This window comes from Shewanella morhuae (genome assembly GCF_900156405.1).
GTDB lineage: Bacteria > Pseudomonadota > Gammaproteobacteria > Enterobacterales > Shewanellaceae > Shewanella > Shewanella morhuae.
The window spans coordinates 208,372-266,042 of record NZ_FTNN01000004.1 but is presented as its reverse complement, the minus strand read 5'-3'; the positions used below and the strand labels follow the sequence as shown (position 1 = coordinate 266,042).

The window sequence follows — 57,671 nt, the reverse complement described above, 5'->3', positions numbered from 1 at the left end:
AAATGCAACCAATCTTAACTGATATCCGTCACTCACAATGGCGTTGGGACTTAGCTATTGCGTCTCACGGCGTAGCGGCTCATGCTCCAGAAGAAGCACTGCGTATGCTGGGAACATCAGTCAATAAAGCTGCTGATGCGCGGGTTAAGTTAGCGCAATTACTGGGTAAAAAAGGCATCACAGATCCAGTGGCCGTTCCAGATATTTCGACTAAAGCTAAAGCACAAGCTGTATTAGGTATGGACATGGAAAAAATGAATGCAGACAAAGAAGCATTCAAGAAAAACGTGTTACCTAAGTGGGATGAAGAAGCGAAAAAACGCGAAGCAACCTACAAATAATTAGCCATATTTTAAACTGAGTTAACCACGCTCTACTAAAAAGCCCTCGATATCGAGGGCTTTTTTATTGGGTATCAAACTCACTTTATGAGTTTGATTAATGCTCTAAAGCGATCACCCTGTGCTTGGTGCTGTAATTCAAATAATAACGATTCCACATTGGTTAACTGTGCCCCTTGTGCTGTCATCATTTGGATCCCAAGTTGTTTATTATCGGCACTACGTGAGGAGACGCCATCAGCAACGATATGCACTGCATATTGTTGTTCGATAAGATCACAACAGGTTTGATATACACAAACGTGGGTTTCAATACCTGCGAGTAATACATGTTTGCGATTTGTCTTAGTGAGTGCTTGTGCAAACTCTTCACAGTGCCAGCCGCTAAAATGCTGTTTGGCTATAGGGGAGCTGGTTTTATTCAGTAAGGTTTGTAGCTCAGGGCTGGTGGTGCCAAGTTTATCTGGTAGTTGCTCTAACCAGAGTATGGGGATTTCAAATAATTGTGCACCTTGAATTAAGGTCTGTAGCTGTTGGTGCAATTTTTCACTGTTATCCATGATTTGTGCGAGTTTCCCCTGCACATCGACGATAACAAGAACACATTCTTCGGGTTTTAACATCGGGTCTTCCTTCCGTGCTTAATAGTTATCTTAGTCTGATCTTCGTTATTAGGACTGAGTGGTTTAGCTCTTACTTCATTTTCTACCTATCCAGTAAACCCCAATTTAACCCTGTTACCAATAGGCCTAAGGTCGAATGGTTACTGTAGTGGCATTGCTCGTTAAAAGAGCAACTCTAATCCGTTACTGCTCTTTTATGGTGCAATTAGCGTCTAAAAGAATAGCATCAAATGGTTTTAATGATTAAAAATCAATGCTTTAAATATATGGCCTAATGATTGAATTGTCTTTGATACAAGTTAATAACAATCGTATTTTTGGAGGTCAAAATGAAACTCGTCAGTGCAATCATAAAGCCATTTAAGTTGGATGATGTTCGTGAGGCTATTGCTGCAATCGGCATTGAGGGTATGACAGTGACCGAAGTTAAGGGCTTTGGCCGTCAAAAAGGGCACACAGAGCTGTATCGCGGCGCCGAATATCAGGTGGATTTTTTGCCAAAAGTAAAACTCGAAATAGCGATTAAGGCCGAGGATCTGGACATGCTGATAGAGGCTATTACCACCGCGGCCCATACCGGAAAAATTGGCGACGGTAAGGTTTTTGTTGTTGATTTAGAACACGCTATCCGTATCCGTACGGGTGAACTCGATACAGAAGCGTTATAAGGGGCTAACAATGGAAGAGCTAACAAAATTAGGCAGTACAGTCACTGAATTACGCTTTGCGCTTGATACATTTTACTTTTTAGTTTCAGGTGCTTTGGTTATGTGGATGGCCGCAGGGTTTGCAATGTTAGAGGCGGGTTTAGTCCGCTCTAAAAATACTACTGAAATATTAACAAAGAACGTAATTTTATATTCAATTGCCTGCGTTATGTACTTGCTCGTTGGGTATAACATTATGTACGTAGATAATGCTGAAGGTGGATGGTTACCTAGTTTAGGTACGCTAATCGGCTCTCAATCTGCAGACGCAAGTCATGCGCTCGAAGCTGATTTCTTCTTCCAAGTCGTCTTTGTTGCCACGGCGATGTCGATTGTCTCTGGGGCTGTGGCTGAACGGATGAAGTTATGGGCTTTCCTGTTCTTTTCCGTGGTAATGACAGGGATTATTTATCCTGTTGAAGGTTATTGGACGTGGGGACAAGGGTTTATCACTAAACTGGGTTTTGTAGACTTTGCGGGTAGCGGTATCGTGCATATGACGGGAGCTACGGCTGCAATAGTGGGAGTATTATTATTGGGGCCGCGTAAGGGGAAATATGGTCCTAACGGACAAGTGAATCCTATACCAGGCTCTAACTTACCTATGGCAACCTTAGGGATGTTTATTTTGTGGATGGGATGGTTTGGTTTCAACGGCGGCTCGCAATTAATGCTCTCGGATGCAGCGAATGCCAGCTCAGTGGCTAAAGTGTTCGTTAATACGAATACCGCCGCCGCTTGTGGTGCGATCTCGGCGCTTATTGTGTGCAAGATGATTTGGGGCAAAGCAGATCTCACTATGGTACTCAACGGTATTCTCGCCGGTTTAGTCGCCATTACTGCAGATCCATTATCTCCATCGTTGTTAATGGCGGGGGTCATCGGTTTAGTGGCTGGTGCCGTCGTGATATTCTCGATAGTGGGTTTAGATCGCATTAAAATCGACGATCCTGTTGGCGCGATTTCAGTGCACGGTGTGGCCGGATTCCTAGGGTTAATGTGTGTGCCATTATCCAACAGTGACGCGACGATAAGTGCCCAGTTAACAGGGGCTGCAATTATTTTTACTTGGGTATTTTGCTCATCATTTATAGTCTGGTATGTGATTAAAATGACCATGGGGATCCGCGTTACCGAGGAAGAGGAATATAACGGTATGGATTCTTCTGATTGCGGTATTGATGCGTATCCTGAGTTTGTCACAGTGAAAAGTGCGAGTTGATAATACACCTTGATGCATAGCGTAGTTCGAGGGATAGTAAAGCAGAGCTTTGGCTCTGCTTTTTTTATGGATTTGTTTTTTTATTGAGGGTCAATTATTGAGGGTCAATGTAGAACAAACGAGTCGGCTTAGTATTAAGCTGCTGACTAAAAAAATTTATATTATAGCGATGGTTTAGGAGCTAACTATGCGGTGGAATTTAAACGCAGATCGTCGAGTTATAAGCCTTTTTTTGATTGTTATCTCAGGGCTAATATCAACTTCTGTGGTAGCCGGTGAAGTGATCGTTAATCGTTCGAGTGAGCCTATAGATGCTTTTGCGGTGCGCGACCAAGTGCTTAAAGATTTTGAGTGGCAGGAATCGATTCGTCGGCAGCAACAAATTCAAATTCTACAGGCTTTACCCTTTGGTTGTATTACTGCTATGCGTCCTTATCGATATTTTATCTGTGGTGAACGTCATTACCGACCATATAACTACCAACAGCGCGAGTTATATATAGAGATTGACCCACCTGAGCAGTAGCTAGCAGGTTAACTCTGCAGTTACCGTGAAATGAACGATTGAGTGTGAATGTCATTAGATGCAACTTTTAGAGTTACTGAATTTAAAAATATATTAAAACAATCAGTTATATTTGATTTTTTCAAATAGAAACAAGTTGGTTGCATTGACGTTTCAGACTCGATAAATTTAACTCAGTATTGCAGTTGAGATCCCTTATCGCAGCGATAGAAATAGCCTAAAAAACCAGCGTTGGAGCAGTAGAATTATGTATTACCAAAATGATGATGTTCGCATTAAAGAAGTAAAAGAGTTACTTCCTCCTATTGCGATTCTTGAACGATTTCCTGCTTCCGAAAAAGCTTCTGCGACAGTATTCAATGCACGCAATAATATTCACAATATTCTCGCCAAAACAGATGATCGCCTTTTAGTGGTGATTGGACCTTGTTCAATCCATGATCCTAAGGCCGCATTAGAATATGGACAGCGTTTAGTTGCGCTGCGTGAACGCTATAAAGATCAGCTCGAAATTGTAATGCGAGTGTATTTTGAAAAACCGCGAACCACAGTGGGTTGGAAGGGATTGATTAACGATCCTTACATGGATAACAGCTTTAAACTCAATGATGGCTTACGTACCGCGCGTAAATTATTAGTGGATTTAAATGATAGCGGTATGCCGGCAGCGGGTGAGTTTCTCGATATGATCACCCCGCAGTACATGGCAGATTTAATGTGTTGGGGTGCTATTGGTGCCCGCACGACAGAGTCACAGGTACATAGAGAATTGGCTTCGGGTCTTTCATGCCCAGTAGGCTTCAAAAATGGAACTGACGGCACGATTAAGGTTGCAATCGATGCGATAGGTGCCGCCAATGCACCGCATCATTTTTTATCAGTGACTAAGCTCGGCCATTCGGCAATTGTTTCGACTAAGGGAAATCCTGATTGCCATATTATTTTACGGGGTGGTCGTGAGCCAAATTACAGTGCACCGCATGTGGCTAAAATTAGCGAACAATTATTAAAAGCTCAACTGACTGATAATATTATGATTGACTTTAGTCATGCTAATAGCAGTAAAGAGTATCAACGCCAGATGGTGGTTGCTGAGGATGTCGCAGCTCAGCTGGCAACGGGTAATATGGCTATTTTTGGGGTTATGGTTGAGAGCAATTTAATTGCAGGTCGTCAGGATTTAGTAGCAGGTCAAACATTATGTTATGGCCAGAGTGTGACCGATGCATGTATTGGTTGGGATGATACTGAGCGACTTTTAGCCATATTAAATCATAGCGTTATCGAACGCCGCCAGAATTAATATTAATACCAACGCGAAGTGTTGATGATGCTGAACAATGGCTAAACTTAAAGGCGCTATATTAGCGCCCTTATTCTGTTAATTTTCTTATGCTGGACTTGTTTCAGCTAGATATTCGTTTGCTTTGGCTAAGCTGCCAAAGGCGGCAATAAGGTTATCTCTTCCTTTATCTTGGATCTCTGGATTGCCTGATTCAATCATCATCCACACCCAAGTTTGGATCAGTGGTAGGGGTGGGTACTGAACTTTAGCTGAGTCGAACATAACGCTTCCTTTGATCTTAATTTAATGGATATGCTTTAATATTATCGCGATAGCTTTGGCGTGACAATCACCAAGGCTCGGGCTTGAGCTTAACAAACTCTATCGTTTTTTATAACTATTTACATGATATTCCCCACTGAAACTGAAGAAATAATCAATAACGACAGTCGTCTCGTTAAAATCGTTATCAATGGCTGCTAATATTCTGTTTTAATCGGTTATTGCTGCAAGATTATAAGCTCTGATGAGGATGCTGGCAGTTGTATGGGTTTGATCTGTGTGGATGACTACAGCTAGACGATATGCATCAGCTTTTAGCGATAAATTAGGTTAAGATAGTGTGCTTTACATTGTAAGCAGGTGGTGACGTAGGTAAATGAAATCTAGTTGATTTTATTCGTGCTTTTGCCGTCTCAGCTTACTTATTTAGTCTGACATTATTGCAACTAGCCTAACTCATTAAAGGTTATATTCCATGCGCCCAACGCATTATTTAGACGGTCCAGTTGATAAATTAAACTGGCATGTTATGAAGTTACTGTGGCCTTATCTGTTGGAATATAAAGGCCGCATAGCACTAGCCATGTCATGTCTGGTTGTGGCTAAACTCACCAGTATCGCGTTACCTTTCATTCTAAAACATTTAGTTGATACTTTAGATGCCGATAAAACGGCGCAAGCGCTGAGTGTGCCTGTCGGCTTAGTCTTAGCCTATGGCATTTTTCGTTTACTCACGGCCATTACTGGGGAGATCCGCGATACCTTATTTGGTCGCGTGACGGAGCGGGCAATTCGACGTCTTGGATTAGCGGTATTTGAGCATTTGCACCGTCTGGATCTTGATTTTCATCTAGAGCGTAAAACGGGTGGTCTATCCCGTGATATTGAGCGTGGCACTAGCGGTGTGAGTTTTCTCATGCGCTTTATGGTGTTTAATATTGTGCCCACTTTACTCGAAATTATCATGGTTATTGGCATCTTCTTCTTTAACTATGGTATCGCTTTTGCCGCCATTACCTTTGCTGCGGTGCTGGCCTATATTATTTTTTCTGTGGTGGCGACTGAGTGGCGTACCGAATACGTACGGGATGCTGCCAAGGCTGACTCTCTATCAAATAGCCGTGCAGTCGATAGTTTATTAAACTATGAAACCGTAAAGTATTTTAATAATGAGCAATACGAATCTACTCGCTACGATCAAGCGCTTGAGCAGTGGGAAGTAGCAAAACGTAAAAACCGTTTATCTTTGTTTGCACTTAATGGTGGTCAAGCGGTCATTATTGCCTTAGCAATGACGGCTATGATGGCATTAGCAGCTTACCGAGTAACCTATGGCGATATGACCTTAGGTGATTTCGTATTGATTAATGCCTTTATGATGCAACTGTTTTTACCCCTCAACTTTTTAGGTTTTGTGTATCGTGAAATTCGCGGTGCATTAGCCAATATTGAGCGCATGTTCAGCTTACTTGATAAACACCCGATGATCGTTGATTGTCCCCAAGCATTAGATTTTCAGCCTTCAAAGGGAGAACTTTCGTTTGAACAGGTGAGTTTTAGTTATGATGATCGCCCTATTCTTCGGGATGTGAGTTTTAAGGTTGCTGCGGGTAAAAAAGTCGCCGTTGTTGGTGATAGCGGTGCGGGTAAGTCGACACTGATTAAACTGTTATTTCGCTTTTATGACGTAGACCAAGGTGCAATTAAAATCGATGGTCAAGATATTCGACATCTTACACAAGATGCATTGAGACGCGCGATTGCCATAGTGCCGCAAGATACTGTGCTGTTTAACGATTCGTTAGTTGAGAATATACGTTATGGTCGCCCGAACGCGAGCGATGAAGAGGTGCGCAATGCGATTAAGTTAGCACACTTAGAACAATTTATTGGCTCACTGGCCCAGGGGTGGGACACCAAAGTGGGTGAGCGCGGCCTAAAACTCTCAGGTGGCGAAAAACAGCGGGTCGCAATAGCAAGGGCCATCTTAAAAGGCTCACCGGTATTGGTTTTTGATGAAGCGACATCTTCACTTGATAGCCGTTCTGAACAAGCTATTTTGTCGGCACTGCGTGAAGTGGCTAAGGGGCATACTAGCCTAGTAGTGGCACACCGATTATCGACGATTGTCGATGCAGACCAAATTGTAGTATTGAGCCAAGGAGAGATTGTTGAACAAGGTAATCATCAGACATTACTGTTAGCAAATGGCTTATATGCCAAATTATGGCGAATACAAAATGAGCAGCTGCATACTCACCCAAGCAGCTAATAGCCCAAGATAATTCAGTCGTTATTCAGCTTTAGCTCTCTATACTCAATGGCAATACATCATCCTGAAGAGATTTAAGCATGAAGAATATGACACTGAGAGCTAATATTGAAGGCAAAGAAGATAAAGTCACCACTGATTGGTATGCCATTATGGCAACGTTGAAAGATCGTGGTGTCGATTATGGTTCATTACAACGTATTTATGCTGAATTAAATGCAGGGTTATTAGTGACGACTCGCAGCCTTACCTTGGCTAAGGTCAATGTGGAAATGGTACTTGCGGGGGTTATCCGTGAGATGAATATGCCAGCAAGTTATAGCATGGGCCGACGTTAGGTGAGTAAAGGCGAGAGGGGTAATGTAAAAACACAAGGTAGGAAGTCGAGCGCGGTTGTTAGTCTCAATACCCCTGAAAACCTATATGCTAAAAATGCTCAGCGTAACAAAAAATCAAGCTTTATCGTTTAGCTTTGCCGCTTTCCAACCTTCACATAATAGGTTTAGTTTAGGTGTAGATTCATCAATGAGAGTGAGCCTAATAATCTGTCCTTCACGAAAACATACCATTTCACCTTCGATCTCAGTTAAACGGTTACAGCTTTTACAGCTCGAGCTGACAGTTTTACTGAGTGGTTGTTGGCTTAAGAAACTAGGTTTCAAGATACTTCCTTATGTTTTGTGTAGGTAAGATGATTAAAATGTTGTCTTACTTCACGAATCTTACCTCTTTTGTGGTACATATTCAAATATACCTTATGTAGATAGAGTGTAGACGAAAGTTTTACAGTCCAGTAGCTGCGTGTGGTTTAATGCAAATTACATTATCTATCTAATCAGTTCAGAGCCTTATAGGTATTTCAATCCGAGGCGCATTGACGCAGAAATGGTTATTCCCTTTTAAGTCAATGTAACACGGGAGTGGGATGCCAGTGAGGCTCCCAAAGGGCGGCTGATTTAACTGCATGGCAATGCGCTTTATACTGCGTTTAAGGCTTTCGACAGAGCACCACTATGCCTTCAAGCCTTCACCTTGTCTAAAGCGCGTTGAACTCCCGCTGAATGAACAGATATTAAATACGATTGGTATGACGCTACTGAGCCATATGTGCATAGTATTTATCGAGTGAGACCGATAAGCCACTTTCTAGCACGATCCGTACATGTGTAGGTTTGAGTTGCCGAGGTTCTGTTACACCACAAGAGTGTGCAATTAACCCTAAATCATGGTGCAAGTTATGATGATAGTTGGCAACACGAGTCGATTTATCCCGAGGGTTTAATCCTTGCTGTAATTTAGGATTGTGCGTTGTGATCCCCGTTGGACACGTATCTTTATTGCACTGCAAGGCTTGAATACAGCCAAGAGCGAACATATTGCCACGTGCTGACGCGATAAAATCAGCGCCTAATGCTAATGCCCAAGCTACTTTTGAAGGGACGACAAGTTTCCCTGATGCGATCACTTTAATGCGTTTACGCAAGCCCCGCTGGATTAAAATTTTCACTAAAATCGGTAAGCTTTCTTTCAGTGGTAGGCCAACGTAATCCATTAACGATTGCGGCGCGGCACCAGTGCCACCGTCGGCACTGTCTAAGGTGAAAAAGTCGGGGGCAGAATCCTCTCCACGGCGCTCAATTTCATCGCATAAATCCTCAAGCCACTGCACATCGCCAAGTACTGCTTTAATGCCAGTGGGTTTACCGGTTACTTCACGTACTCTTGCAATCATATCCAGAATATCATTCACGGATTTAAATTCGACGTGACCATTGGGGCTAATTGAATCGTGCCCTGGCGGAATACCACGAATATGCGCAATCTCTGCCGTGACCTTTACACCGGGTAAAATACCCCCTTTGCCGGGTTTGGCGCCTTGGCTCATTTTAATTTCAAACATTTTAACTTCGGGATGAAGCGCAATCGCCTTGAGTTTTTCATCGTCTAAGTGTCCGTGTTCATTGCGAACACCATATTTAGCCGTACCAATTTGAAACACGAGATCGCAGCCACCTTTAAGATGATAGGGGCTCAAGCCACCTTCTCCCGTATTCAGCCAACAACCTGCCTGCGCAGCGCCATGGGAAAGTGCTGTCACTGCTGGGCGTGACAAGGCACCAAAACTCATCGCTGAGATGTGACAAATTGCATTGGTAGTATATGGCTGACGACAATGTGTCCCTATGGTAAGTGGATGGATTGGGGTGACATCTTCATCGGGAGTCGGGAAGGCAGTGTTCATAAACATAATCGTGCCAGCATTATCTAAGGGCCGCGTTGAACCGAATGCTATGGTTCTATCTACGTTTTTAGCCGCGCGGTATACCCAGCTGCGTTCTGCCCGGTTAAAAGGAAGTTCTTCCCTGTCTTGGGCAAAAAAGTATTGTCTAAAGAATTCGCCTTGTTTCTCAAATAAGTATCTAAAACGGCCTATCACGGGGTAATTATGTCTAATGGCTTGTTTAGTTTGCATTTTGTCAGCGATATACATATAGACTACCGCCAGAACCCCAAGGGCCACTAGAATCAAAAAGAGCCCGGAAAACAGGTCGAGTCCCCATATAAACCAATTAAGTTCACTCATGTTTTTATCCTTATTCTTGTCCATAACGGGTAGCGATTAAGCTCGCGGGTTGGCCATCATTAAGCGAGAGTAAAAACAGCTGGCTGTAATCATCTTCATTAATCGCTTGAATCTCAGGTCCGCCAAGGGCTTTGATGATGAGGGGCACAGTGTCGGAATGCCCTGCAATCAGCGTATTTCCTTGCACGGCATACACTTGCTCAACAATGTGTTGGATATGTTGTTCGATAGCATTAGCTTCCACAATCGTCACCGGTAAATGGCGAACTTCAGCAATGGGCTCAAGTGTTTGCTGAGTCCGCTGGTATTGAGTTGCAATCAGTTGCGATAGCGGCGTGCGATGTAAAACATTAATCAATAATGTGGCGCGTATGTCTCCTTTAGGAGACAACTGCGGATCTTTAACTGGCGTGTCAGCTTTTTCGGCATGCCTGACAATAATGATCAGTCGGTTTTCTGCATTAGCTTGGCTAATCGGTGCGAAGTTAAGGCTAATAAATAGAATGAAGGTCAGTAAGTTAACTTTTTTTATATGCGTCAGTAAATGATATTTAAACCCACGACTAATGAGGCGGCTTACTGCCATTATGTAACATCCTTTTCTAGCATTTGTGGTTATTAGCTTAGCAATAGTGATGTAGTGGCGATCATAAAAAATAACTAATTTATGTACAACATATCAACACCTTGTGGCTTTGATGGTACTTCAATTTTAAAAATTACTAAAGCCGGTTAAATTTTGGCCGATAGTTAAGTTAACCCTATAATCAAATTAACGTGAGTTAAATGGATAACTATTATGGAAATTAATAAGTCTCTCCCAGTGCAAAGTGCACCTTTGCCACAGAAAAAGAATGCTGAAAACGCGGCGCCTAAGAATACCGACGTGAGTGATTTAAAAGAAGTTAAAGTTACCTCTAAACAAACTGCTCAACAAACAAGTAAGCAACTGATGAATCAGGCTATTTTATCGGCTCAGCAGGACGTCAATATTAAATCTGGCGATAAGTCGATGGTATTACTTTATCGTGCTGCGATAGAGTCGATTAATAAAGAATTAGCGCCAACCATGGGCCAGAATGCAATTCAAACCGCTTATGATAATGGCGTAGATACTTCACCCGAAGCTACCGCTGACAGGATAGTGAGCTTTGCGACAAAGTTTTTTAGTGTTCATCAGCAACAACATTCAGGTATGAGTCTAGACGATCAACTTGAGAGTTTTATGGGAATTATTGGTGGTGCAATTGATAGTGGTTTTAAGGATGCAAAGGATATTTTATCTGGCCTTAAAGTGTTGCAGGGCGATATCGCTAAGGGTGTTGATAAAACTTACTCCTTAGTGCAAGACGGACTACAGGCTTTTAGAGATAGTTTTAAGCCAAAATCGGAAGACACTCAAGCAGGCTGAATGTAATGTTTTATTTGAGCATTGTTAGATCAAGAACCCCTTCCAATAAGGGGTTTTTGTTGTGTAGATAACAGTTTATGCTAGGGTCTATCTAACGTTTCGCTTGAGGGCAAGTTATGTGGACCAGTGGACAAGTTATAGAGCGTATTGATTGGAGTGATAAGCTATTTTCACTGCGAATTGCCACCGAGCTAGCCCCATTTATTCCCGGTCAGTTTATTAAGCTGAGCCAAATGCAAGGTGACAAACGGGTCGCCAGAGCCTACTCATTAGTTAATTCCCCCGATAAACCCTATGCTGAAATACTCGCCGTTGCGGTCGAAGATGGTCTACTTTCTCCCCAGTTACACAATCTTGCCATTGGTGACGAAATTGACATTACTCCCACCGCGGCAGGTTTTATGACCTTAGATGAAATACCTAAAGGCAAACTTCAAGGTAAACACTTGTGGTTTTTGGCAACAGGAACCGCAGTAGGGCCTTTTCTGTCTATGCTTGATACTGCTGAGCCGTGGCAACGTTTTGAAAAGGTGGTGTTAGTCTATGGTGTGCGTGAGGCACAAGATTTAGCTTATCTTGATAAACTACGTGGATTAGAACAACAATACCCTGAGCAGTTTAAACTCATTTTAAGTGTGACCCGTGAAACGATTACCGATGCTTTACAGTGTCGTATTCCTGATGGTTTGGTGTCGGGTGAAATTGAGGATACAGCGGGGCTAACGTTAAGTGCTGCAGATTCTCAAGTGATGATTTGTGGTAATCCGGGTATGATTAACGGCGCGCAAGCGGCCCTACTGAATAAAGGTTTGGTTAAGAATCTACGGCGAGCACCAGGACAAATTACTGTTGAGAAATACTGGTGATCTGCATTTGCAAATAGTGATGCTAAACTCGCTTGCGTTGATATTTAAAAATTATATTTAATAATTTAAACCTTAAAATATAAGGATATTTTAATGAGGTTGCTAAGCTCTCAAGCATCGCCCTATGCCCGTTGTGTTCGCGTGTTAATTCAACATTTGGGGATTAATAATATTGAAGAGTTACTGGTTAATCCCTTTGATAATACGGCAGAATTGCTTGATGCCAACCCATTAGGGCAAATTCCATGTCTTATCACTAATGATGGCCTAGCGCTATTTGATAGCGAAGTGATTATGCGCTACCTCGATACAGAATTGGGTGATCGGCAGATGTTTGGTGCTGCGAGTGGTAATTGGGTGCTGGAGTGTCAGTATTCTTTAGTGAAAGGCCTCATCGATAGCGCGGTAAAATTGCGCCAAGAGCAGATGCGACAAGAAGAAGGGGTCAGATCCGCTTTTTGGACCTCTCGTTTTGAGCAAGCACTACTGCGTGGACTAATGCAGATTGAGCTTCAAACTGTGATCACTCAAATTACGATCCAAGCGCCGCAACTGGCTTTGATTTGCCTACTCGATTATGTGGATTTCAGGCATTCTGAGTTAGACTGGCGTAAAGTGGCGCCCGCCACTGCACTTTGGTTTAGTGAGATGCGTGACTTACCTGCCTTTATTCAAACACGTCCGCAGTAACGTCTATATTTCAGCTATCGGTTGCGCGTCTGCCGATAGGTCTATCACGGCGGTTTTGCTCACCAAAAACGCCGAATAAATCTCGAGTCACTCCAAAACCTACTCTGCGTTCATTGCCTAATTGACGCCGATCCTCATGATGTTGATAGCGACATTGGCAGTTTGTTACCGTGCAGTCTGCCATGGGGATTTCAGGTGCATCCTTTGATAAAAATCGTTTACCCGCGATAGCGGTTGTTTGTTCGCAGCAAAAGCCGTTATTCACTATGCTCACACTGTGAAACTTATGAGTTTTAAGCGGTTGTAATTTAGATTCGTTGGCGCGTGGGAGCTTTACATTAGCATCAAGTTTATGTCGATTTTGGGTGCCACTCTTGTGTTTAAAGAACCCAATGAGTACCAGTGCGGCGATACCGAGCAATAATAGAGTTAACATAACGGCCCTTATAAATATTTTGTGCAAATTAAGGTTCAGTTTAGTTAGCTTTGAGATAATCACCAGTTTTAAGCTTAATCCCATTAAAAACAGAATGTTAAATGATCTGTTGCTCTCCTAGTTAGTATCCATTACTCTAGCTCAACTGATAAGCATTATCATTAGTGCTATCGTGTTTTAATTCGTCGAATACGCTATAACTATGGAGAATCAGTCATGAAATGGGTAACTTGTGCAGCAGTTGTTGGACTCATGTCGATAGGGCATTCGGCGAATGCAGAAGATAAATTAACGGTTTATTCGTACCGCCAAGCTTTCTTGGTAGAGCCTATTATTCAACGCTTTACTGATGAAACCGGTATTGGTGTGGATGTGGTATTTGCTAAAGACGGTATTGCTGAGCGCATCGCCCGTGAAGGCCGCTTATCACCGGCTGATTTAGTATTAACCTCAGATTTTTCTCGTTTGGTAGAGTTGGTCGATAAAGAGCTGACTTCTCCGGTTAACAGCACGCTACTAGAAAATAATATACCAGTACAATATCGCGATCCCGACGGCCAATGGTATGCCCTAACGATGCGTGTTCGAAATCTCTATACCGCTAAAGAACGTTTAGGCCCACAGCAAATGACCTATGAGGAATTGGCCGATCCTAAGTACAAAGGTAAAATTTGTACCCGCAGTGGTAAACATCCATACAATATCGCACTGGTTGCTTCGATGATCGCCCATCATGGCGAGGCTGAAGCAAAAACATGGTTACAAGGCGTTAAAGCTAACTTAGCGCGCAAACCACAGGGTAACGATAGAGGGCAAATTGCCGCAGTTAAAGAAGGTGTGTGTGATATCGCCTTAGGTAATAGCTATTACTATGGCAACATGCTGAAAGACCCTGAGCAAAAAGTGATTGCAGAAGCGGTAACGATTAACTTCCCTAATCAGGCCGATCGCGGTGCCCATGTCAACGTGTCAGGTATGGCATTAGCCCGCTATAGTCCCAATAAAGCTAACGCTATTAAATTGATGGAATTTTTATCGGCAGATGTGGCTCAGAAAGCTTATGCCGACATTAATATGGAATATCCAGTAAAAGTTGATGTTGCGCCTTCGCCATTAGTGGCTTCTTGGGGGCAATTTAAATCAGATCAATTACCTATTTTTAAGTTAGCAGAGTATCACCAAGCGGCGATAAAATTGTTAGATGAAGTACAGTTTGATCTTTAGTCTCCGGTGGTAGAACCACAATATCGATGTGTTTATCAGCGCCATTTATTGGCGCTGTAATTTTTAAGGACTGACATGATTTTAGGACTAGCCAGAAGCTGGTCGCTTGCTGGTTATACCGTGGCAGCACTACTGGTGTTGCCGCTTTTTGCGCTTATATTGCAAGCCTTGCAGCCCGATGAGGCCATATTTAGTCACTTACTGGCAACGGTTCTACCAACTTATATTCGTAATAGTTTACTGTTGATTTTAGGGGTGAGTTTAGGCGCGCTACTATTAGCGATACCTTGTGCTTGGCTTACTGCGCGCTGTGAGTTTGTTGGCCGGCGTTACCTACAATGGGCGCTCTTATTGCCCCTTGCTATGCCGGGATATATTGTCGCCTACGTTTATACTGATTTACTCGATTATGCGGGGCCAGTGCAGCGCAGTTTACGGTTAATATTTGGTTGGAGCTCACCGCAGGATTATTTTTTCCCCGATATTCGCACCTTAGGTGGCGCGATTTGTATGTTGTCGCTGGTGCTATTTCCCTATATTTATCTCTTAGCGCGCACCGCGTTTATGGAGCAGTCATTAAGTTTGGCGCATGCTTCGCGTATTATGGGTTGTTCGCCATGGCAAAGTTTTTGGCGCTTATCTTTGCCCATGGCAAGGCCCGCGCTCGCTGTTGGTGTAGCGTTAGTGGCGATGGAAACCGCCGCCGATTTTGCCACAGTTAGCTATTTTGCTGTGCCCACCTTAACGACGGCGGTTTATGACACTTGGCTGGGTTACGGTAATTTGGCCGCCGCAGCTAAACTCTCGGCAATTATTTTGCTGGTGGTATTTAGTCTCATTGGTTTTGAGCGCTTTGCTCGCCGTAAGCAGCAGCTATTTCAGAAGCAATCACGTATTCAAGCCACTGATTTATATCCGCTCACGACGGTACAAACAGCAGTCGCGCTCGGCTTTTGTGGCACGCTGTTATTCGTCGCCTTTGTATTGCCCTTTAGTATTTTATTATCCTATGCCATTAGTTATTTTGAACAAAGTTGGGATGGACGCTTTTGGCAATTGAGTATTAATAGTTTAAGTCTTGCCCTCATAACGAGCTTAATTTGTTGTTTAATCGCCTTACTGTTGATGTTTGTGCGTCGTAGTAGCCCAAGGCCGAGTGATGCCTTGCCCTCACGTTTAGCATCAACTGGTTATGCCTTGCCGGGTACAGTGCTGGCGATTGGGGTGTTAGTACCGCTCACTATGCTCGATTTTGCCATTAATGATTTAGCCGATGTGTTTGGTATAAAAGGGCCTGGGCTTATCTTAACGGGCAGTGTGGTGGCATTAATTTTTGCTTTTTGTGTGCGTTTTGTAGCGATAGCCATCGGCAGTGTCGAAAACAGCTATAAACGCATTTCGCCATCATTAGATATGGTCAGCTTGACGATGGGGCAAAGCCCAAGACAACTCTTGTGGCGGGTGCATTTTCCTTTGCTCGCCAAGGGGCTATTTGCTGGCGCGTTATTAGTTTTTATCGAAGGCATGAAGGAATTACCCGCCGCACTGCTATTGCGACCTATCGGTTTTGAAAATCTTGCCACCTACGTATTCCAGTTTGTATCCGATGAAAAGCTCGAACACGGTGCTTTAGCTGCGATCGTGATTGTGCTGGTGGGTTTAGTGCCGCTTATTTATTTAAACCGTTCATTGGAGCAACATAGCTGATGGAAAATACGCTTAAACTTCAGCAAGTTCATAGTGATTATCAGGGCCAACAAGTGCTTAAAGGTCTGAGCTTAACGCTAGGTCAAGGAGAGATTCTTGCGCTGTTAGGCCCAAGTGGCTGTGGTAAAACCACATTACTACGTGCGGTTGCCGGATTGCAGGCGATTAGCCAAGGTGAGGTCCATATTAATGGCCAAGTAGTGAGCGGCAATAGCGCGTTTGTGCCCAGCGAGCAACGCGGTATTGGTATGATTTTCCAAGATTATGCACTTTTCCCGCATTTAACGGTGGCGGAGAATATCCTTTTTGGCGTGACTAAATTGTCGGCCGCTGAGCGTTTAGTGCGGTTAGATGACATGCTAACTTTAGTTAAACTCGAAGGGTTAGCTAAACGTTATCCCCATGAATTATCTGGTGGTCAGCAGCAAAGAGTCTCAATTGCGCGCGCGCTTGCCTATGAGCCGCAATTATTGCTACTGGATGAGCCTTTTTCTAACATCGATGCCCAAGTGCGCTATGAGATGATGGCAGAAATTCGCAGTATCTTAAAACAACGTAATGTAAGTGCAGTTTTTGTTACTCACAGTAAGGACGAAGCTTTTGTTTTTGCCGATACTTTAGCCATTTTGAACCAAGGCGTCATCGTGCAGCATGGCAGCGCAGAAATCTTATATACTGCGCCCAATAGCCGTTATGTGGCGGATTTTTTAGGCAGTGGTAACTATTTACCCGCCGCAGTGCTAGATAGCCATAGTGTGGCTACTCCTATCGGTGATTTAACCAGCCTAACACCATTAGTATTTTTGAATGAATTTAATGGCATGGTATTTTTACGACCACAGCAATTAGCGATTAATGCGGATGATCAAGGCGTCGGTATGATTACCGAACGACGTTTTTTAGGCACTTTTTGTCATTATTGGGTTAGCGTTGAGGCGGCATCGATAACGTATTGTGTGGAGGTTCGCAGTCAGATGATGCAGCTAAGTATTGGCCAAAAAGTTGCGGTTACGACTGAACCACATTCGTTAGTATTGTTTGAATCTTAAGATACTTTTAAAATGTAAATAAAGTTTAGGCCGAGCGTCATTCCTCGCTATGGTGACTTAACATAACAGTTTAGGTATTCACTTCATTAAGTGAGTTGCTGAAACTGGCATGAATATTTTCACTTGGTCGATCTTTCTAGGCCGAAATCAAGTACACTGCGCTCCTTTTGTTTTATGATGAGCGTTGGGTTAGCTTGATAAGACAAACGTGACAAGCATCATTTAGGAAATAGAGCAGAATGAGCAAGGGCAAAAAATACGATTTGCGCGTAACACAGGGCGATAACGGTTGGAAAACTGAAATTACTCGTCGCATGACATCAACCAAAACTGTGGTATCAAAAAGCCACGATGGTTTTGCGACTGAAGCCGAAGCGCAAGCTTGGGGCTTGGCTGAATTACAAGTGTTTTTAAGCACGTTAACTGAGCGTAATAAACGTCGTTCAGAGAAACAAGCTAAAGCAAAATTAGCGGCGGCATTGGCGGCTGAAGCGGCAACTGATGCCGAAGATCTTGATCAAGACGATTTCGACGAAGAGTAACCCTTACTCGTATTGTCTTATCAGCTTAGTTTGACTGTAATGAATAGCTTAGTGCGTTTCGTGCAGCCAGTCTGGCTATGAATAACAAAAGGCGGATCTTAGGATCCGCTTTTTGTGTTTTTAACCTTGGCTTGAACTGACAATATTATCCCAATGGAGCTTTATACCAGTCACATTAACTATCTAATCAGTTCAGAGCCTCACTGGTATTTCAACCCGAGGCGCATTGACGCAGAAATGGTTATTCCCTTTTAAGTCAATACAACACAGCAGTGGGATGCCGGTGATGATCCCAAAGGGCGGCGATTTAACCGCAGCATAGCAACGCGCTTGATACTGCGTTTAAGACTTTCGACAGAGCACCACTATGCCTTCAGCCTTCGCCTTATCTAAAGCGCGTTGAACTCCCACTGAATGAACAGATAGTTAATACGATTGGTATTATCTCTGCTCAAGATTGACTCACTCAGGCTGATTAAGTATTGATATTGGCATTCTTTTTTAGCTCACAATCACTATTCCGTACTCTATGCTATTAATAATTAACGATAAATACTTCATTCTAGGTTTACTTGAATTGGAGGCTGTGTTCATATATTGATAATTGAACGCACGTTTAATTTTATTAGGTAAGGAAACACCTATGAAACTACTGCAATCCAGTTTATTGCTGTGTTTATCTGCTTCGACAACCATGAGTTATGGTCAAGCCTTAGATGGGGAAGCATTGCGCTTGCTACAGGCGTCGCTAAAGGACTCAACTTTGGACGTGCAAGCACAATTAACCCACACTAAACGAGCGCTGGCACTCGATTTAAGCCAGCAATATACCCAGTTAGCCCCTATTTTACAGACTGAAATAAACCAATATCAGCTTGCAGTGAATGCCGATGACATTTTATCCCAACATAAACTCAATAATAGTGTGATTACCAAAGCCGATGCATCGATTCGTCGAGTGAAAGGCTTGAGTGCTAAAGCTGATTCTTTGGTACAAGTGCGGTTGGCGGATGAAACCATGTTGGCCGCTTGGCAACAAGGTGAATCTCCTTTATTTGCCTATGAGCCAGACGGTGATGAAAGTCAGTGGGATTATATTGAAGCTTTTGATATTAATGGGAAAGTGCATCAGCTAGATGTGTATAACTTGCCGCAACAGCCTGTGTTTGTTGTGGGTATTGATAGTAAAAAAGCTTTTATGGCTGGATTAGAGGTGATGCGAGCCACGTTTGCCGAGGCGCAGTCAGCCAAGAAAGATGGCGTATTGTTGAACCGTGCGCAAACACAGGCGGTGGCTGATAAACCAATCTCAACCACAGTAATCAAACAAATCTCCTTAAAGGATGACCATGAACCGTGGATTTCGGGTAGTGCCGAAATTTACGGCATAGTGACTGGGGTTGATCCTAGCCGCGATAAGCCAGTGCTCGATATCGTCGAAATGCCTTATTTAGATTATGCACAGACAACTTATTACCCGAATCAAATTATCATCCATTGGGAACGTTATCGCTGGGCAGCGGCAGACATGGTGTTAATGGAACATGATGATGGCACTAACTATAAAGTGCTGGCGACCAAGTTGTTAGAAGCAGCTGAGCAGATCTTAAAGTCGATACCCGATCCTGAAGCTCAGGGTTATGCGCTGATCCCGCAAATCACTAATGGTATTTTAAGTGCGATGCCTGATGCTTGGTTTACTAATGATGATGACTTTGTTGATGTGTATTACACATTACAAGAAGGGGTTGAATACCCTAACTTAAACGGGGCAAACGGTAATGCGACGACGAGTTTTGCGCCACTGGTGATCCAGCCAAGACAATAAGCATTCCCTTAAACGACAAAAGCGGATCAAATGATCCGCTTTTGTCGTTTATTGCGAAAGCACAAGGCTAAGCATTAAGCCTTGATTTTGAAACTACCCTGCATAATTGCCCAGTGACCTGGGAAAGTGCAGAAAAATTGGTAAGCTTCGGCTGCGTTCATGCCAGCAGTGCTAAACGTAATAGACGTTGATTCGCCGCCGCCCACTAATGGTGTGTGAGCGATAACGCGAGCATCATCCACTTTGACGTAGTTTGCATCAGGACCTGCACTCATGCCGTCAGTTGCCACACCAGACATATCTGCAGCTTTAGCTAATACCCAGTTATGACCCATCGCAGCTTTTGGTAAAGCGCCTGAGTGAGTTAAGGTTAAGGTCACTTCTTTACAGCTTGCAGGAACAGACAGCTCTTTAGTGTCAAATTGCATTGCATCAGTGGCGGCAATTTTCAGTTCACATTCGTTGGCACTTGCTTGGCTGGCAAATAGTAATCCTAAGCCAATGATACTCGTGCTGGTTACGCTACGTAATGCTTTCATCTGGAATTTCCTTATTTGAACAAAGGTAACTGAGCCGTTTGACTCAGATATGCGCCCATAAGCATAAGCAATTTACATTAAATGGGAATGAAATCTGTTTGTAAATTGTGTATATGCAACTTTCGTTTTAGGGCCGGATTTTATTCAAAATTCGACCTATTAGTACAAAATCTCATGGCGATAGGGGATTGCGCGTTGTGCGCCCTGGCGTGTCACGGTAATAGCACTGGCGGCATTGGCAAACCCCACGGCAGCGGCAATTGACATTCCTTCGCTTAAGCCCACAACTAAAGCGCCATTAAAGGTATCACCTGCAGCAACTGTGTCGATGGCTTGCACGTTGATCGCGGGAACTAACCCCGTAAAATCGGTGCTACTAACATAGGCGCCACGACTGCCTAATGTGATGACGACAATACCTACGCCTTGTTGGTGTAGTAATTGTGCTGCCATTTGTGCATCTTCGGTACCATTGATTTCTATACCGCTTAAGGCCTCTGCTTCTGTTTCATTAGGGGTAATAATATCGACCCACTTGAGGCAGCCATTGCCAAGAGCCGTTGCTGGAGCCGGATTTAATACCGTAATGACACCCTGTTTTTTAGCCATTTGTAGTGCTTTTACAACCGTCGCGGTTGGGGTTTCTAGTTGGATCAGTAAATACTGTGCTCTGGCAAAAAGTTCTGCATGGTTATCTAAATCATGGGGTGACAGACTGGCATTTGCACCTGCAGCAACGCCAATAGTATTTTGACCATTGTCCCCGATAAATATCATCGCAGTACCGGTACTTAGCCCTGCTACCTGGCTTATCCCTTCTGTACTTATGCCATCTTTAATCCAGCTTTGACGCATATCATTGCCGACACTGTCTTGTCCAAGATGGCAGATAAAGTCAATAAATGAGCCTGATTTGGCTAAGCGAGCACAGGCAACAGCTTGGTTGGCGCCTTTCCCCCCTTGCTCTAGCCGATACTCGTGGCTCATCAAGGTTTGCCCTGCAGCAGGCAGGTATTCAAACTTCATTACATGATCGGCATTGGCGCTACCGATAATCAGTATATGGCTCATAAAACACTCACAGTTAATGCTCTTTACGATTGAGATAAGCGGTATCGTAGACACCTAAACTGTCGACCAGCAAATCGACAAAGCCTTGTCTATCAATGCCAAATAGCACTGTAGCATTGGCGGGCTTACCTGTGAGTTGGTAGCGATCAACCACAGTCATGCCTAAGGTCAGCTCGCTTTGTGTTTCAATGCCGACCCAGCAATCTTGCGCTTCAAATAATTCAGGTTTGAGTAACCAAGCAATAGTGCAAGGGTCGTGTAATGGCGCGCCAATAAAGCCCCATTTAGGATCTCTGTGGTAAACCATAAAGAAATCCAGTAACTCTGCGACGCACTTGGCTATTGGATTTTGGATAGCGCGAATGCGCTCTATATCTTCATCCATGATTTGCGCTTGATGGGTGACATCGAGTCCGCACATGGTAATCGGAATGCCAGCTTTAAAGACCATATCTGCCGCCTCTGGGTCGACAAAAATATTAAACTCTGCAGCAGGAGTCCAATTACCTACGCCTGCGGCTCCGCCCATCAATACGATGCGTTCGATTTTATGGTGTAATTCACTGTGACTTGCCAGTAACAGTGCGATGTTCGTCAGTGGCCCTGTTGGGATTAAGGTTACGGGTTGAGTGCTTTGGCGAATTTGCTGCGCCATCAACTCAACTGCCGTCATCGCTTGTGGGCTAAAGCTGGGTTCGGGCAATACGGGACCATCTAGGCCGGTTTCGCCGTGGACATTATCTGCAATAATCAATTCTCGTGCTAATGGCTTTATGGCGCCACCCGCCACGGGAATATCGCTACGCTTTAACAGAGTTAAAATTCGCAGGGCATTATTGAGGGTTTTATCTGGCGTTTGGTTTCCTGCGCTGGTCGTCACGGCAAGAGGGTTAAGTTGTGGATGTGCTAAGGCTAAGATAAGTGCAATAGCGTCATCATGCCCGGGATCGCAATCAAGAATAATTTGACGAGTCATACTGTTACTTCCATTAAACAGCTGTTCTAGTTGCCTAGCATAACATGACCTATGCTGAGCGCTAGTCGGTGTATGTGACTCAAATGATAAAGTGTGACTCTTTTCATCTTTTGCTCAGTAAGTTGCTAAATATCTTTGATTTATTTATGCGGGTGAGTACTTAATTGCTTGTGGCAGCCGCGTTTTTGATACCGCACATGTGGCGCTATATTTAAGCAAAAAATCACGATAATGATAGAGGGCAATAGCGTCGAGGATTTATGTGGATTAATGGACTTTTATCCATATAGACGTCTATAATGCGCGCGATTACTGCTAAATAGCAGTATATTTAATAAAAAAAGGTTACCAGCAACGACATTCTGCTTTTAACCCCAGCTTAAATATTAAGTCAACCTTCTGAGGTGCTCGCCTGCTAAGGCTGCGAGATAATCGGGAAGCCTGTGAAATTCTGGCACTGCCCCCGCAACGGTAAAAAGTGAGAGACAGCCGTACGCGAGTTGAGAGTCTAAGATGGACTCAATAGTCGTAGTATGAAAGATGAGTCTCGCGTTAATCCGTAATGGATTAACCTAGCTTAAGTCCGGAGACCGGCCCTAAAGGTGTTTTTGAGATTTCGGTGGGCAGATCTCAAAATGCGATAGCCTATGTCAGTATTGATACTGAATGAAGCATATCGTGGCGCTAATGCCCCGTTTTCCTTGCAGGAGTTAAAGGTAAAATGGGAACAAATCCAACAAAAATCGCGCTGCTAATGAGCAGCCTTTGCAGTTTTTCACTTATCGCGCCTGCTATGGCAGCTAACGATACCAGTACCGCTAAAGTCGACGAGCATGTCGTCGTGATTGGCCGCTCTGATAATACTCCGCTAAACATTGCCGCTAATGTAAATGTGATTGATGCCGCGGCCATTGAAATGAGTGGCGCAACGAGCGTAACCGAAGTATTGCGTGGTCAAAGTGGTATTCAACTTTCTGATAATAATATCGGCACTAGCTTTGCTATGCGCGGCTTTAGCGCGAGCACAGCTGTTAACAATACCCTGATTTTGCTCGATGGTCGCCGTCTTAATAATATTGATATTGCAGCGCCAAGCCTCAATGCGATTCCGCTTAACCAAGTGGAACGTATCGAAATATTATCTGGCAGTGCTGGTGTGCTTTATGGCGATCAAGCCGTTGGTGGTGTTATCAATATTGTTACTAAATCCCCTGAAAATACCGGTGGTAGCATGCAGTTGTCTGGTGGCAGCTTTGATACCTATGAAGGCCGTGGTGATATTTCAGGTGCCATTAATAAAGATTGGCGCTACTTTTTAACGGGCAGCTACAATCAAGGCGATAATTATCGTGAGCACAATGCTAACGAAACCGGTTCTATTTTAGGGCGTATTCAGTATAAAACTGCCACCGATTCGTTTTTTGTTGAAACCAGTTATTACGATGATGATCGTGAAAACCCAGGCTCACTCACCAAGGCACAATTTAAAGCCGATCCGCGCCATTCTGATAATACCCAAGAGTATATTCACGAGATGACCACCGCGGCACGTACCGGTTATCAGCACCAACTGACTCAACACTGGGCGCTTGCGGCGGATGTCGATTATAGCGATACCTTAGTTTCTTCGTTGAACTGGGGCGCTAATAGCCAAAATACCCGCTCAATGCTGATGTTTAGCCCTAAAGCGATCGCTAATTATACTACGCAGCAAGGTGAGCTGAACTTAGTGACAGGTTTAGATATTAGTCGTGGTAAGGCTGATTTTGATAGCATGCAACGTAGTAATGTGCAGCAGACACAGAGTGCCTATGTGCATGCGACAGTGCCTTTAAGCCCTACGTTAAGTTATGTGGTGGGTGGGCGTTATGCTTGGATTCAAGATGAATTAAAAGATGGTCAAGTCTATCCTCTGGGTATTGACCTTGATGAAGATGCCCATGCCTTTGAACTAGGACTCAACTATCGTCCTAGTGCCGAGCATAGACTGTATTTACGTGTCGATGATAACTTTCGTTTTGCTAAGGTCGATGAGCAAGCTTACACCCCTAAAGATGTGTTTGGCTTAAAGCCACAAACGGGTCGCTCCTATGAAGCGGGCTGGGATTGGACTCTTACTAGCCAAACTTTACGAGTTAGCTTATATCGCCTCGATTTAGAAGATGAAATCGTGTTTGATCCTAGCGCGCCAATGCCAGAAGGTGGCAGCTTCCAAGGTGCTAACGTCAATGCTGATGCTTCACGTCGTTATGGCGCGAGTGCCGATTGGGATTGGCAGATTACTCAAGCGTTGCAGCTAGGGTTAGAATATAACTATACCGATGCCGAATTTACTGACGGTTTAAACGATGGCAAGCAATTGTCTTGGGTGGCAGAGCATACTGGGCGCGGTTATCTCAGCATGGATATTGCCGAACATTTCCAAGTATTTGCCGAAGCTATTTATACCGGCGATCGTTTTATCGAAGGCGATAATGGCAATGAAGGTGATAAGTTAGCCAGTTATGTACTGAGTAATTTAGCCCTTAACTATACCCGTGATGCTTGGCTGGCGAGTTTGCGCATCGATAACCTATTTGATAAAGATTATGTCAGTTCAGGTTATTATGGCGGGGCTTGGGGCGATAGTTACTACTCAGGCCGTGGCCGTGATGTACGCTTTACCGTGGGTTATCGTTTCTAAGCTTGATAAATCCTTTTTAAAGCCAGACTAAGTCTGGCTTTTTTATTTTTACATTCCATTCAATGCATAAATCTTAAAGTACGATAATTTTGAATATTGTTTAAGTTGTTTGTATTAACTGTCGTTATCTATAGTTGTTAGTGAGTTTGAATAAAAATGAGCGTCACTAATGCCATTACTGCGCTCTCTATAGCTAAAATGATGAGTATTTTGGTATGGTATGCGCTGTAACCGAACCAATACCAGTGCAAATTAATAGGTGTAAAGTGTTTTATGACAGATCTTGAGCAGCAGGTTTTTTCTCAAGTTAGCGCTATCATCGCCAATGAAGAACAAGTGATCGGCCGCCGAGGAATTTTAATTCCACTCAAAAAGGCGATCCTTGCTGAAGGCGATATTCGTAACGTGATTGATATTGTTTCGAGCGATCCGGCATTGTCAGCTCATATGCTAATGCGGAGTAATTCGGCGCAGGCGGCGGTGGTTGAAAACCACAAAGCGCGTTCGTTGAAAGAGGCGCTGATCCGCCTAGGTCAGGTGAATATCTATCGCTACGCCTTTGCGTTTTATCTCAAAGAACGCCTCGATGAGTTGCCTCAGCCCTATAAAAAGTTAGTTCATGGTTATTGGAAGCTAACAGAAAATATCGCTACGGATGCAGTAGACAGTTTGGTCGATATGGAAGGTGTTGACATTGATGCCGACGAAGTACAAACACTAGCCTTATTTAGTGTGTTTGGCCTCATTATCGCATTAACCGCATTCGCTTATTTAAACGCTAATGCCGAACAACCGTTCCCGTTGAGTGCGATTAAATCAGTGATTGATAATCAGCAACAGACATTAACAATAGAGGCCTTTGAGGCACTCGATTTAGATCAAGATTTACGCCAAGAGTTTATGATTGCGCACAATCTGCGCCAAACAGGTAACCCTAATTCAGCAGGTTTAATCCTGCGCCGCGTATTATCTATTCGCGGTTTACTGATGAATCCGCTGTAATTATTTTGCTCGAAAACCCTATAACGCGTTGATTAAATAATGAGTTTAAAGCAAATAACCAGCCTGAATTTTGTAGGCTGGTTATTGTATAACGAATTAATTACCGTTGTTTTGACGGGATAACCCTTCATTTGCCACTAATTGTAACCACTGCTGAATCAATACCGAATTGTTACTATGGCGGCGATAGGCGCCAAACAAGGGACGTTTTAAACCTTCTGCGCCCAGTTTTACCGTTGTTAAACTCAAGCCATGTGCCTCATTAATCGACCAGTTCGGTAACGCGGCGATACCGTCTTTGCAGGCGATACGTTGTAGTAACATCATGGTTAAATCACAGGTTTTTTGCTCGCCAGCTTCAACGCCAGCAGGTTCTAAAAAGTGACGGTAAATGTCTAAACGGGCCAGTGGCACTGGATAGCTGATAATCGGTAAACGCGTCAATTGTTTCGGGGTGATATAAGCTTCTTTCGCTAAAGGATGATCGTTGGCCACCACTAATTTCACTTCAAAATCAAATAAATGCTGATAAGCCAATGAATGCCCAGGCACAGGATCTGAGGTGAGCACAATATCTAACTCTCCCATTTCTAGGGCGTTAAGCGAATCGAACAGATGACGACTAGACAAGTCTAACTCTGCTAGTGGGTGTTGTTGCCTAAACTTTTCCATTACAGGCATTAGCCAGCGAAAACAGCTGTGGCATTCAATGCCGACTCGTAACTGATTAATTTCGGTTTCAAGTCCATTCTTTAGATCACTTTCGGTCTCTAACACCTTAGGCAAAATTTCTTCGGCCAGATGTAATAATCGCGCACCTTCTTGGGTGAATGATAGCGGCTTACTTTTACGCACAAAAATGGGCGAATTAATTCGCAGCTCTAACTCTTTAATTTGATGTGAGAGGGCTGACTGAGTGACAAAACGTTTTTTGGCCGCGCCCGCCAAGCTGCCACTTTCCTTTAGTGCCATTAAGGTGCGCAGGTGTCTTAGTTCGATCATGTTCACTCCAAGTGAATTTCGCTCATGTTGTGCTTGAAATCAATTCGGTTGCTGGGATAGAGATTAACACAATAAACTTCTAGACGTCCAGACGCCTGTTGTTATTTATCTCGGCAGACAGATTTTAAAGTGCCAAGAGAACACAACCGAGTGGGTGCGCGTGCCGAATAGGGCTCATTTCAAATAAAGGAAAATAGAATATGCAACTAAATAGTCTTGGATTTCCCCGTATTGGTCGCCGTCGTGAACTGAAATTTGCCTTAGAGGCTTATTGGCGCGGAGAAAGCACGCAAGCTCAACTTTGTGAGGTAGCTGCAGAACTTCGTCGCACTCATTGGCAATGGCAGAGTGAGGCGGGTATTGAGCAAGTGCCTGTAGGGGATTTTGCTTTTTACGATCAAGTGCTGACTTTAAGCGCCACGTTAAATGCGATTCCTGAGCGTCACCGTGGTGAAGGCAATGTGGATTTAGACACCTTATTCCGTGTTGCCCGTGGCCGGGCACCAACAGGCACAGATGCTCCAGCATCTGAAATGACCAAGTTCTTTAATACTAACTATCACTATTTAGTGCCTGAGTTGTCGCAAAACCAAGTATTTAGTATTGCTTATGAACAGTTTTTTGATGAAGTTAACGAAGCGAAAGCTCAAGGACACCAAGCTAAACCGATATTGTTGGGGCCAGTCAGTTACTTGTATCTGGCAAAAACGGTAGGTACAGAATTCGACAAACTAAGTTTATTGCCTAATTTATTAACTACATATGCTGATATTTTGGCGCGCTTTACTACCCAAGGCGTCGAGTGGGTGCAGCTAGATGAGCCTGTACTAGCATTAGAGCTCGATGCTCACTGGCAAGCGGCGATTACTGAGGCTTATCAAACACTCAGCACCGCCAAGGTTAACATCCTATTGGCGAGTTATTACGGTGGTATTGCGCACCAGCAAACCTTAGTTTCAGCCTTGCCTGTTGCGGGTTTACACTTAGATTTAGTCACGGCACCCGAACAACTCGAGGTGTTTGCCAATGCACTAGGTAACGAGCAAATTTTATCGTTGGGCGTGGTTAATGGCCGTAACGTATGGGCGGCAGAAATTGACTTGATTGCAGAACGTATCGGCTCCGTGGCCCGTGATTTAGGTGATCGACTGTGGATTGGTACTTCGTGTTCATTGTTGCACAGCCCCGTGGATTTAGATGTTGAGGTCAAGCTACTGCCTGTTCTACGTAAACAACTGGCATTTGCGAAACAGAAATTATTAGAGCTGGGTAAGATTCGCCAACTGTTATTAGCGCCTAACTCAGATGAAGCACAAAAAATCACCGCATTTTGCATTGCCCGTCGCCAAGCTAAAGCACAATTGGCAGATAAGCAGGTTATTGATCGCGTTGATGCATTAACCGCAGCGGATTATGAGCGTGTGAATGGTTTTAGCGTGCGCCAAAGTGTGCAGCAGCAGAAATATCGTTTGCCATTATTACCAACCACCACCATTGGCTCTTTTCCACAAACCCCTGCCATTCGTGGTTTGCGTAGCCGTTGGCGTAAAGGCGAGTTAAACGATGCGCAGTACACTGAGCAATTACAACAAGTTACCCGCGACACTATTGATCGCCAATTAAAACTTGGCATTGATGTGCTAGTACATGGTGAAGCTGAGCGTAACGATATGGTGGAATACTTTGGAGAGCAATTAGCAGGTGTCGGTTTTAGCAAAAATGGTTGGGTGCAAAGTTATGGTTCGCGTTGCGTTAAGCCGCCATTGATTTACGGTGATGTTAGTCGTCCCAAAGCGATGACAGTAGATTGGGCTGAGTTTGCCCAAAGTCTGACAGATAAGCCTGTCAAAGGGATGTTAACTGGGCCCGTAACGATTTTGCATTGGTCATTTGCCCGTGAAGATATTAGCCGTGATGCGATAGCCACCCAATTGGCGTTGGCGATCCGTGATGAAGTGGTGGATTTACAAAATGCGGGTATTGGCATTATTCAAATTGATGAGCCTGCCTTTCGTGAAGGTCTGCCATTGAAGCACAGCGAGTGGCAGGTTTATTTAGATTGGGCGGTTAATGCCTTTAAACTCAGCGCCGCAGGCGTGACTGATGAAACTCAAATTCATACCCATATGTGTTATAGCGAGTTTAACGACACAATTGCCGCTATTGCTGCGATGGATGCTGACGTCATAACCATTGAGACTTCGCGCTCACGAATGGAGCTATTAAACGCATTTGAAGATTTTGCTTACCCAAATGAAATCGGTCCTGGTGTTTATGATATCCACTCACCCAATACGCCCAGTGTGGATGAGATAGTGCAATTAATTGAAAAAGCAGCGCAAAAAGTACCAGTACGTCAATTATGGGTCAACCCAGATTGTGGCCTTAAAACGCGCACCTGGGATGAAGTTGAACCTGCACTAAAAAACATGGTTGTTGCAACGCGGGAGTTACGTCGTCGTTTAGGCTAATACGTTCGCTTAAAATGCGCTTGCTCACTATCAATAATGGATGCCTTGGCATCCATTATTGATTTATTAATCTGAGTTGAGAATGGTCAGTATTTAATGTCAGTATTTGGGCTGGTAACGATAATTATCTATTCGATAGCATGTTACTAAGCGCGAGATAAATACAAAATAATAAGGCTTAGGCGTCGCGGGGCAAACCTTTTTCAATAATACGTACCATACGCTCGGTTTTTCGGCGGGCTTTTTGCTGCACGATTAATTCGTTATCGGCAAGGCGTGCTTGCTGGGCGTTCAATGCCCAATCGATATGCTCACGTACTATTTCATCAACTTCTTCATTATCTTGGCGAGCGTGTAATGCCGCAATAATGGTTTCACTTGCGGGCGCATTACCGAGCGCGACCGCGATATTTCTCAGCCAACGTTTATGGCCAATTCGGCGAATTGCACTGCCTTCAGTTTGTTTAAGAAACTCGGCCTCGGACCAAGCAAATAGATTAAGTAGGTCGGGTTGTTTTAGCTTGGGACGAATATGAAAGTCAGTTTCGACAGTAAGCGGCGCTTGACGATTGATTGGGCAGACCAACTGACAGTCGTCACAGCCATAAATACGGTTGCCCATGAGTGGCCTAAATTCTTCGGGGATCGCGCCTTGCAATTCAATGGTGAGATAAGAAATACAGCGTCTGCCATCAACCACATAAGGCGCTACAATTGCACCAGTTGGACAAGATGTAATACAGGCAACACAAGTATTACAACCTTCTTGAATTGGAATATCCACGGGTAGCGGTAAGTTAATGAGCAGTTCGCCTAAAAAAAACCAGCTGCCGGCATCATGATTGAGGATCAGTGAATGTTTGCCTGTCCAGCCGATACCTGCTTTTTCGGCTAACGGGCGTTCAAGTACCGGCGCTGAGTCGACAAAGGGGCGAAAATCAGCTGCATCAAACCCGAGGGCAACTAGCTCGGCACTGATTTGGTCGCCTAGCTTTTTAAGCCGAGCACGGATTAATTTATGATAGTCGCGGCCACCGGCATAACGGGAGATATAGCCTAAATTTGGGTCGGTGAGATTGGCAGCAAAACCCGCCTCTGGGGGTAAATAATCCATCCGCACTGATATAACTCGCACTGTACCAGGATGCAATTCCTGTGGCCTAGCCCGCATCATGCCGTGATTTGCCATATAGGCCATTTCACCGTGATAGCCTTTATCTAGCCATGTTTGTAGTTTAACTTCTTCAGCGCTTAAGTCGGTATCGCAAATACCCACTTGTGCAAATCCGAGCGCTTTTCCCCAGGTTTTTATTTGTAGCGCGAGGCGCGACAAGGTGCTGGCATAAGATTGACTTGGGGATGGAGGAGCTAAAGTCGACATGGATTGATTGCTGCGGGGCTTTTTGCTAGGTGACAATATGATAGCATTTTTCAGTTATTAGCGACGACTTTACTCTTTGGGTCTCAATTAGGTGTGCTTTTTACGTTGTTTTACCGCCATAAGCACCGTATTAGCCCCCTCGTTTATATTTTTATACCTAGATACAAGCAATTTTGCATTCAGCGAGTTATCAAGGTATAAACTGCGCGCTGGATATTATGCTAAAAAGGATCTCCATTGAAAAAATTACTTTATGTTGCACTGCTAATGGTGAGTGGCTCGAGCTGGGCAGGTTCTGATTTAGAAACATCAGGCGATGTGCTGCATTTATTACTTCCCGCCACAGCAATGGGTGCAACCTTATTTTATGAAGACGGTTATGACGGCAGTTGGCAGTTAATTCAGGCAGCAGTATCAAGCCGATTAATTGTTGAAGGTCTAAAATATGGCGTCAGTAAAGACCGTCCTGACGATAGTGGTGATGATTCGTTTCCATCAGGACACACCTCAGACAGTTTTATGGCCGCGACATTTATTCAACAACGTTATGGCTGGCAATATGGTTTGCCTGCTTATGTTGCCGCATCTTATGTCGGTTATACCCGAGTGGCGAGCGACCAACATTATTTAGAAGATGTGTTAGCCGGCGCTGCAATTGGCGCACTTGCGGGTTGGTATTTCACTCAACCCTATGAAGGCATTACCTTAACGCCAATTGCAGGTAATGGCGTATATGGTTTGTATGTTAGTGGTCAGTTTTAGTATATTTTTAATTAAGGTTAATCGAGACTTTTATGAGTGAATTATCAGCTGCGTACCGAGAAACTGCCGAGCAGATTTCTTACAATGTCGCCAACAAAGTGCTGCCAATGGCTAAATTGCCTGAAGGTTTATTAGCAGCGTATCAAGGGTTGTGTGCCGAATTGTTAGAAGACCGAGAAGGCAAATTTACTCAAGCTTGGGCGTCTTTACCCGCCAGCGCCCGTAATTTGATGGAGCAAGCCGCATTCCACGGTTTTTATATCGCCAATGCTTGGTTGCAATTGAGCCGTGTCGCCCAAGAAATTTCTGAACAGGCTGATAGCGATGGTGAAATTAAAGAGCAAGAATATAACGGTATTTTTCTACGTTTAGCTGACGAATCGCTCAAAGAAAGCTTACGCAAATTGAAAAAAGCGCGTACCGATCGCTCCATGCTTAATAGTTTTAAGCAGGTTATGGCACCTTAATGGTAAATTGAAACTTGAAATAAAAAGCCCCGTGACTTTGCAGTCACGGGGCTTTTTTTAACGCTTCTTGGCTAAGCCAGTTTGTTGCGACTTAAGCTGCAACAAATTGATGGTTAGAATTAGAATGAGGTGCGTTTGTAACGACGGTATTCTGGACTCCAGAAATTACCTTCAATTGATTGCTGTAATATCTCATCGCTCATTGGCAGTGTTAAACCTTGCTCTATCGCTACTTTACCAACAGCAAAGGCGATGTGTTTACTCACCGCATGGATATCTTCAAGTTTAGGCAGTAATGGACCAGTACCGTCAATTGCCAGTGGTGAGCACTCTGCTAATGCACGGCTTGAAGCCATTAACATGGCATCAGACACATGGCGTGCACCCGAGGCTAAAACCCCTAGGCCAATACCTGGAAAGATAAAACTGTTGTTACACTGGGCAATTTCAAAGGTTTCACCATCGACAACTACGGGCTCGAACGGGCTTCCCGTCGCCACTAATGCTTGGCCAGAGGTCCAATGTAAGATGTCTTTGGGTGTGGCTTCGACACGGCTGGTGGGGTTTGACATAGGGAAAATAATCGGCCGAGCACAATGGCTGTGCATAGCTCGAATAATTTCTTCGGTAAATAGACCCGGCACACCAGACACGCCAATAAGGACAGTTGGCTTAATGTTGTTAACCACATCGAGCAACGAAATGTTATCGCTAAAATTGCTCCAGTTTTGAATATCTGTATATTTTTGTGCTAATTTTTGCTGGAAGGGCAATAGGTTAGGCATGTTGTCTAACAATAAGCCCCAACGGTCAACCATACACACTTGCGTGCGAGCTTGTTCATCGCTAATGCCTTCTGACACCATTTGCGCCACGATAGCTTCGGCAATCCCGCAACCGGCACTACCCGCACCGAGGAAAGCGATACGCTGTTGATTTAACTCTGTGCCCGCAGCTTTACAAGCGGCGAGCAAGCAACCTACTGCCACAGCAGCGGTACCTTGAATATCATCGTTAAAGCAGCAATAGCGATCTTTATAACGCTCTAACAGCGGCATCGCATTTTTTTGGGCAAAGTCTTCAAATTGGATCAGTGTATCTGGCCAACGAACATGTACAGCTTGCATAAAGGCTTCGATAAATTCGGCATACTCTTCGCCGCCGATACGCGGATGGCGCCAGCCCATATACATAGGATCTTCTAACAATTGCTGGTTATCTGTGCCGACATCTAAGGTAATTGGTAGCGTGTAAGCTGGGCTTATTCCACCACAGCTGGTATAGAGTGACAGCTTGCCGATCGGAATACCCATGCCGCCAATTCCTTGATCGCCAAGACCTAAAATGCGTTCACCGTCGGTCACAACGATAATTTTTACTTTTTGGCGAGTCGAGTTATTGAGAATATCATCGATTCTATCTTTGTTTGGATAGGAGATGAATAGACCTCGATTGCGGCGATAGTTTTTTGAGAAGCGCTCACAAGCCAAGCCTACCGTCGGGGTGTAGATAATGGGCATCATCTCACTGATATGATTTTGTACTAAACGATAAAATAGCGTTTCGTTGGTATCTTGAATATTACGTAGATAAATGTGTTTATCGAGATCGTTATTGAAACTTCTAAATTGATCGTAGCCGCGAGAAGCTTGCTCCTCAATCGTTTCAATGGCGTAGGGTACTAAGCCTTCGAGATTAAAGAAAATACGCTCTTCTTCAGAAAATGCACTGCCCTTGTTAATCAGCGGGGCTTCAAGAATGGCAGGTCCTGCAAACGGAAGATAGAGGGGGCGTTTATTATCGTCCATGGGTAACCTTTTAGTTATTGTTTAAGTGGTTCGATACGTGCTGTAAGTCACGTAAGGTTATCATGAAACGTGATCTTTGTTGTCCGATGAGCGAGGTATTTATGATTTTTTTGCTGCAATCAAAAAGTGGGCTGTTTTAAACGGAAAACGTTATGGGATGGAAGGTGGAAGATTCGCTATTTTTTGGGTAAAACTTAATATAAAAAACGCAGCCTTAGCTGCGTTTGATGCTCAAAACTCGCGATTAATTTCGCCCGCTTACAGCCTAGCGTTAAACGCCGCGGTACTTGAGTGATAAACCGCGGATAAAGTTACGTAGGATTTGATCGCCACACTCTTTAAAGTTTTTGTGTTCTGGATTGCGAAACAGAGCGCTGAGTTCAGATTTTGCCATTTGCACTTCGGCTAAGGTCAATACCGCAACAATATCCTCCTCACGCATTTCGAGGGCAACTCTAAGCTTTTTGAAGATTAAGTTGTTATTTAAACGTGCAACGGGCGCCGGAATTTCAGCCCCTTCACGTAAACCACGTTTTTCGATGATAAGACCATCTAAAAACTGACATAAGGTCGTGTCGTTACAAGCTTTATAACCTTCTTCCTCTTCTTTACGTAGAAGATCAATTATCTCTTCGACAGGCACTTCTCTTCCAGCTTTAGCAAAAATTTTAATCATTTTTGCATTGCTAAAATCAAACACGAAGCGCAAACGGCGCAAAATATCATTATTAATCATGGTCATCTCTTGGCGCGGCTGCGCTGTCTGGTTTAAGAGCGGCTATTATACTCCCAAATTAATGGGTTTATTTAATAAAAGCGTACCAATAAACAAAAAGTGCAGCAAAAATCAGTAAATAACTCAGGCCAAACCAAGACAATAGCTTCATCTTCGCGCCGTATCTATCGGCTTCGGGGAGCTGGCTACTTGTCATTAAGCGGTAGTTTAACCAAGCAAAAATGACGGTGGTCATAAAGGCTAAGATCATAACAAACTCAAGTAGCGGTAGCAGTGCGCCTTTAAAGAAAAGGATGAGTAACAAACCTAAAGCGCTAATGGCGAGCATGATCCCGGTGAGACGTTTCTCAGAACTGTTGGTTGCACTGAGTAATTGCCAGCCCATAGCTAAGGTGCGGCTATAGCCATCAATAACCGTCACAGTTGTACTGAAAATACACAAAAATGCGACAATACCAATAAGGTAGCGGCTCTCACCACCCATCACTTGGCTATAAAGATTAATCAATTGGTTGGCAAATTGTGCGCCGGAATCTGAAAAGTGCTCACCACTGCCGTGCATCACTAAGGCACCTAAAGACAGGAACACGACAGCGAGGATCCCGGTAATAATGTAGCCTAAATTAAAGTCGAGTAGCGCCTGCGCTTTCGTTACGGTTTGGTTTTTTTGTTTTTCCAGTAACCACAGAGAGTTCCAAGCGCTGACTTCAATTGGCGCTGGCATCCAACCCATCATGGCGACCAGAAATCCTACATGGGCCCATTGCCAAGGCGAGGGAGAAACAAAATTGCTCGCTAATGGTTGAGCGTGATCCCAAGCCAAGGCGACGGCAATTAATGTGGTAAGCGTTAGAACAAACATGATGATTTTAGTCAGTTTATCGAGTAATTGATAATGCCCTAAAATCAATAAAGCCAATGAACTCAACAAGACTAACAGCGCTAACCAATCAATCGGCAGCGGGATAAATTGGGTCAACATAGCAGCGGTTAGCATGCAAACCCCTGCCGTGCTGGCAACAGCGGCGATGACATTCAGTCCAGTAAATAGCTGTAAGTAACCTCGGCCTTGTTTGAGATAGCCGTGCAGTAAACTCTCCCCTGTAGCAGCGGTGTAGCGTGCACCAGCGGCAAAGAAGGGGTACTTAAGTAAATTTACCCCTAAAATAACCCAAGCTAATTGCCAACCAAATTCGGCGCCCGCCCGAGTCGATGCTACCAAATGGGATGCACCAATCGCGGCAGCTGCCATAAGAACACCAGGACCCATAGCTTTAATGCCAAGCGTCAGGTGTGTTATCCAAGAAGATGAAGGAGAAGTTACCGAGGGTTCTGTCATATCGTTATCAAAAATACCTGTTGAAAAGCAATCTAAGAGTTGGAATAAGCGCCACGCACTCATGCTAAGTTATTGGCCAACACTAAAGGTAAAGTCATTGAATTGAAAGTCGTTGTATTTAAATTATCGATTTAATTGCTGACTGAGCAAAGCTTCAATACGTTTTAGGCTTGCAGCCATCTCGACCACGTTTTGTAATAAGGCATCATCAGGCTGTACAGATGAACTTGCTGCCTGTGGGCGCTGAGCAAGACGTTCTTTCTGTTCTAGTACGCGGGTTCTAAACTGCGGCGCATCAACAATGCCAACTAAGCTTATTAAGGCACCAGTACCCGATTGCCCTGCGGTTTCTACCGTGAGTTTATGCAGCCCAAATAGGCGCATAATGGGGCCTTGGATCAATGCCATATCGGTAATTTTATCCAAAGGGACAGTATTTTCGGTACGGGTTAATATTCCTCGGCGTACAATCAACTTATTACTGGTGAGCTGGGCACTCATATTGCCAATATAGCGACGAGTCCCCCATAGCCCTATCGGAAACCAAAGCAATAACAAAGGAATACCGACTATGCTGAGGGTGAAATAAGCGGCCCCAGACAGCAACCAATACCAGCCTAAATTAGCTTCAAACTCCGCTCGATGAATAATACTTTCTTGCATACGGCCTCTTTATTTTAGTGATTAAAATATGATGATTTACGAGCAGATATCAGTTAAAGGCTCTGGATTCTTTTTCAGTTTGTTAGTAGCTAACATGTCCTGTTTTAACATGCAACAAAAGTGTCACATCTACTTTTATCTGATTGACTTTATCTTGTAACTCATTATCTTACTTGTTGTTAATTTAAAGTTATTTTTTAGTTAATTTTGTTCAATAAAATAATTAAAACAAGGGATATGTATGAAAAGACCTCAGATTTTACCTAGCGCTATTGCTGTTGCCATTACTATGTCATTAGCCCCTACAGTAGTTCAAGCCGCAGAGGGCGTTGAAAAAGTTGAACGTATTGAAGTCACTGGTTCTCGTATTAAACGTACTGATATCGAAGGTCCATCACCGATTCAATCTATCAGCAAAGACGATATTGCTAATATGGGGTTTGATAACCTACAGCAACTACTCGAACGTATGCCTGCTAACGGTGCTGGTGCTTTTTCTACCCGAGGAAACAGCCAAGATTCTACCGCTAACGGCGGTGCATCCATTAGTTTACGCGGCTTAGGCCCTGATGCGACTTTAGTGTTGATTAACGGCCGCCGTGTTGCGGCGAGTGCTTTTGCCGAAGGCATCACTAATTCATTTGTTGATATCAACAATATCCCTGTTTCAGCTATCGAACGTATCGACATTCTTAAGGATGGTGCATCGGCTATTTATGGCTCTGATGCTATTGCAGGTGTGGTTAACATTATCCTCAAAAAAGACATTGAAGGCATTGAGGTTAGTCTTGGTTTAGGCGATAGCTCTGGTACGGATTATGGCGAAAAAACCGCGAGTGTCGTGTGGGGAACTAAGTCTGAAAAAGGCAATGCATCGATTATTCTCGACTATTTCAAAAATGATACTTTGGCTGCAACTGACTTAGGCCGTTTTGGGGTTTCAAACCAATCACCTTATGGGGGGGAGGACTTTAGATCTTCCCGTGGTTTCCCTGGTTATTTCTATGTAGATGGGGTGAAAACCATCGATCCTGCTTGTCCTGCTGATAGTGCAACAGCGAGCGGTAGTTGTTTATTTGAATATGGCTCGTATAACTTGGTGATCCCATCTGCTGAACGCGTCGGTGCTATTGGTCAATTTGATTACCATTTCAATGATGATTTAACAGCCTTTCTTGAAGTCGCTGCTCAGCACAATACTTCAGAAGCGGGCGGTGCACCAACGCCTCTTGATGAAGATGCTGGATTAACGGTTCCCGGTAGTCACCCAAATAACCCTTGGGGCAAAGATATTGAAATCGGCCGTTTTCGTACCGTTGATGCGGGCGCGCGACGTTGGGATATCGAATCTGACAGCTTACGTTTAGTCGCGGGTTTACGCGGTGTCGTAAAGGAGTGGGATTGGGAAGCTTCTGTTCAAAAAGGTCGTAGTGAGTCAACTCAAACGGGTGATCGCAGCCAAGGTTGGGTAAGAACTGATTACTTACAACGTGAAATAGATGCCGGTCGTTATAATCCATTTGGTGGTGCAATTAACTCACCAGAAGTGATTGACGCCATTACGACTAGTTTAGTGCGCCAAGGCCTGTCGAATATGACGTCTTATGCGGCTAATATCTCTGGTCAAGCGTTTACCCTCGGTGGTCGCGACATTATGATGGCGGCCGGAGCTGAATATCGCGAAGAAGATGTGAGCGATGTGCCGGATGAGCAATTCCAACGTGGATTGATTTTTGGTACTGAGGCGGTTTCTGCAGCAGCATCCCGTGAACAATATGCGGCTTATATGGAGTTATCTATTCCGATAACGGATAACTTCGAACTGCAGCTTGCGGGTCGATATGACCATTACAGTGATTTTGGTTCAACGACTAACCCTAAAGTGGCTTTCCAATGGGGCGTGACCGATGAGTTAACGGCTCGCGCTTCTTGGTCTACGGGGTTTCGTGCGCCATCTTTAGCACAAATTGGCCTTGGGCCATCTCGTGAAAGTAGTTTCTTTATCGATACTTATCGCTGTGCTGCCGATAATGTGGATTGTGAGGCTTTAGATTACAACACTGAATTTGAAGGCAACTCAGATCTTGATGCTGAAGAGTCTGAGACGTGGAACGTTGGTATGATCTGGGCGCCAAGCCAGAAGTTTGATGTGGGTTTTGATATCTTTAGTATTACGCAAGATAACAAGATTGATAAACAACCATTAGGCGATATCTATACAGCAAATTGTAATGATCAAAGTAGCACTGTGTGTGAGCGTTTAACACCGCAGGCAGGGCAAACGCTAGGTCCGATTAGTATCATCCATTCAAGCTTTGTTAACTTAAGCTCTCAAGATGTACAAGGCATGGACGTATCTAGCCATTATGGTTTTGAGCTAGATAGCTATGGCGATTTAAAATTCGGTCTAGAGTACAGTTACTTACATAACTTCGAAAAAGACGGCCTAGATTACACTGGCGAATATAAGTTTCCTCAACATCGTTGGTTACTCACCACTAACTGGACTATGGACAACTTTAGCGCCAACATTAATCTAAGCTATATCGGTGAGTTTGAAGATACTCCCGATATCGATTTTGATGGTGTACTCGATTTTGAAAGCAATAAGTCGCGTACTATTGATGCGCAATTGTTGGTAGATATGTCAGGTACTTATCGCTTCAATGACATGTTCAAGCTCACTTTGGGTGTGAACAACGTCTTTGACGAAGAGCCACCATTTGCCATTGGTGATGGTGATACTGACCTTTACGGCTATGTTATTTCAGTACATAACCCAATGGGACGCTACGTTTATACTAAGCTCACCATGAATTTCTAAATGTTTAATTGAAGGTCTTAATGTTAAACGGCGCCCAGTAAAGGCGCCGTTTTTTATCTATATGATTATTAAAAGTTATACATCACAGATATACCAATATTTCTAGGGTCGATAATTGCAGCATAACCATCTATATAGCTTTGGCTTGGAGGTTCGTTTACCGTCATTGCTTGTTCGTCAAATAGGTTATTGACGAAACCGCTCACACGCCAGTTATCAGTCTGATAATCGACACTAAAGCGAGCGACAACGTAGTCACCGGCTACTCTGTCTTCTGTGTTGTTTATGTCTGCGAAGTATTCACCGACGTAGTTGCCTGATAGGCCGAAGGTGAATTCATCATTAAGCCAATACTTAACACCTAAATTAGCTGTGACATGTGGTGCTGAATTCAGTTGATTGCCGATGATATCCCCATAGCTAGGATCTACCTTTTTTATTTCGCTATCTAGCAAACCCACACCAGTGATTAATTGCCAGTTATTACCAAGCATTGCGGTCAGCGCAGCCTCAATACCATAGGTGACAGCTTTATCCACATTGGTAATTTTACGCGCTTGATTGGATGCTTGGTAACCATCGAAGTCGTTATAGAAAAGGTTGGCACTAAGGTTGATATTGCCGTCTAAAAATTCACTGCGAGAACTGAGTTCGTAGGTATCAACAAATTCTTCATCGTAGTAATAGTATTCACTCTCTGCTAGTGACAATGCTCCACCACCAGCGTTATAGCCGCGACGAGCGCTGGCGGCTAAGGTCGTGTTGCCTGTGATGGCGTACTGCAGGACTAACTTCGGTAGGGTAACCGTGGTGGCCTCATCGAGGTTTTCATTTAATTGACTGCCTCTATATAGCATCAAAAAATTACGTTCCTGTTCATCGCGCATCACTCTGCCACCTAAAGTGACCCATAGTGAGTCGGCCAAACCATAGGTGATCTCGCCATAAATAGATGTGGATTTACTACTGTCGTCGCCGTTATAAATTGTACTGCCTGTACTGTCGAAATCTTGGCTACGTTCAAAATAAGATAGGCCAACAAAACCATTAAAATCACGGTCATTTAAGCCAAAACTGTATTTGCCATCGATGGTGTAGCTTTGATCCTTCATATCGACATATTGCTGCGCAGTGACTATCGGCTCATAAGATTCAGATCCCCAGTCGTAATCCATGTAGGCGACAACTAAATCGAACGCCTTACCTTCACCCAGGTTGTAGTCAACTTTAACTGAATGTGTGGTTGATTTGGTTTCAATATAACGTTGGAAGATAGGGCTATAGGCCCAAGGATCATTACCTGAAAAATAGTTACGACCTGAGTCTCCTTTCTCATCATTGTACGAGAAGCTATACATCACTTTTAGATCTTCAATCTCGCTCGGTTGCCATAGAACTTTACCGCGCCAACGATTGGTAATGAGCTCATTTTGGTCGAAAGTGGCGGGGTTAGTGTCGTATACCAAACCTTTATTGTAGGTCTCGCCAGTGACATTTTGTCCACTGATTCTAAAAGCTAATTCGTTGTCTAAAATTGGGCCCGATAACATCACGGCATTATCAATATAGTTATCTTGGTTACGGTAACCTAAACGTGCAGCACCATGCCAATCGAATGTGGGGTCTTCTGTTTTTATAAATACAGTACCACCAATGCTGTTACGCCCATTAATGGTTGATTGCGGCCCTCTAAAGACTTCAATTTGTTGAATATCCCATAAGCCAGTATCACCGGTGAGATCGGCCACAAAAGGTTCTGCTACACCATCAATCAGTGTGGAAACGCGTGCTCTGGCGCCGCCTGTAAATGAATTAAAGCCTGACGCTGAGCCATTGCCTGAAACACCACGGATATCTGGTACTGATCCCGTGATCACTACAACGTTGGGTACTTCAGACAAAGCATTTGAAACGGACTGATACTGACCGCTATTAAGTGCTTCCTTGTCAATCACTGAAACCGATGAGGTTGTATCTTTTAAACTGCGCTCAATTTTTTCACCATAAACAGTGATTTTTTCGATCGATCCTGTTGGCTCTGCTTCTACTGCTGCGTATGCCGTTGACATGCCTATGCTCGCTAACATTGTGGCAATAACATTTTTCGTAAACGCCCTGTGTTTCATGAGTATCCCCGTACTGACTCTTGATGATTAAAGAGGTGTTATCTAGATGTGGCGACAATTTAAATTAAAATAACCTTAAGCGCAATTGCGAACGCATCTGATTTACATTATCATTTGCATATTTTGTGACCTCAACCAAATAATCAAAGCAACAGGGTAAATATGTTTGGGATTTCTGCTTTTGTAGCAACAATTATCGGTAGCATGCTTATTTACGGCGCGAGTAAACATCAAAGATTAAGGCGAACGTCATTACCTAAATCATTTTTGATAATCGGATATTGTTTACTTTTATTGGCTTTTTTCTGTTGGTCGCAGCATTTAAGCCTGTTATCAGCACTATTCACATGGATTTTCAATGTCTTGTTATTGTTGATTTGCATACCCTTGCTTACGCTTATTAAACATAGAGGTACGCAGTCATGAAGCGCTTAACCGAAGCCGAAAAAATTCAACCCCATTGGTGGCGCAAAAGTCTTATTGCAGGCGTGTTAGGGTTAACCTTTGCTTACGGGGTGGTGGGAGTGTTTGCGTGGTTTGGCCCTGGAGGAATTGATGCACCAATGAAGGTTCAACTCAATATGTGGTTGATTAGTTTCATTTGGTTATCCGTTGTTTCACTGAGCTTTTTATTTAAAACCGCAACCACGGCCTTATATCGCTTAACTTTGGCTAATATTGTTATTTATCTTATTTTCATAGGGTTATGGACGTTGTTATGAAAATTCGCGCAGATATTCTTCGTACTTATCAATCTATCCATACATGGACAGGAATATTAACAGGGTTACTACTGTTTATTGCTTTTTATGCTGGTGCATTGACTATGTTCAAACCGCAAATTACACAATGGGCAATACCGTCCAATCAGCATTTAGCTCAGGTGTCCAGTGATCAATTAGATGAATTAGTCACGCAGGCTATGGGCCAATTTGATAAAGCTAGAGATGGTTTTATTATTAGTTTTGATGAAAACCAATCGCCGATGAAGTGGTACGAACATGGTGGTGGTCGTGGTTTTCGATTAGATGACCAATTGCGTCATGCAAGCTTGACTGAGAGTGGCGAGATAACTACTCAAATGAGTAGCACTAATGAGTTAGGTACGTTGATTGATCAACTGCATCGTACCGCTGGCATTATCGGTAAAGTAGGCCATGAAGATTTGGGTGTGATTATTTTGGGTGTGGCAGCCATTTTGTATTTTTTGGCGTTAGTATCCGGTGTCATTATCTTGCTACCCACTTTAGTCAAAAACCTGTTTGCACTTAGACAAAATAAGGGGAGTAGCCGCTTTTGGCTAGACAGCCATAATCTTGTTGGCATCATCAGCTTGCCATTTCATCTTATCATCGCGTGGTCTGTGATTGTTTTTGCATTTCACGACTTTTTTTATGCTGGATTGGGGGTTGTTTATGGTGATAAACCTTTGTTTGAACGACCTGCGAGTTCAAACGTTGAATATTCAGTTACTGAACTTCCTTCAATGGAAACGTATCGACAGCAACTGAGCACGATGACACATGGCTATCAAATCGTTTCTATGGCATTTTCGAACCTTTCGACTAAAAATCCAGCGCTCGCTGTCGAGGTAAAAACTGACGGACAGATAATGCGCGGTGGTTATAGCGATTTTATTTATCTAAACCCCTACACATTTGCGGTGCAATTTAACACACTAAACCAAGCCAGTGAGGGAGTTTATGGTCCTATTGTAAACAGTCTATTTGCTTTGCACTTTGGTAATTATGCGGGAAATTTTGGTCGCTGGCTGTATTTCGCCTTTGGGTTATTAGGGGCGTTCTTGTTCTATAGTGGCAATTTACTCTGGCTAGAAAAACGTCGTAAAAAGCAAGCTGCACAGCAAGCCTCGACACGTTTTATGGCGTCACTGACGATCGGTGTTTGTTTGGGCTCAATGTTAGGTGTCAGTTTAGCTATCTTATTGACTAAATGGCTTTATCTTATAACTCATCAGCCCAATAGTTATTATCTGGCTTGTTATTACGTGGTATTTTTTGGCGCTATTATTTATAGTTTTTTCCGCCAACCTGCATTGGCTGCAATTCATCTTCTTAAGTTATTAGCATTAAGTTGTGCCTTAATACCCATGAGTACCTTAATATTCCCATTACTGATGCAAATAAAATCAACTGCTAATATCGGGAGTCATTTAGGAGTAGTCGATATTACGGCGTTATTTTTTGCCGTATGTTTTTATGTCAGCGCTAACAAGGTTCATCAGCGAGCTCATTCTGGAGAACCTAATAGTATTTGGGCTTTATCATAATCAGTTAACTAAAAAAGCAGCATGATAGCTGCTTTTTTAGTGTCATATAGGTCTAGATTAAAGCTGCGTCGCGGCCCATTTAGCGCGGCTTTCGCGGCTTTCGCTCATTTTGGTTGGTTCACGGAAGGCTTTATAAGCTTCTACGTCCAGCGCTACTAAGCTCACATCGACTTCTAAGACTAATTTGCACTCTTTCTTGATACGCCAAGCTGCGGTGTTGTACAGCTCAGTAAAAGGCAATGAACTTAAAAATTCGGGGTTGTATTGCGTATAAGTGGCTTGAGTGGAGTACACCACGAAAGCTAAGTGACGCTTAGGTTCTTTTTTAAATAACTCTTCAATGCCATCGCAGGTGTTGAGCACTTGCATCTCGATGATGTCATCAATATCGAGTAGTTTTTTTTGTGCTAGCTCTGGTGCAACTTGTTCGCCACTTTCCCAGGCTAATACATCGGCTTCACTATGATTAGTGAGCGTGCCAACTTGAGCCGCACTTAAGCTCAGTGATTGGCGTAAGTAGCTCATTTCGATGGCGTTCAAGCCAATGTTTTTCGACATAATATTGTTCTCAATGCAATAAAAGTAAAATTAGTATTTGATCTTCAACCAGATTTCTTCAACCCATTCCCAGAACGACTCCCAATAGATATCAGTAAAGCCGCCATTTTTCCAGAAATGCACTTGGCCATCTTGGTCGATACAGTAAAAGGCATCGCCCTGCTGACAAATGGCAATCATCTCCCTTGGCATGCCGATGGACCAAGCATAGCAAGTCACTTCGGGCAGATAAGTGTGGGAGTAAGGATCGGATGCAGTCACTGGCTCTATTGCGCCGAAAATCACATCGCTGGCATACAACAGGTATTCCTTTAGCTCCCGCGGCAATGAAATCAGGATTTGCTCTTCGACCTCGACGAGTTGCTCAAATGTGGGTAATTCGAGTGGCACAGGCACAGTTTCGCTGCGTTCTTGGAGTTGCTCGATGATGTCGTGCATGGCGTTTCCTGCTGATAGGGCTATGGCGCGGGATTATATACTCAAACAGCTGTTCGATGCGAGAGAGTGCATTTGTGCATAATGTTTTTAAACTGACTTTTAGCGTTGTAAAACATAAAAAAGCGCCAGCACCTTTTCAGAATACTAGCGCAAGAGTGAAAGGGGCAGAGTTTAAGCGGCTGAGGTTTTTAATAAACTGGCTTCATCGACCCGTTTATAGTTAAGCCATGCTTTGTGGTACAACTTATGTGATTCTTGGCGTAATTGGGCAATCTGCGCCAATTCAAATTCACTCAGTGATCTTTTTTGTTTATAAGCATTGGCTTCAATCATCTGTACTTTTTCATATACCTTGTGCTCTGGGCCATTTTTGATATTGGCAATATCCTGTAGGTGTAATTGCACTTCAGCAATCATGCCTGATTGAGGTAAACGCACCAGTAAATTGAGATCACGATAGCCTGACGTCTTAGGCTCAGCAAAGCGGTTTTTTTGTTTCACCACTTGAGTTTGCTCGTTTAAGATTTGGTAAACCTGCATTAAATCTTGAATGCTGCCTGCCACAATACTGGCCCTTGCAAGGTCGGTAATTTGACTGGCGTCGCCGTTAAATTTTGTCGCCACTTTATCGGCGGCTCTTTGGTAGCTTTTTACCGGAGGAATAATCACTTGCGTTGGAGAGCGCTGGGCAATTTTGGTGAGCAATTGAGCCAGTTCAGCCTGTGCGTCGTAGGCTTGTTGATGTAACACGGATAAGTTACTTGAAGCTTGGCGAGGTTCATCAAAAGCTTGGCTGCTAAGAGCATATAGACCTTGTAGGTCATGGCTTTGTGCCTGTCTTGCACTGTAATTGCCACGTTCTGTTTTACTGTCGCTGATATCCAGAGTGTTGGCTACACCAGTACGGCTCGATAATAACAGTAGAAAAATAAAAAAAGTACGAAATAACTTAGTCATGCGGCCTACTTCCTTATGCGTGAGTGATACCGAACACGTATTCACCATAGGCCACTATTACTTAATTAAAGCTGAATCAACCGTTAAGAGTTGTTCATCTTATGCTGGGTTTTACATTCATTACGCTATGGTTTAGCCAAATAAAAATGGCGCCACCTGTGATAGGAAGCGCCATTGTTGTGGCTCGGCAGACTTATTGCCGAGTGGCCATGTAAATTTGGTTTACCAAATTTTTACACGTTTTTCTGGTGCAATATACATAGCATCACCAGGTTTGACTTCATATGTGCTGTAAAACTCAGGCATGTTAGATAAAGCGCCCAGAGCACGGAACTCTGCAGGTGAGTGTGGATCGGTTGCTACGCGGTTACGCATGGCTTCTTCTTTGGCTTTTGCACGCCAAATTTGAGTGAAACCAATGAAAAAGCGTTGATCGCCCGTTAAACCATCTATCACTGGCGCTTCTTTACCATCGAGTGACTTCTTATATGCGCGGTAGGCGATAGTCACACCGGATAAGTCACCAATGTTTTCGCCTAAGGTTAATCCACCGTTGACGTGTAAATCATCAAACACATAGTAACCATCGTACTGGGCTATTAGCGCTTGGCCGCGGGCAGAGAACTCTTTTAGGTCTTGCTCAGTCCACCAGTCACGCATATTACCTTCGCCATCAAACTTGGCACCTTGGTCGTCAAAACCGTGGCCCATTTCGTGGCCAATAACCGCACCAATACCGCCATAGTTGACGGCATCATCAGCCGCTAAGTTGAAAAACGGTGGTTGCAAAATAGCGGCAGGGAATACGATTTCGTTCATGGTTGGGTTGTAGTAAGCGTTAACCGTTTGTGGGGTCATGTGCCATTCGTCTTTGTCGATTGGCGCGCCCAGTTTGGCTAATGATTTAGCATGTTCAACTTCGCTGGCACGCATAGCGTTACCGGCTAAATCGTCAGCTTTGATGGTTAGTTTGCTGTAATCTTCCCATTTGTTCGGATAACCGATTTTTGGATTGAATTTGGCTAACTTATCGGCGGCAGCCACTTTAGTGCTGTCACTCATCCAAGCTAAATCTTTGATGCTATCGCCATAAGCGCCGCGAAGGTTTTCAACCAGTGCTTGCATGCGTTCTTTCGCTTCTGGCGTAAAGTGACGTTTGACGTACACCTTACCGACGACTTCGCCAAGGATACCGTTAACGGTTGCTACACCACGCTTCCAGCGCGGCTCTTGTTCTTCTTGACCGTTTAAGGTTTTAGAGAAGAAGGCGAAGTTTTCGTTGTCCAGCGCTTCACTTAGGTTATTCGCCGCATGCGTTAATACTTGCCACTGCATGTAGGTTTTCCACGTGGCTAAGTCGGTTGCTTTTAGCACTTCGTTTAAGCCTTGGATATAACTAGGTTGGTTAATAATAATATCGGTTTGTTTATCAGCGCCAAGCGTAGTTAAGTAAACTGTCCAGTCGATATCCGGTGCCAATGTTGGTAAATCTTTTACTTGGTACAGGTTATAGGTTTTAGTGCTGTCGCGGTTTTCCACCACATCCCAATGCTTAGCGGCAATGGCGGTTTCTAACGCTAAAATAGCCTCAGCACTGGCTTTGGGTTCGGCCAGCCCTGCTAGAGTAAACATGTTTTCGATGTGGGCAACAAACGCTTTACGGATATTAACGAAGCGCTCTGAGTCATTAAAGTAGTAATCTTTTTCTGGCAAGCTTAAGCCATATTGGTATAAGTGCGTCGCATAACGGCTAGAGTTTTTGGCGTCGATATCGATATAAAACGCTATTGGCGTACCAGCACCAGCAATTTGGCTATGGGTGAAGTATGCCACTAATTCATTTTTATCTTTTAAGGCATTAATGGCATCGAATTCACTTTGAATGGGCGTAACACCCAGCTTGTTGAGTGTCTCGGTATCCATGAATGAGCGATACAAATCAGCTACTTTTTGCTCATCAGTGCCTGCGGCCAGATTTGGCGTTGCTGCGACTTCCTCGATGATAGCTTTTACATCGTCACGGGATTTTTCACGTAAATCGTAGAAGGCGCCAATGCTGGTGCGGTCGGCTGGGATTTCGGTTTTTTTCAACCAAGCGCCGTTAACATATTGATAAAAGTCATCCTGCGGACGAATGGATTTGTCAAAATTAGCAAATTCAATACCAGAACCTAATGCTTGCGTCACTGCAGCAGCGGTGGCTGTTTTAGTCGTTTCGGGAGCTTTGACTTCGGCAGGCTTATCATTACAGGCAGTTAGACCTGCGATGAGTGAGGCACACAGTCCCCCAATAAGTACTTTTCTCATGTTGTTTCCTTCGAGTTTATTATTGTGCCCATTATGGGGGCTGTTATTTTGGCAAAGATGGGATTGCTTCAGGCGCAATGGAATGTATGTTAATGCTTTAGTGTAAATTGAAACAAGATCATTACTCTTTATATCATGCGATTCACCTGAGTCATATGTAACTAAAGGTTACCAATGACAAGGTTGAAACCATTCTCGGCAACACTAACGTATGTAAGTTATTTAAGATTGGCGAATGTTTAGCGCAATATTTTAAACTCGCTTAGCTCAGCTGCTTAATTGGCTTGGCAGGATTACCTACCACGATACTCTTCGCGGCGACATTTTTTGTCACTACAGCGCCAGCACCGATAATCGCATCATCACCAATACTGACTCCTGGCATTATGATTGCTCCGCCACCAATCCATACACGCTTGCCCACGTTAATGGCTTTTGCGGTTTCTAAACCTGAGCAACGCAGCTTAGCATCGAGTGGATGACACGAAGTATAAAACTGGGCGTTGGGGCCAACCATGGTCTGTTCACCAATCACAATGGGCGCATTATCTTGCAAGGTGACATTTACATTGATAAACACTTTATCGGCAAGGGTGAGGTTAAGGCCGTAGCTGATAAAAATAGGTGTAGATATCGTCGCCGCTGACGATTTATGAGGAATGAGTTGTTGGCAGAGTTGAGTGAAATCTTGATTATCTTGCTCGATAGTTTGATTTAATTGCCGATTGAGCTGTTGCTGCTGCGCTCTTACACTCAATAGTTCGCTGGCAAAGCAATTATATTCTTGGCCCGCGATCATTTTTTGGTATTCCGTCATGTCATCTTTCTCTGTGGCGATAGCGAGCAATTTTTAAGGGACATGTAACAATAGCATCACTGCCTAGTCGCAATTCTTTGCCCTTTGAAGTGGTCGGCCTCATAATATGGCAGTTTTCTTTATTGAAGTTGAGTATTAACGTGCGTTTAGACAAATTTATCTGTGAGAGTACCTCACTAACTCGCTCATTAGCGAAAAAAGCCCTGCATCGCGGTGACATTACTTGCGATGGTGTGGTTGTTAAAGATTCGGGCTTTAAAGTGAGTGAAGCTATGCATGTTTGCCTTGAGGGTGAACGGATAGCATTAGTGGGCGTGCGTTATTTGATGCTTAACAAACCAGTCGATACGATTTGCTCAACGATTGATGAGACTTATCCTTCGGTATTGAGTTTACTTGATGTACCAAAGCCTGAAACCTTGCACATTGCCGGCCGTTTAGATGCTGATACCACTGGACTGGTGTTGATTACGACTGACGGTCAGTGGTCACACAAAGTCACTTCGCCGAAAAAAGAGTGCGCCAAACGTTATTTAGTGCAACTGGCCGATCCGATTGATACTAGCTTAATTGCACTATTTGCTGCCGGTGTTGAATTACGCGGTGAAGATGGCTTAACAAAGCCTGCGCTATTGGAGATTATTGAGCCGCAATTAGTGCGCTTAACCATCACCGAAGGTAAGTACCATCAAGTGAAGCGTATGTTTGCTGCTGTGGGGAATCATGTGGCAGGTTTGCACCGTGAAAGTATTGGGAACATAGAGTTAGATCGCGCACTTGCATTAGGCGAATGGCGATATTTGACCGCTGAAGAAATCGCGTCAGTTTAACCACCTAAATTTAGGTAAATAACCTGTAGAAACGCAGAGTCTATTTCGAGTGTGGATTGACCCACTTGATATAACAATGCCGCCCGAGTGCGACTCGCGGCGGCATTTTTGTGTATGCTAAAAGGGTGAGTGATTACTGCTTTTTTAATGTTAGCTCACCACTGATGGTATTTATTTTTACCTTGGCAGCACCTGAGCCAGTTTGGAATACAAGCTTTGCACGTGGTGCATATTTTTGTTTTTTAGGTTCATCTTGAGTTAACGCATTGCTGATTTTTCCGCTAGGACCGCCATTTAAATCAAAGCTAGCATCGGGTATATCAGCAAACGTCAGCATGATATCACCACTGATGCTGTCTAAATTGACGGTGCTGACGTTTTTAGTCAGTGAGACTTGCACGTCGCCACTGACCGTTTTTAGGATGATTTCTTTGGCGGTATTCAAGTTTGCGGTAACTTCGCCTGAAACCTGTTCAATCGTGACTTTTTCGGCTCGAGATTGACTATTTAAATCGCCGCTCACGAGATAATAATTAATTTCACCTTGACTATCGGTATCTTGAATAGTCCCCGATACGGTTTTCAACTTGTTATTACCGTTGATGGCTGTAGTGGTGATATCACCTGAGATAGTGTGTAGCTCAGCATTACCACTCAGTTGGTTAGCATTGATATTACCACTCACAGTGCTTAATTTGAGTTCACCTTTTATATCAGTTAATTGCAGGTTGGCGGAGACGGTGTCAGCACTGAGTTTTACTGTCTTTGGCACTTTAATGGTGAGCTGCGAACCAGTGTTAGTACTGCTATTATAGTGGCGGGGCATTTTGTCTTCGAAATTAAGCGTATTTCCCTGTTGCTCAAATACAAACCCTTCGCTCAGTTCATCCAGTGTACCGCTAACGCTCACCTCGCTTTTATCCCAGGTTTGAATGGCTACATCCCCACGTTGGACGTTGATTTTAAATTGAATATCGTTGCTAATACTGAGTTTTTTATCGATGTTTTGCACTGCGAACACATTCGCTATCAGGCTTAAATAAAGCATCGAAATAAATAGGCTAGTTGTAGTTAAATTGCGGTTACTCATAGTTGCTTCCTTGTGTTGAGTTTCGAATTGGTCACATTAAGTTAATTACAATAGATCAAGTTCACGCTGCAGTCCCGTACCCGTTTGATTGTGCAGTTAATGGCATCGAGCCAAAAACAAGGCGAAGAGAGCGCAGAGCAAGCTGCGAGTGCGGGGACATTATTGAAACGTATCAATACAGACATGCGTAATATTATGGATATGAGCACTCAAATTGCCGCGGCGATTGAAGAGCAAAGTATGGTCGCTGCCGAAGTGAATAAGAACGTGGTAGTGATTAGGGATATTGCTGAGGAGTCATCACATGCCGCTGCTGCGAATGCGTCGGATGATCTCAAAGCGCTGGCGGAGTTTTTATTCCGCGCAGTGAGTAACGTTAAAATCTCATGTTCCAAACGACGGGTATCAAAAGCGGCTCACACAAAAATTGGTTTCCCTAAAAAAATGATGCGCATAAATAACAGTAACAAAAACGCACTCATCAGAGTGCGTTTTTATGTGTCATAGATTATAGCAATACAGCCCACTAATTCGCTGTATTGAAATAACCCAGATCAGTCTATAACTGATTAGTGGCGGAACATCGCAGAGATTGACTCTTCGTTACTCACGCGACGAATCGCCTCTGCCAGTACTGCTGACATAGTCAACTGTGTCACTTTAGCCACTTTCAGCATTTCAGGGCTTAAAGGGACAGTGTCAGTCACAATCACTTCATCAATCACAGAGTTAGCGATATTTTCAGCCGCATTACCTGAGAATACAGGGTGAGTTGCGTAGGCAAATACGCGGTTCGCACCATGTTCTTTCAAGGCTTCAGCCGCTTTACACAGAGTGCCACCTGTGTCGATCATATCGTCAACGATAATGCAGTCACGGCCTTGAACATCACCAATGATATGCATAACTTGAGCAACGTTTGCCTGTGGGCGACGTTTATCAATAATGGCTAGATCAGAATCATCCAATAGTTTTGCTACTGCGCGAGCGCGAACAACACCACCGATATCAGGAGAAACAACCACAGGGTTATCTAAGTTCTTTGCCAACATATCTTCTAGCAGCACTGGGCTACCAAATACGTTATCAACGGGAACATCAAAGAAGCCTTGGATTTGCTCAGCGTGCAGGTCACAGGTCAAAACGCGGTCAACACCCACGCTAGACAAGAAATCGGCAACAACTTTAGCGGTAATAGGTACACGTGCACTACGAACACGACGGTCTTGACGAGCATAACCAAAGTAAGGAATCACTGCGGTAATACGGCCTGCAGATGCACGGCGCAGCGCGTCAACCATCACGATGAGTTCCATCAGGTTGTCGTTTGTCGGCGCGCAAGTAGATTGGATGATGAACACATCGGCACCACGTACATTTTCGTTAATTTGGACACTGATTTCACCATCGCTGAAACGACCAACCACTGCGTCTCCGAGTTTGCAAAATAGACGATCGGCTATCTTTCTAGCGAGACTGGGGGTGGCGTTCCCAGCAAAGAGCTTGATGTCGGGCACTGTATAAACCTCAGGCGTTTGCTTTATATTTTAGTGGCTAGCGTAACGACGATGTGGGACGGGAGAAACCCGAGGCATTATCGTATAAAAGGTTACGCTAGAAGAAAGTAGTTTACGGGTGACTCAATCGCACCATGAGCGGCGAACGATTCATCCCTTTTGCAACAAATCCTTGCATATCAGACGGTAATTTCGCCAAAGCTGCGAGAGCTTGTTGCTGTTGTGTGAATTCCCCGAACACGCATGCGCCTGTTCCTGTCATTCGCGACGGCGCGTATTCTAGCAGCCAGCCTAATGCCTTGGCAACTTGAGGGTATTTAGAAACGACCAGTTTTTGACAATCATTTACCCAAGGTTGGCTCATTAAGGTGTCAATGGCTAATTTAGGTGTATCGCGTGGTAAAAGTGGATCTTTAAACACGTCGGCAGTAGAAACATGGGCATCGGGGGTAATAATGACATACCAAAGTTCATTTGGATTTACTGCATGTAAACGCTCACCCACACCTTCAGCAAAAGCGGCGAAACCATGAATAAAAACAGGAATATCGGCTCCTAGCTTAAGGCCGATTTCAGCCAGTTTTTCAGTTGATAATTGGGTGTTCCAGAGTTTGTTTAATGCCACCAAAGTCGTCGCCGCATCTGATGAGCCGCCACCTAAGCCGCCACCCATAGGCAGGCGTTTATCTAACCAGATTTCAGCGCCACCTTTAAAGCCGGTGGCTTGCTGCAATGATTTTGCGGCTCGCAGAATTAAGTTATCGTTATCAGCGACAACAGCCGACATATTCGAATGCAACACCAATTCGTCAGTGTCAGTGACGCAAAAATCGAGCATGTCGCAGCAATCGATAAACTGAAACAGCGTTTGCAGTTCGTGATAGCCGTCGTTACGGCGGCCATTAACGTGTAAAAATAAGTTAAGTTTGGCTGGTGCAGGCCAATTGCGGGAAATAATAGCGGACATGTTAAGGCTGTTCTCCAGCAATTATCGCGGGCTTGCCAAGCGCTTGCCATTGATTAAGTTGTAGTTTGAGTTGTAAGTCGCCGCGATCCAGCTTTAATTGGTAGGGAACATTGGCGCCACTTTGGGATTGCCAGCTTAAAAATGTGACTAGCCAAGGTGGTGGGGTTTGAGTATTGGTCAGTAGTTTAGGTTTGCCTTGATTGTCGCTTTCGATGACCTGATCATTTGGGCCAACTTGGCCGGTGATCCATAGTGGCAAATCGGCTAACGGAATTGACCAGCCACTAACGCGCTCGAGTAAACGCTGGGCGTTATCGTCGCTAAAATCTTTACCATCGATATGCAAATGGGCTGAGTTCGGGGTTGAGTTAAGCGTCAACACTGTTGTACCCAGCATAGTGGTAAGCGTGAGTGCGTCACTCTCTTCGCTATGGCGCCAGTAGATATTGGCGCTGAGCTTATCATCAGGGGTTTTTATGGCCAATTTACCCTGTAATTCCCAAGCTTTGGCTTGGCGCGCATCTATTACGCTAATCGGCTGTAAATCATCTGTAGGCGGCAAGATTTGGCAAGCGCCTAAAAACAGTAAGCTGCTCAAGACGAGGCAAGAGAAAATGGATTTTGTGAGACGCTTCAAATTATTCATCTATGACTGATATACCAAAGTCCTTATGATACGAGTGCTTGGCAATAATACCAATGCCAAACGTAAAATTTCCATCGGCGGTCACTTCGATTTACTCCTTCGGGACAAATCCTGTCTTACCTATCATTAATAGGAAATTTAGGTAAGAAGTTAGACCTTTATTCGGTTTTGTTAAGCGTATTCTGTTTTTAGTTGGGCCAATTAAGTAGAATAGCCTTATTAAGAGCGTCGCCAAGAATCTAGAAAGAGTCAGATGAGCCTTGTAGCAATTGGTATAAACCACAAAACAGCCACGGTAGACCTGCGTGAGAAAGTTGCCTTCTCTCCGGACAAAATTCATGATGCCATGAAGAGTCTGGCGAGTCGTACGCGCTCGGGTGAAGCCGTTATTGTCTCTACCTGTAATCGCACTGAGTTGTATTGCAACAACGGCGATGAGGCTGACATCATTGCTTGGCTTGAAGAATATCACGGCTTAGACCATGAGGATGTGGCGCCTTGCCTGTATAATTACCATGGTCAAGATGCGGTAAGGCATTTGATGCGCGTGGCATCGGGGCTCGATTCGCTAATTTTAGGTGAGCCGCAAATTCTTGGCCAAGTAAAGCAAGCGTTCGTTAAGGCGAAAGAAGCCGGTACGGTTGCTTTAACCATAGATAGACTTTTCCAAAATACTTTTTCGGTTGCCAAAAAAGTCCGCACTGATACTGAAATTGGCGCAGCTGCTGTTTCTGTCGCCTTTGCCGCCGTGAGTATGGCGAAACATATTTTCTCGTCGATATCGACCACCAAAGTGTTATTAATTGGTGCCGGTGAGACCATCGAACTGGTTGCTAAGCATCTTAAAGACAACGGCGTAGCCTCCATGGTGGTGGCAAACCGTACACTTGAACGTGCCCAAGCCATGTGTGAGGAGTTTGGCGCCACAGCAATTACACTGGCGCAGATACCAGATTATCTCCCCAAAGCCGATATCGTGATATCCTCTACCGCCAGCCCACTGCCTATCTTAGGTAAGGGCATGGTCGAAAAAGCGCTAAAGCAGCGTCGTCATCAACCTATGTTATTGGTTGATATAGCAGTTCCCCGTGATATTGAGGCGGAAGTTGCTGATTTGGACGATGCATATCTGTATACAGTGGACGACCTGCATAGCATTATTGAACAGAATATGGCTTCTCGAAAAGAAGCCGCCGAGCAAGCTGAAGTAATTACTGAAGAACAATCTTTTTTGTTTATGGATTGGATCCGTTCTTTAGAGTCGGTCGATAGTATTCGCGAGTATCGCAGCCACAGCATGGCGGTAAAAGATGAGTTAGTGGAGCGGGCCCTGAATAAACTAGCCCAGGGTTCTGATGCTGAACAGGTATTGATTGAACTAGCCAATCGCCTGACTAATAAACTTATCCACGCACCGACACAGGCCCTTACGGCTGCCAGTCGTCAGGGCGATTTGAATACTCTCGGTCAGTTAAGATCAGCGCTTGGAATAGATAAACACTAAGGTTCGCGAGTTAAATGAATGAATCCGTTATCCGCAAGCTGGAAGGCTTGCTCGAGCGTAATGAAGAAGTCATGGCTTTGCTGGGTGACGCTAGCGTCATTGTTGATCAAGACAGGTTTCGTGCATTATCAAAAGAATATGCTCAATTAGAAGATGTGGTTGCAGGCTTTAAAGCCTATCAGCAAGCACAAGCCGACCTTGATTCAGCGAAAGAAATGCTGGAAGAAGACGATGCTGAAATGCGCGAAATGGCGCAGGAAGAGATGAAAGCCGCCAAGGCTAAACTCGAGCATCTAGAAGGTGAGCTGCAAATTCTATTACTGCCAAAAGACCCCGACGACGATAAAAATGCGTTCGTTGAAATTCGTGCTGGCGCTGGTGGCGACGAAGCGGCAATTTTCGCCGGTGACTTATTCCGCATGTATAGCCGTTATGCCGAAGCCAATCGCTGGCAAGTTGAGATAATGAGCAGCAACGAAGGCGAACATGGTGGCTTTAAAGAAGTCATTATGAAAGTCAGTGGTGATGGCGTTTACGGTAAACTCAAATTCGAGTCAGGCGGCCACCGCGTACAACGAGTACCTGAAACCGAATCCCAAGGCCGTGTACATACCTCAGCGGTAACCGTTGTAGTATTACATGAAGTGCCTGAAGCTGAAGCGATTTCAATCAACCCTGCCGATCTAAAAGTGGATACGTTCCGCTCATCGGGCGCGGGTGGTCAGCACGTTAACAAAACGGATTCAGCCATTCGTATTACCCATATTCCGACAGGGCTTGTGGTGGAATGCCAAGATCAACGTTCGCAACACAAAAACCGCGCTCAAGCCATGAGTGTATTGGCCGCTCGTATTCAAGCAATTGAAGACGAAAAGCGTCGTAGCGCCGAAGAATCGACCCGTCGTAGTCTGGTTGCCAGTGGCGATCGCTCCGAACGTGTGCGTACTTACAACTTTCCGCAAGGTCGCGTGAGTGAACATCGCATCAACTTAACCCTATATCGCTTAAACGAAGTGATGGAAGGCGACCTCGATGCTATCATATTGCCGCTGATGCAAGAACATCAAGCCGACCAGCTAGCCGCTCTGGCTGGCGAACAGAGGTAACTTTGTCAGATCAATCTAGTATTGCCGAAGCCCTGCAATGGGCTTATGTACAGTTAGTCGCAACCTCTGAATCCGCTCATCTGGATGCAGAGGTTTTGTTGCTGTATTGCCTCAATAAAAGCCGCAGTTATTTATACACTTGGCCTGAAAAGTCCCTAACCGTTGAGCAGTGGAAACGCTTTCAACAGATGGTGCTAAAACGCCAGAAAGGTGTACCTGTGGCGCATATTGTTGGCGAGCGTGAATTTTGGTCTTTGCCATTTATCGTTAATGACACTACGTTGATCCCGCGGCCTGACACCGAAATTTTAGTAGAAACCGCATTGAATATGCCGCTTTCTACCTATGCTAAAGTGCTCGACTTAGGTACAGGCACCGGAGCCATTGCACTGGCGCTGGCATCTGAGCGTGAATCATGGGAAATCACCGCCGTTGATAAAGTTGACGATGCCGTCGCTTTGGCTATCGCAAACCGCGAAAACTTAAAGTTACCGCAGGTTGAAATTCTTCAAAGTGATTGGTTTAGCGCAGTGAAATCGCGGGATTTTGATTTAATTGTTTCAAACCCGCCCTATATTGACGAAGCCGATGAACACTTACACCAAGGTGACGTGCGCTTTGAACCCCAAAGCGCGTTAACCGCCGCCGAGGAAGGCTTTGCCGATCTTTACTACATTGCCAACACCGCCCGAGATTACTTAAAACCTAACGGTTATATCTTACTCGAACATGGTTTTGAGCAGGCGGTACGTCTCAGAGCAAAACTTATCGAACTGGGCTACGAGAATGTTGCCACAGTGCGAGACTTTGGCAGTAACGACAGATGCACTATGGGTAAATGGGCTGAATAAGCCACTATTGCTTACGTTGAATTGTTTGCCAAGTTATATCGATTTAATGAACGCCATTGGTTATCACCAATGGCGTTTTTGTTTTCTAAAGAGTCACCTTAAGCTGATGTTAAGGTGACGATCGCAAGCCTTAAACATCACAACGCTTTCACCATAAAGAATTTCCTGCCGGTTTCTGGGTAGGCTTGTTGTATCCATTGCACTTTATAGCCGTGACGCTCGTAAAAGGGCTTGGCTTGAAAATCTAGAGTATCGAGTAATACAAATTGGCAGCCACGTTCCTTTGCTTGGCTTTCTGCCGCTAACAATAAACGAGTGCCGATTTTTTGCTGCCTTAGGTTGTCATCT

General features: G+C 44.1%; 53 protein-coding genes, 1 pseudogene and 1 riboswitch (2 of these 55 only partly in view). Of the genes and pseudogenes, 28 read left to right on the top strand and 26 right to left on the bottom strand.

Annotated elements, in window-relative coordinates; translation table 11 throughout:
• Positions 1–341: the 3' end of an ammonia-forming nitrite reductase cytochrome c552 subunit gene (nrfA, locus tag BW947_RS07115; RefSeq protein WP_076497933.1), read on the top strand. It extends 1,063 nt beyond the left edge of the window; the window shows 341 of its 1,404 coding nt (coding positions 1,064–1,404); its start codon lies beyond the left edge, outside the window; the stop codon is at positions 339–341.
• Between the two features lie 80 nt (positions 342–421).
• Here nrfA and BW947_RS07110 read toward each other — a convergent pair whose 3' ends face one another.
• The gene (locus BW947_RS07110; RefSeq protein WP_076497932.1) at positions 422–964 is read right to left on the bottom strand and encodes a hydrolase; all 543 of its coding nucleotides are present in this window, start codon (positions 962–964) and stop codon (positions 422–424) included.
• A 329-nt stretch (positions 965–1,293) separates the two neighbouring features.
• Between BW947_RS07110 and BW947_RS07105 the strand changes: the two genes are divergently transcribed.
• The 4 genes from BW947_RS07105 to aroG all read left to right on the top strand — a co-directional run bounded on the left by BW947_RS07105 (position 1,294) and on the right by aroG (position 4,722).
• Positions 1,294–1,632 carry a P-II family nitrogen regulator gene (locus BW947_RS07105; protein ID WP_076497930.1) on the top strand — a complete coding sequence of 113 codons (339 nt, stop codon included), beginning with the start codon at positions 1,294–1,296 and terminating at the stop codon, positions 1,630–1,632.
• A 10-nt stretch (positions 1,633–1,642) separates the two neighbouring features.
• The gene (locus BW947_RS07100) at positions 1,643–2,893 is read left to right on the top strand and encodes an ammonium transporter (protein WP_076497929.1); all 1,251 of its coding nucleotides are present in this window, start codon (positions 1,643–1,645) and stop codon (positions 2,891–2,893) included.
• Positions 2,894–3,080: 187 nt separating this feature from the next.
• Positions 3,081–3,419 carry a hypothetical protein gene (locus BW947_RS07095; protein WP_076497927.1) on the top strand — a complete coding sequence of 113 codons (339 nt, stop codon included), beginning with the start codon at positions 3,081–3,083 and terminating at the stop codon, positions 3,417–3,419.
• Between the two features lie 247 nt (positions 3,420–3,666).
• Positions 3,667–4,722, top strand: a complete 1,056-nt coding sequence (aroG, locus tag BW947_RS07090) for a 3-deoxy-7-phosphoheptulonate synthase AroG (protein ID WP_076497925.1) — start codon at positions 3,667–3,669, stop codon at positions 4,720–4,722.
• Between the two features lie 87 nt (positions 4,723–4,809).
• Here aroG and BW947_RS18560 read toward each other — a convergent pair whose 3' ends face one another.
• Positions 4,810–4,986, bottom strand: a complete 177-nt coding sequence (locus BW947_RS18560) for a hypothetical protein (protein WP_107883717.1) — start codon at positions 4,984–4,986, stop codon at positions 4,810–4,812.
• Positions 4,987–5,461: 475 nt separating this feature from the next.
• Here BW947_RS18560 and BW947_RS07085 point away from each other — a divergent pair, with 475 nt between their 5' ends.
• Both BW947_RS07085 and BW947_RS07080 read left to right on the top strand, forming a co-directional pair.
• On the top strand, positions 5,462–7,258 hold the full coding sequence (locus BW947_RS07085) for an ABCB family ABC transporter ATP-binding protein/permease (RefSeq protein WP_076497923.1): 1,797 nt from the start codon (positions 5,462–5,464) through the stop codon (positions 7,256–7,258).
• 80 nt (positions 7,259–7,338) lie between these two features.
• Positions 7,339–7,596, top strand: a complete 258-nt coding sequence (locus BW947_RS07080) for a hypothetical protein (protein ID WP_076497922.1) — start codon at positions 7,339–7,341, stop codon at positions 7,594–7,596.
• 114 nt (positions 7,597–7,710) lie between these two features.
• Here BW947_RS07080 and BW947_RS07075 read toward each other — a convergent pair whose 3' ends face one another.
• The 3 genes from BW947_RS07075 to BW947_RS07065 form a co-directional block, all read right to left on the bottom strand.
• Entirely contained in the window at positions 7,711–7,920 is a 210-nt protein-coding gene (locus tag BW947_RS07075; protein ID WP_076497920.1) for a hypothetical protein, read from the bottom strand.
• 431 nt (positions 7,921–8,351) lie between these two features.
• Complete coding sequence (locus tag BW947_RS07070; protein WP_076497918.1) at positions 8,352–9,842, bottom strand: FMN-binding glutamate synthase family protein; 1,491 nt, start codon at positions 9,840–9,842, stop codon at positions 8,352–8,354.
• 10 nt (positions 9,843–9,852) lie between these two features.
• Entirely contained in the window at positions 9,853–10,428 is a 576-nt protein-coding gene (locus BW947_RS07065; RefSeq protein ID WP_076497917.1) for a histidine phosphatase family protein, read from the bottom strand.
• A gap of 213 nt (positions 10,429–10,641) precedes the next feature.
• Between BW947_RS07065 and BW947_RS07060 the strand changes: the two genes are divergently transcribed.
• From BW947_RS07060 to BW947_RS07050, 3 genes are all read left to right on the top strand, one after another.
• Positions 10,642–11,253: a DUF5610 domain-containing protein gene (locus BW947_RS07060; RefSeq protein WP_076497915.1), complete on the top strand. Its 612-nt coding sequence runs from the start codon at positions 10,642–10,644 to the stop codon at positions 11,251–11,253.
• A 116-nt stretch (positions 11,254–11,369) separates the two neighbouring features.
• Positions 11,370–12,119 (top strand): ferredoxin--NADP reductase, encoded by a 750-nt coding sequence (locus BW947_RS07055; protein ID WP_076497914.1) that lies wholly within the window; start codon positions 11,370–11,372, stop codon positions 12,117–12,119.
• Between the two features lie 93 nt (positions 12,120–12,212).
• The gene (locus tag BW947_RS07050; protein WP_076497912.1) at positions 12,213–12,809 is read left to right on the top strand and encodes a glutathione S-transferase N-terminal domain-containing protein; all 597 of its coding nucleotides are present in this window, start codon (positions 12,213–12,215) and stop codon (positions 12,807–12,809) included.
• Positions 12,810–12,819: 10 nt separating this feature from the next.
• Here BW947_RS07050 and BW947_RS07045 read toward each other — a convergent pair whose 3' ends face one another.
• On the bottom strand, positions 12,820–13,245 hold the full coding sequence (locus tag BW947_RS07045; RefSeq protein WP_076498050.1) for a hypothetical protein: 426 nt from the start codon (positions 13,243–13,245) through the stop codon (positions 12,820–12,822).
• 216 nt (positions 13,246–13,461) lie between these two features.
• Between BW947_RS07045 and BW947_RS07040 the strand changes: the two genes are divergently transcribed.
• The 5 genes from BW947_RS07040 (at position 13,462) to BW947_RS07020 (ending at position 19,595) form a co-directional block, all read left to right on the top strand.
• A complete protein-coding gene (locus tag BW947_RS07040; RefSeq protein WP_076497911.1) occupies positions 13,462–14,469 on the top strand; it encodes a Fe(3+) ABC transporter substrate-binding protein in 1,008 nt (335 codons plus the stop codon).
• A 75-nt stretch (positions 14,470–14,544) separates the two neighbouring features.
• Entirely contained in the window at positions 14,545–16,176 is a 1,632-nt protein-coding gene (locus BW947_RS07035) for an ABC transporter permease (protein ID WP_076497909.1), read from the top strand.
• A complete protein-coding gene (locus BW947_RS07030) occupies positions 16,176–17,225 on the top strand; it encodes an ABC transporter ATP-binding protein (RefSeq protein WP_076497908.1) in 1,050 nt (349 codons plus the stop codon). Before BW947_RS07035 ends, BW947_RS07030 begins: the two co-directional genes overlap by 1 nt.
• A 239-nt stretch (positions 17,226–17,464) precedes the next feature.
• A complete protein-coding gene (locus BW947_RS07025; protein WP_076497906.1) occupies positions 17,465–17,767 on the top strand; it encodes a DUF3622 domain-containing protein in 303 nt (100 codons plus the stop codon).
• Positions 17,768–18,410: 643 nt separating this feature from the next.
• On the top strand, positions 18,411–19,595 hold the full coding sequence (locus BW947_RS07020; protein WP_076497905.1) for a DUF3103 domain-containing protein: 1,185 nt from the start codon (positions 18,411–18,413) through the stop codon (positions 19,593–19,595).
• A gap of 74 nt (positions 19,596–19,669) precedes the next feature.
• Here BW947_RS07020 and azu read toward each other — a convergent pair whose 3' ends face one another.
• From azu to rihA, 3 genes are all read right to left on the bottom strand, one after another.
• A complete protein-coding gene (gene azu / locus BW947_RS07015) occupies positions 19,670–20,134 on the bottom strand; it encodes an azurin (RefSeq protein WP_076497903.1) in 465 nt (154 codons plus the stop codon).
• Positions 20,135–20,293: 159 nt separating this feature from the next.
• Positions 20,294–21,205: a ribokinase gene (gene rbsK, locus BW947_RS07010; protein WP_076497901.1), complete on the bottom strand. Its 912-nt coding sequence runs from the start codon at positions 21,203–21,205 to the stop codon at positions 20,294–20,296.
• 13 nt (positions 21,206–21,218) lie between these two features.
• A complete protein-coding gene (gene rihA, locus BW947_RS07005) occupies positions 21,219–22,181 on the bottom strand; it encodes a pyrimidine-specific ribonucleoside hydrolase RihA (protein ID WP_076497899.1) in 963 nt (320 codons plus the stop codon).
• Between the two features lie 385 nt (positions 22,182–22,566).
• A riboswitch (cobalamin riboswitch) is annotated at positions 22,567–22,794 on the top strand.
• Positions 22,795–22,902: 108 nt separating this feature from the next.
• On the opposite strand from rihA, the gene BW947_RS07000 reads away from it, so the two are divergent.
• Together BW947_RS07000 and BW947_RS06995 are read left to right on the top strand one after the other, a co-directional pair.
• Entirely contained in the window at positions 22,903–24,864 is a 1,962-nt protein-coding gene (locus tag BW947_RS07000; RefSeq protein ID WP_076497897.1) for a TonB-dependent receptor, read from the top strand.
• Positions 24,865–25,137: 273 nt separating this feature from the next.
• Complete coding sequence (locus BW947_RS06995; RefSeq protein ID WP_076497895.1) at positions 25,138–25,866, top strand: HDOD domain-containing protein; 729 nt, start codon at positions 25,138–25,140, stop codon at positions 25,864–25,866.
• Positions 25,867–25,962: 96 nt separating this feature from the next.
• Here the strand turns inward: BW947_RS06995 and BW947_RS06990 are convergent, their stop codons facing one another.
• The gene (locus tag BW947_RS06990) at positions 25,963–26,868 is read right to left on the bottom strand and encodes a LysR family transcriptional regulator (protein WP_076497893.1); all 906 of its coding nucleotides are present in this window, start codon (positions 26,866–26,868) and stop codon (positions 25,963–25,965) included.
• A 200-nt stretch (positions 26,869–27,068) separates the two neighbouring features.
• On the opposite strand from BW947_RS06990, the gene metE reads away from it, so the two are divergent.
• Entirely contained in the window at positions 27,069–29,339 is a 2,271-nt protein-coding gene (gene metE, locus BW947_RS06985; RefSeq protein ID WP_076497891.1) for a 5-methyltetrahydropteroyltriglutamate--homocysteine S-methyltransferase, read from the top strand.
• Between the two features lie 178 nt (positions 29,340–29,517).
• Here the strand turns inward: metE and queG are convergent, their stop codons facing one another.
• Positions 29,518–30,720: a tRNA epoxyqueuosine(34) reductase QueG gene (gene queG / locus BW947_RS06980; RefSeq protein ID WP_076497889.1), complete on the bottom strand. Its 1,203-nt coding sequence runs from the start codon at positions 30,718–30,720 to the stop codon at positions 29,518–29,520.
• Between the two features lie 237 nt (positions 30,721–30,957).
• On the opposite strand from queG, the gene BW947_RS06975 reads away from it, so the two are divergent.
• Positions 30,958–31,482 carry a phosphatase PAP2 family protein gene (locus BW947_RS06975; RefSeq protein ID WP_076497887.1) on the top strand — a complete coding sequence of 175 codons (525 nt, stop codon included), beginning with the start codon at positions 30,958–30,960 and terminating at the stop codon, positions 31,480–31,482.
• A 32-nt stretch (positions 31,483–31,514) separates the two neighbouring features.
• Entirely contained in the window at positions 31,515–31,949 is a 435-nt protein-coding gene (locus BW947_RS06970; protein ID WP_076497885.1) for a DUF3069 domain-containing protein, read from the top strand.
• Between the two features lie 119 nt (positions 31,950–32,068).
• Here BW947_RS06970 and BW947_RS06965 read toward each other — a convergent pair whose 3' ends face one another.
• The 4 genes from BW947_RS06965 to BW947_RS06945 all read right to left on the bottom strand — a co-directional run bounded on the left by BW947_RS06965 (position 32,069) and on the right by BW947_RS06945 (position 36,495).
• Positions 32,069–33,757: an NAD-dependent malic enzyme gene (locus BW947_RS06965; RefSeq protein ID WP_076497883.1), complete on the bottom strand. Its 1,689-nt coding sequence runs from the start codon at positions 33,755–33,757 to the stop codon at positions 32,069–32,071.
• A 271-nt stretch (positions 33,758–34,028) separates the two neighbouring features.
• On the bottom strand, positions 34,029–34,499 hold the full coding sequence (locus BW947_RS06955) for a YehS family protein (protein WP_107883704.1): 471 nt from the start codon (positions 34,497–34,499) through the stop codon (positions 34,029–34,031).
• A 61-nt stretch (positions 34,500–34,560) separates the two neighbouring features.
• On the bottom strand, positions 34,561–35,832 hold the full coding sequence (locus tag BW947_RS06950) for an Nramp family divalent metal transporter (RefSeq protein ID WP_076498049.1): 1,272 nt from the start codon (positions 35,830–35,832) through the stop codon (positions 34,561–34,563).
• Positions 35,833–35,955: 123 nt separating this feature from the next.
• Complete coding sequence (locus BW947_RS06945) at positions 35,956–36,495, bottom strand: PH domain-containing protein (RefSeq protein WP_076497877.1); 540 nt, start codon at positions 36,493–36,495, stop codon at positions 35,956–35,958.
• Between the two features lie 241 nt (positions 36,496–36,736).
• On the opposite strand from BW947_RS06945, the gene BW947_RS06940 reads away from it, so the two are divergent.
• Positions 36,737–39,319, top strand: a complete 2,583-nt coding sequence (locus BW947_RS06940) for a TonB-dependent receptor (protein ID WP_076497876.1) — start codon at positions 36,737–36,739, stop codon at positions 39,317–39,319.
• Between the two features lie 68 nt (positions 39,320–39,387).
• On the opposite strand, the gene BW947_RS06935 is transcribed toward BW947_RS06940, so the two are convergent.
• Positions 39,388–41,445, bottom strand: coding sequence for a TonB-dependent receptor (locus tag BW947_RS06935; protein WP_076497874.1), 2,058 nt, complete (start codon positions 41,443–41,445; stop codon positions 39,388–39,390).
• Between the two features lie 422 nt (positions 41,446–41,867).
• On the opposite strand from BW947_RS06935, the gene BW947_RS06930 reads away from it, so the two are divergent.
• Both BW947_RS06930 and BW947_RS06925 read left to right on the top strand, forming a co-directional pair.
• Positions 41,868–42,167: a hypothetical protein gene (locus BW947_RS06930; RefSeq protein WP_076497872.1), complete on the top strand. Its 300-nt coding sequence runs from the start codon at positions 41,868–41,870 to the stop codon at positions 42,165–42,167.
• On the top strand, positions 42,164–43,735 hold the full coding sequence (locus tag BW947_RS06925; RefSeq protein WP_076497870.1) for a PepSY-associated TM helix domain-containing protein: 1,572 nt from the start codon (positions 42,164–42,166) through the stop codon (positions 43,733–43,735). Before BW947_RS06930 ends, BW947_RS06925 begins: the two co-directional genes overlap by 4 nt.
• Before the next feature lie 57 nt (positions 43,736–43,792).
• Here BW947_RS06925 and BW947_RS06920 read toward each other — a convergent pair whose 3' ends face one another.
• The 5 genes from BW947_RS06920 to BW947_RS06900 form a co-directional block, all read right to left on the bottom strand.
• On the bottom strand, positions 43,793–44,293 hold the full coding sequence (locus BW947_RS06920) for a DUF4447 family protein (RefSeq protein ID WP_076497868.1): 501 nt from the start codon (positions 44,291–44,293) through the stop codon (positions 43,793–43,795).
• A gap of 30 nt (positions 44,294–44,323) precedes the next feature.
• Positions 44,324–44,731, bottom strand: coding sequence for an SMI1/KNR4 family protein (locus BW947_RS06915; protein WP_076497866.1), 408 nt, complete (start codon positions 44,729–44,731; stop codon positions 44,324–44,326).
• A gap of 171 nt (positions 44,732–44,902) precedes the next feature.
• Complete coding sequence (locus BW947_RS06910) at positions 44,903–45,688, bottom strand: RelA/SpoT domain-containing protein (protein WP_076497864.1); 786 nt, start codon at positions 45,686–45,688, stop codon at positions 44,903–44,905.
• 222 nt (positions 45,689–45,910) lie between these two features.
• Positions 45,911–47,995 (bottom strand): M13 family metallopeptidase, encoded by a 2,085-nt coding sequence (locus BW947_RS06905; protein WP_076497862.1) that lies wholly within the window; start codon positions 47,993–47,995, stop codon positions 45,911–45,913.
• Positions 47,996–48,257: 262 nt separating this feature from the next.
• Positions 48,258–48,812 carry a sugar O-acetyltransferase gene (locus BW947_RS06900; RefSeq protein ID WP_076497860.1) on the bottom strand — a complete coding sequence of 185 codons (555 nt, stop codon included), beginning with the start codon at positions 48,810–48,812 and terminating at the stop codon, positions 48,258–48,260.
• 77 nt (positions 48,813–48,889) lie between these two features.
• On the opposite strand from BW947_RS06900, the gene rsuA reads away from it, so the two are divergent.
• On the top strand, positions 48,890–49,642 hold the full coding sequence (gene rsuA, locus BW947_RS06895; RefSeq protein WP_076497859.1) for a 16S rRNA pseudouridine(516) synthase RsuA: 753 nt from the start codon (positions 48,890–48,892) through the stop codon (positions 49,640–49,642).
• Positions 49,643–49,775: 133 nt separating this feature from the next.
• Here rsuA and BW947_RS06890 read toward each other — a convergent pair whose 3' ends face one another.
• Positions 49,776–50,732 (bottom strand): DUF4097 family beta strand repeat-containing protein, encoded by a 957-nt coding sequence (locus BW947_RS06890; protein ID WP_076497857.1) that lies wholly within the window; start codon positions 50,730–50,732, stop codon positions 49,776–49,778.
• Between the two features lie 63 nt (positions 50,733–50,795).
• On the opposite strand from BW947_RS06890, the pseudogene BW947_RS06885 reads away from it, so the two are divergent.
• Positions 50,796–51,116, top strand: a pseudogene (locus tag BW947_RS06885) (methyl-accepting chemotaxis protein); the annotation flags it as partial.
• Positions 51,117–51,301: 185 nt separating this feature from the next.
• Here BW947_RS06885 and BW947_RS06880 read toward each other — a convergent pair.
• The 3 genes from BW947_RS06880 to lolB form a co-directional block, all read right to left on the bottom strand.
• Entirely contained in the window at positions 51,302–52,249 is a 948-nt protein-coding gene (locus BW947_RS06880) for a ribose-phosphate pyrophosphokinase (RefSeq protein WP_076497855.1), read from the bottom strand.
• A 112-nt stretch (positions 52,250–52,361) separates the two neighbouring features.
• Complete coding sequence (ispE, locus tag BW947_RS06875; RefSeq protein WP_076497853.1) at positions 52,362–53,216, bottom strand: 4-(cytidine 5'-diphospho)-2-C-methyl-D-erythritol kinase; 855 nt, start codon at positions 53,214–53,216, stop codon at positions 52,362–52,364.
• 1 nt (position 53,217) lies between these two features.
• On the bottom strand, positions 53,218–53,862 hold the full coding sequence (gene lolB / locus BW947_RS06870) for a lipoprotein insertase outer membrane protein LolB (protein ID WP_076497851.1): 645 nt from the start codon (positions 53,860–53,862) through the stop codon (positions 53,218–53,220).
• A gap of 253 nt (positions 53,863–54,115) precedes the next feature.
• Here lolB and hemA point away from each other — a divergent pair, with 253 nt between their 5' ends.
• Genes hemA through prmC form a run of 3 tightly spaced genes read left to right on the top strand, consistent with a single transcriptional unit; the run spans position 54,116 to position 57,323 of the window.
• A complete protein-coding gene (hemA, locus tag BW947_RS06865) occupies positions 54,116–55,366 on the top strand; it encodes a glutamyl-tRNA reductase (RefSeq protein WP_076497849.1) in 1,251 nt (416 codons plus the stop codon).
• 14 nt (positions 55,367–55,380) lie between these two features.
• Positions 55,381–56,472 (top strand): peptide chain release factor 1, encoded by a 1,092-nt coding sequence (prfA, locus tag BW947_RS06860; protein ID WP_076497847.1) that lies wholly within the window; start codon positions 55,381–55,383, stop codon positions 56,470–56,472.
• Between the two features lie 2 nt (positions 56,473–56,474).
• Positions 56,475–57,323 (top strand): peptide chain release factor N(5)-glutamine methyltransferase, encoded by an 849-nt coding sequence (gene prmC, locus BW947_RS06855; RefSeq protein ID WP_076497846.1) that lies wholly within the window; start codon positions 56,475–56,477, stop codon positions 57,321–57,323.
• A 137-nt stretch (positions 57,324–57,460) separates the two neighbouring features.
• Here prmC and BW947_RS06850 read toward each other — a convergent pair whose 3' ends face one another.
• Positions 57,461–57,671 carry the 3' portion of a GNAT family N-acetyltransferase gene (locus tag BW947_RS06850; protein ID WP_076497844.1) on the bottom strand. Its footprint extends 203 nt past the window's final position, so only the last 211 of its 414 coding nucleotides appear in the window; its start codon lies off the right edge, out of view; it ends in the stop codon at positions 57,461–57,463.

Coding starts and splice junctions, on each gene's coding strand:
- BW947_RS07110 (WP_076497932.1), bottom strand. CDS start 964: ATGTTAAAACCCGAAGAATGTGTTCTTGTTATCGTCGATGTGCAGGGG.
- BW947_RS07105 (WP_076497930.1), top strand. CDS start 1,294: ATGAAACTCGTCAGTGCAATCATAAAGCCATTTAAGTTGGATGATGTT.
- BW947_RS07100 (WP_076497929.1), top strand. CDS start 1,643: ATGGAAGAGCTAACAAAATTAGGCAGTACAGTCACTGAATTACGCTTT.
- BW947_RS07095 (WP_076497927.1), top strand. CDS start 3,081: ATGCGGTGGAATTTAAACGCAGATCGTCGAGTTATAAGCCTTTTTTTG.
- aroG (WP_076497925.1), top strand. CDS start 3,667: ATGTATTACCAAAATGATGATGTTCGCATTAAAGAAGTAAAAGAGTTA.
- BW947_RS18560 (WP_107883717.1), bottom strand. CDS start 4,986: ATGTTCGACTCAGCTAAAGTTCAGTACCCACCCCTACCACTGATCCAA.
- BW947_RS07085 (WP_076497923.1), top strand. CDS start 5,462: ATGCGCCCAACGCATTATTTAGACGGTCCAGTTGATAAATTAAACTGG.
- BW947_RS07080 (WP_076497922.1), top strand. CDS start 7,339: ATGAAGAATATGACACTGAGAGCTAATATTGAAGGCAAAGAAGATAAA.
- BW947_RS07070 (WP_076497918.1), bottom strand. CDS start 9,842: ATGAGTGAACTTAATTGGTTTATATGGGGACTCGACCTGTTTTCCGGG.
- BW947_RS07065 (WP_076497917.1), bottom strand. CDS start 10,428: ATGGCAGTAAGCCGCCTCATTAGTCGTGGGTTTAAATATCATTTACTG.
- BW947_RS07060 (WP_076497915.1), top strand. CDS start 10,642: ATGGAAATTAATAAGTCTCTCCCAGTGCAAAGTGCACCTTTGCCACAG.
- BW947_RS07055 (WP_076497914.1), top strand. CDS start 11,370: ATGTGGACCAGTGGACAAGTTATAGAGCGTATTGATTGGAGTGATAAG.
- BW947_RS07050 (WP_076497912.1), top strand. CDS start 12,213: ATGAGGTTGCTAAGCTCTCAAGCATCGCCCTATGCCCGTTGTGTTCGC.
- BW947_RS07045 (WP_076498050.1), bottom strand. CDS start 13,245: ATGTTAACTCTATTATTGCTCGGTATCGCCGCACTGGTACTCATTGGG.
- BW947_RS07040 (WP_076497911.1), top strand. CDS start 13,462: ATGAAATGGGTAACTTGTGCAGCAGTTGTTGGACTCATGTCGATAGGG.
- BW947_RS07035 (WP_076497909.1), top strand. CDS start 14,545: ATGATTTTAGGACTAGCCAGAAGCTGGTCGCTTGCTGGTTATACCGTG.
- BW947_RS07030 (WP_076497908.1), top strand. CDS start 16,176: ATGGAAAATACGCTTAAACTTCAGCAAGTTCATAGTGATTATCAGGGC.
- BW947_RS07025 (WP_076497906.1), top strand. CDS start 17,465: ATGAGCAAGGGCAAAAAATACGATTTGCGCGTAACACAGGGCGATAAC.
- BW947_RS07020 (WP_076497905.1), top strand. CDS start 18,411: ATGAAACTACTGCAATCCAGTTTATTGCTGTGTTTATCTGCTTCGACA.
- azu (WP_076497903.1), bottom strand. CDS start 20,134: ATGAAAGCATTACGTAGCGTAACCAGCACGAGTATCATTGGCTTAGGA.
- rbsK (WP_076497901.1), bottom strand. CDS start 21,205: ATGAGCCATATACTGATTATCGGTAGCGCCAATGCCGATCATGTAATG.
- rihA (WP_076497899.1), bottom strand. CDS start 22,181: ATGACTCGTCAAATTATTCTTGATTGCGATCCCGGGCATGATGACGCT.
- BW947_RS07000 (WP_076497897.1), top strand. CDS start 22,903: ATGGGAACAAATCCAACAAAAATCGCGCTGCTAATGAGCAGCCTTTGC.
- BW947_RS06995 (WP_076497895.1), top strand. CDS start 25,138: ATGACAGATCTTGAGCAGCAGGTTTTTTCTCAAGTTAGCGCTATCATC.
- BW947_RS06990 (WP_076497893.1), bottom strand. CDS start 26,868: ATGATCGAACTAAGACACCTGCGCACCTTAATGGCACTAAAGGAAAGT.
- metE (WP_076497891.1), top strand. CDS start 27,069: ATGCAACTAAATAGTCTTGGATTTCCCCGTATTGGTCGCCGTCGTGAA.
- queG (WP_076497889.1), bottom strand. CDS start 30,720: ATGTCGACTTTAGCTCCTCCATCCCCAAGTCAATCTTATGCCAGCACC.
- BW947_RS06970 (WP_076497885.1), top strand. CDS start 31,515: ATGAGTGAATTATCAGCTGCGTACCGAGAAACTGCCGAGCAGATTTCT.
- BW947_RS06965 (WP_076497883.1), bottom strand. CDS start 33,757: ATGGACGATAATAAACGCCCCCTCTATCTTCCGTTTGCAGGACCTGCC.
- BW947_RS06955 (WP_107883704.1), bottom strand. CDS start 34,499: ATGACCATGATTAATAATGATATTTTGCGCCGTTTGCGCTTCGTGTTT.
- BW947_RS06950 (WP_076498049.1), bottom strand. CDS start 35,832: ATGACAGAACCCTCGGTAACTTCTCCTTCATCTTCTTGGATAACACAC.
- BW947_RS06945 (WP_076497877.1), bottom strand. CDS start 36,495: ATGCAAGAAAGTATTATTCATCGAGCGGAGTTTGAAGCTAATTTAGGC.
- BW947_RS06940 (WP_076497876.1), top strand. CDS start 36,737: ATGAAAAGACCTCAGATTTTACCTAGCGCTATTGCTGTTGCCATTACT.
- BW947_RS06935 (WP_076497874.1), bottom strand. CDS start 41,445: ATGAAACACAGGGCGTTTACGAAAAATGTTATTGCCACAATGTTAGCG.
- BW947_RS06930 (WP_076497872.1), top strand. CDS start 41,868: ATGAAGCGCTTAACCGAAGCCGAAAAAATTCAACCCCATTGGTGGCGC.
- BW947_RS06925 (WP_076497870.1), top strand. CDS start 42,164: ATGAAAATTCGCGCAGATATTCTTCGTACTTATCAATCTATCCATACA.
- BW947_RS06920 (WP_076497868.1), bottom strand. CDS start 44,293: ATGTCGAAAAACATTGGCTTGAACGCCATCGAAATGAGCTACTTACGC.
- BW947_RS06915 (WP_076497866.1), bottom strand. CDS start 44,731: ATGCACGACATCATCGAGCAACTCCAAGAACGCAGCGAAACTGTGCCT.
- BW947_RS06910 (WP_076497864.1), bottom strand. CDS start 45,688: ATGACTAAGTTATTTCGTACTTTTTTTATTTTTCTACTGTTATTATCG.
- BW947_RS06905 (WP_076497862.1), bottom strand. CDS start 47,995: ATGAGAAAAGTACTTATTGGGGGACTGTGTGCCTCACTCATCGCAGGT.
- BW947_RS06900 (WP_076497860.1), bottom strand. CDS start 48,812: ATGACGGAATACCAAAAAATGATCGCGGGCCAAGAATATAATTGCTTT.
- BW947_RS06890 (WP_076497857.1), bottom strand. CDS start 50,732: ATGAGTAACCGCAATTTAACTACAACTAGCCTATTTATTTCGATGCTT.
- ispE (WP_076497853.1), bottom strand. CDS start 53,216: ATGTCCGCTATTATTTCCCGCAATTGGCCTGCACCAGCCAAACTTAAC.
- lolB (WP_076497851.1), bottom strand. CDS start 53,862: ATGAATAATTTGAAGCGTCTCACAAAATCCATTTTCTCTTGCCTCGTC.
- hemA (WP_076497849.1), top strand. CDS start 54,116: ATGAGCCTTGTAGCAATTGGTATAAACCACAAAACAGCCACGGTAGAC.
- prfA (WP_076497847.1), top strand. CDS start 55,381: ATGAATGAATCCGTTATCCGCAAGCTGGAAGGCTTGCTCGAGCGTAAT.